The following is a 57,671-nucleotide window of genomic DNA, read 5'->3' as shown; positions in this document are numbered from 1 at the left end:
GCTCGATCGCCGCGGCCAGCGCCAGAATGGTTTTACCGGAGCCTGCGGCCCCCGATAGATTGACCAGATGAATGTCCGGATCCAGCAACGCGTACAGCGCCAGACTCTGATAAATGTCGCGAGGCTTGAGCCCCCAGGCCTCTTGATGCAGCAGCGGCTCCTGATGCAGGTCGAGGATCAGCAGCTTGGCCTCATCGATCTCCTTGATCCAGCCGACAAAGCCCTGTTCGTCAATGATGAACTCGTTGATATGCACTGCCGGCAGGTTGTCGATCAGTTGCACTTGATGCCAGGTGCGGCCGTGATCCTGACGGGTGTCGACCTTGCTCACGCGGTCCCAGAAGGAGCCGGTCATGTTGTGGTAGCCGTTGGGCAGCAGGGACACATCATCGACCAGTTGGTCGGTGCTGTAATCCTCGGCATCGATGCCACAGGCGCGCGCCTTGAGGCGCATGTTGATGTCTTTGGTGACCAGCACCACCGGTTTTTTCGGGTCGCGGGTGTGCAGGTCGATCAGTTGGTTGATGATTTTGTTGTCGTTCAGATGCTCCGGCAGAATCAGATTCGATTCGGCCTGTTTGCTCATCAGAATCGACAGCAAGCCCTTCGGCCCGCCCTTGCCGCGCTGGATCGGCACACCCAGTTCGACGTCTTCCGGGGACGCATCGCCCAGGGTCTTGTCGATCAGCCGGATGGCCTGACGGCATTCAGCGGCCACGCTGTGATGCCCGCTCTTGAGCTTGTCCAGCTCTTCAAGCACGGTCATCGGGATCGCGACGTGGTGTTCTTCGAAATTCAGCAGGGCGTTTGGATCGTGAATCAATACGTTGGTATCGAGTACATAAAGGATTGGCTGGTTGGAGGAAGGGCTACGTCCGTGATCATCCATACTCGGTCACCTTTGTCAGAGCCAGTAGACGCAATACCTGAGCGGTGCTGCGCCTCGAAGTGACTGCCGAAATCTCACCTGCGGAGATTCAAGTGACTGCAAACAAACGGGTCTTGGAAGACGCCACCTGTGTTGCAGGTTTCGGCGGTCTGTCTTCGTAATACTCCAAAACCGATGACATAAAAAAGTACTTTGACGGTTTTTTTAAGTTTATTTTGCAGAGTGACGAAAAGCCCTTGGCGGACTGTCCATAGCCCGCTAAAGTCGGAAGTCCGCCTGCACCGAAATTCCGTAAAAAATCGCCCCAAGCCCAATGTTTCCGGGCTTTTGCCGTTTCTCAGCGAAACGCGTCCTGACAGTCCTCCCAACCGATGCCGCTTTGCGCGGTTTGCGTGATCAGCCACGGCAACGAGGTCTTCACCGCGTCTTGTTTCATGTTGAAATTGATTACCCCGTGGCGCCACAACAGCATCAGGGTCAGCACCCGCTGCGCACTCGGCGCGCCCTTGAGTTTGCCCGCGCCGTCCTGGGCATCGATGTCCCACAGCGCCACTTGCAGGCCCTGGGTGTTGAAGAAACCTTGCGCATCGCTGCGGCGCTGCCCTTCCGGCGGACGGAACAGCGGCACGTAGTTTTCCGGCAACTTGTTCTTCACCAGATCAGCGCTACGCCGCACCGAATCCTGCCAGTCCTGCCAGTGGCTGTGGGAGCGGAACTCCCAGCCTTGAACGCCGACGCACTGTTTCGAGAACTCTGCTTGCAGGCTGCTGACCGAGCGATCAGCCAACCGCGCCTGAATATCCTTGCCCAACACAAAGAATGTGCCGCTCAGGTTTGCCTTGCGCAGGTATTCGGTGAGCCAACCGGTGTTGTCCGGTTGCAGGTTGGCGGCGCTGTCGAACGTCAGCAGAAACAGGCGGTCGTGCATCTCGTCGCCGTTGCGCTCGTAGTCACCGAAACGATCGAATTCGTTGCTGGTCTGTGGGGACAGAGCGGCCTTGCGCAGCAACTCGTCGAGATATTGCACATGGAAGATCCGGCTCGGTTCGGCCCACTTGGTGTAATAACTGTCGTCGCTGACCACGAACTTGGCGGCTTGCTCGCGCAGCGTCGGCAGGTCTTCGACAAGGAAACAGAACGAGGCGTCCTGATCACAGCTTTGCTGGGCGTAGTTGTAGTTGGCCAGCAGACGCTGCCAGAGGCGTTGACGCAGAATATTGACCGCATCGATGTTGACCGTGCGCAAGCCCAGACGCGGACCCAGAGCAGCCTCGTCCATCGACTCAGTGCCCAGCAGGACACGGGCGAACATGAGGATTTCCGCCCGTGAGGCCACGTCAAACAGCGTCGGGTTGCTGAGCTGTTCTGGCCAGGTACTGCGATCCAGCGTCGCCACATCGCCCGGCGCCGCGACGGCACCGACGCTCAACAGCCACGCGGTGAATAAAAGAACAATGCGCAAAAGGGATGTCTCCATAACAAAACCCGCGCGGCACTATAGCTGATGTGCAAGGCTGAAGGACGCCGCCCTCACCCCAGCCCTCCCGAAACGTCGGACCGCCCGGGGGAGAGGGAGCTGACCGAGTATCGCTTTCGATATCCGCCAATCTGAACTATCGAATCGCACTCAAATTTTGAAATCAGTGAGATCGGCTCCCTCTCCCTCTGGGAGAGGGCTGGGGTGAGGGAAACATCCACCAGCCGTCGCAAATGCCCAAGCTTCCCCACACCTATTGCCCCCATAGCTGGAGTCAACTCGGACAACCCCCTAGAATCGCCCCCACGATTAAAGGAGACGACTTCATGCTGATGGTGATTTCCCCCGCCAAGACCCTCGATTACGAAACACCGCCGGCGACCCAGCGCTTCACCCAGCCGCAATACCTTGACCACTCGCAGGAACTGATCCAGCAACTGCGCGACCTGACGCCTGCACAAATCAGCGAGCTGATGCATGTGTCCGACAAGATCGGCGGGCTCAATGCCGCGCGTTTCGGCAGCTGGACACCCGCGTTCACTCCGGACAACGCCAAACAGGCGCTGCTCGCCTTCAAGGGTGACGTCTACACCGGTCTCGACGCACAGTCCTTCAGCGAAGCCGATTTCGATTACGCGCAAAAACACCTGCGCATGCTCTCCGGCCTCTATGGCTTGCTGCGCCCGCTCGACCTGATGCAACCGTATCGCCTGGAAATGGGCACCAAACTGGCCAACGCCCGGGGCAAGGACTTGTACGCTTTCTGGGGCACGCGCATCAGCGAATGGCTGAACGAAGCGCTGGTCGATCAGGGCGACGATGTGCTGCTCAACCTGGCGTCCAACGAGTACTTCTCGGCGGTCAAACGCACGGCCCTGAACGCGCGAATCATCAACACCGAGTTCAAGGACCAGAAGAACGGCCAGTACAAGATCATCAGCTTCTACGCGAAGAAAGCGCGGGGCCTGATGAGCCGTTTTGTGATCCAGGAAAAGATCAACGATCCTGCCATGCTCAAGCAGTTCGATGTGCAGGGTTATCGCTACAGCGCCGAGCATTCGAAACCGGACAATCTGGTATTTCTGCGCGACCACGCCCCCGAATAAGGCATGCCTAATGCACGACTCTTAATATCAAGAGTCGTGCAGCTCGCACGATGTCAAAAAACCCTCGCCACATTTCGCCATTTTACTGGCGTCAGAAAAACCTCCCTGTCTTTTCTAAGATTAGTTTCACTCGACACTGATCATTTTTTTCAGTAGTGGCACCTAAATTTTTTCACTGTAGTGGCACAAAACTATCTAACGTGATTTTTCGCCTGTTATTAAAGGTCGAAAACGAAAGTGCTATCAAATTGAGACTAGTGCCATCTCTGACAATATTTCAAGAAATTTCAGATTTCGCGATGAGCGGACAGGAACTTCGTCCGAATGCATAGCTCATACCACCGGTAACGATTCTCGCCGAGTTTGTACGAGATAACTTACGCGGAGCAGATGGCCATGTAACCAAGTTGTCACAGCAACTTTCCTAGATGACTAACTAGTCTCAAAACAGACGATGGACAGGAGATACGCACCATTAATATCCCCTACAAAGGCCATGGCCGCGCCCTTATAAACGTGCTCGCCTGAGCACCCAACCGCTTGATTTACGGGACTTTCATCCCGACATCGAGCGCGCAAGACGATTGCACAAGAGTCTTCTCCAAAGAAGATCGGATGCATAACAGGGCACGTCATAACAACAAGGCCTGGTTACGCACATCTTGAGTGCACTTATTTAGACACTCGAAACTTAGTATGCCTGCACACGGCATTGTGGCGCCTGTATGCCGCACTTTCGAGTGCACTAATGAACGCTGAACACCATTAACTCCGGCCCTCTAAGGCCTGATATATACAGAGGTAATTGCGATGCGCATCAGCATATTTGGTTTGGGTTACGTTGGCGCAGTATGTGCCGGTTGCCTGTCTGCACGGGGCCATGACGTAGTTGGCGTCGATGTTGCCAAAGACAAGATCGACATGATCAATGCCGGCAAATCGCCGATTGTTGAACCGGGCCTGGGCGAACTTCTGCAACAGGGTATCCAGACCGGTCGTCTGCGTGGCACGACCAACTTCGCCGAGGCGATTCGCGACACCGACCTGTCGATGATCTGCGTCGGTACGCCGAGCAAGAAGAACGGCGACCTCGAACTGAACTACATCGAAGCGGTATGCCGCGAGATCGGTTTTGTCCTGCGTGAAAAAACCACTCGCCACACCATCGTCGTGCGCAGCACCGTACTGCCGGGCACTGTTGCCAACGTGGTGATCCCGATTCTCGAAGACTGCTCGGGCAAGAAAGCCGGCGTCGACTTCGGCGTTGCGGTCAACCCTGAGTTCCTGCGTGAATCCACCGCGATCGCCGACTACGACCTGCCACCGATGACCGTCATCGGCGAGTTCGACAAGGCCTCGGGCGACGTTCTGCAATCGCTGTACGAAGAACTCGACGCACCGATCATCCGCAAGGACATCGCCGTCGCCGAGATGATCAAGTACACCTGCAACGTCTGGCACGCAACCAAAGTGACCTTCGCCAACGAGATCGGCAACATCGCCAAAGCGGTCGGCGTCGATGGCCGTGAAGTGATGGAAGTGGTCTGCCAGGACAAGACCCTCAACCTGTCCCAGTACTACATGCGCCCAGGCTTCGCCTTCGGCGGTTCGTGCCTGCCAAAAGACGTGCGCGCCCTGACCTACCGCGCCGGTTCCTTGGACGTCGAAGCGCCGCTGCTCAACTCGCTGATGCGCAGCAACGAATCGCAAGTGCAGAACGCCTTCGACATCGTTGAAAGCCACGACAAACGCAAAGTCGCCCTGCTCGGCCTGAGCTTCAAGGCCGGCACCGACGATCTGCGCGAAAGCCCGCTGGTGGAATTGGCCGAGATGCTGATCGGCAAGGGTTATGACCTGAGCATCTACGACAGCAACGTCGAGTACGCCCGAGTTCACGGCGCGAACAAGGACTACATCGAGTCGAAGATCCCGCACGTTTCGTCCCTGCTCAACGCGGACTTCGATTCGGTGATCGACAACTCCGACGTGATCATCCTTGGTAACCGCGACGAGAAGTTCCGCCCGTTGGCCCAGCAAGCGCCGCACGGCAAACAGGTCATCGACCTGGTCGGCTTCATGGCCAAAGCCACCGACGCCGGTACGCGCACCGAGGGTATCTGCTGGTAATGCAGACCTAAGCGACAAGCTTCGAGCTGCAGGACTTGCAGCTCGGAGCTTGCAGCTTGAAGCCTCCCTTACCTTCGGATGACGCTGATGAGCAAGCTCAAACATTTTTTTCTGCAATCAGCCGGCTGGCTTTTTTATCTCAGTCTGCTGATGGGCCTGGCCTTGATGCTGCCCACGTCCACATTCGACTCCGAGTCGAAGGACTTCATTTTCCTGATTGGCGCCGTGGGTATCTGGCGCTACTCGATGGGTGCAACGCACTTTGTGCGCGGCATGATTTTTCTCTACATCGTCTACCCACACCTGCGCCGCAAAGTGCGCAAGCTGGGTAAGGCGGCGGACCCGTCGCATGTGTTCCTGATGGTCACCAGTTTCCGGATCGACGCGCTCACCACTGCGCAGGTCTACAGCTCGGTGATCCGCGAAGCCATCGACTGCGAACTGCCGACCACCGTGGTCTGCTCGATCGTCGAAATGTCCGATGAGCTGCTGGTCAAGGCGCTGTGGGCACGGATGAATCCGCCCGACCGCGTCAAGCTCGACTTCGTGCGCATTCCCGGCACCGGCAAACGTGATGGCCTGGCCTATGGTTTCCGCGCGATCTCCCGTCACCTGCCGGACGACCGCGCCGTGGTAGCCGTGATCGACGGCGACACCGTGCTCGGCGAAGGCACCGTGCGCAAGACCGTGCCGTGGTTCCAGCTGTTCGGCAACGTCGGCGGCCTGACCACCAACGAATTCTGCGAAGTGCGCGGCGGCTACATCATGAGCGAATGGCACAAGCTGCGTTTCGCCCAGCGCCACATCAACATGTGCTCGATGGCCCTGTCCAAACGCGTGCTGACCATGACCGGTCGTATGTCGGTGTTCCGCGCCACTGTGGTGACCAACCCGGAATTCATCGCCGACGTTGAAAGCGACTCGCTGCAACACTGGCGTCTGGGCCGTTTCAAGTTTTTGACCGGCGACGACAAGTCGAGCTGGTTCAGCCTGATGCGCCTCGGTTACGACACTTTCTACGTGCCTGACGCAGCGATCAACACCGTTGAACACCCGCCGGAAAAGAGCTTCATCAAGGCCAGCCGCAAACTGATGTTCCGCTGGTACGGCAACAACCTGCGGCAGAACTCGCGAGCGCTGGGCCTGGGTGTGAAACGTCTCGGCGCGTTCACCTCGGTGGTGCTGTTCGACCAACGCGTGTCGATGTGGACCTCCTTGCTCGGCCTGACCGTGGCGCTCATCGCCAGCTTCAAATACGGCACCGCGTTCATCCTCGTTTACCTGCTGTGGATCGGCATCACCCGCCTGATCCTGACGTTGCTGTTGTCGTGTTCCGGTCACCGCATCGGCCCGGCTTACCCAGCGATTCTGTATTACAACCAGATCGTCGGTGCGCTGGTGAAGATCTACGTGTTCTTCCGCCTCGACCAACAATCCTGGACTCGCCAACCGACATCCCTGACCCGTGATCTCGCCAGCTTTCAACGTTGGTTCAACACCTGGTCGTCTCGGACCATGACCTTCTCCGCCGGCAGCATTTTTGTCGCCGTGCTGCTGATGATGGTCTGACCCGCCCCTATTGAATTAACAAGGAAATCGCCCCTATGAATACCGCCGTCAACGCCAACGTAGTGCATGAATCCGAAGCCCAGCGCCAACACGCCCGCGTGAAAATCCCGGCCAAACTGCGCTTCTTCGGTCCCGACCGGACGCCGGTCGAAGCGCGGGTCATCGACCTGTCTGCCGGTGGTCTGGCATTCAACGCCGGGCAGCTGCCGCTGACCATTGGCCAGGTGTACAAGGCGCGTCTGCAATTCGTCATCGACAACCTCGGCATCGCCATGGACGTTGAACTGCAAGTACGTTCCTTCGATCGCCAGACCGGCCGCGCCGGCTGCCAGTTCCAGAATCTGGAGCCGCAGGACATTTCCACCCTGCGCCACTTGATCACTTCGCACCTGGCCGGCGACATCGTCAGCATCGGTGAAGTGCTGGCGACCCTGCAGCGCGACAACTTCACCAAGGCGCGCAAGGTCAAGGACGGCGGCTCCGGCATGACCCCGTTCGGTCGCCTGAAAGCGGTGACATTCAGCGCCGGTATCTTCGCGGTCGGTCTGGTCGCGGCGGGTTTCATTTTCAAATCGGTGTACGGCATGTACTTCGTCAGCCACGCGCAGGCCGGTCTGGTCAGCGTGCCGGGGATGAACATCACCATGCCGCGTGACGGCACCGTGCAGAGCCTGGTCAAGTCCGACGGCGTCGCGGCCAAAGGCGCGCCACTGGCGACCTTCAGCACCAGCATGCTCGATGTGCTCAAGGGCCATCTGGAAGAAGATCAACTGTCGCCGGCCAAGGTTGAAGAACTGTTCGGCAAGCAAATGACCGGCACCCTGACTTCGCCGTGCGATTGCACCGTGGCCCAGCAACTGGTCGCCGACGGTCAATACGCGAGCAAGGGCGATGTGATCTTCCAACTGGTGCCGCGCAATACCCAGGCCACCGTCGATGCACGCTTCTCCTATCGCCAGTTCGGCGACGTGCGTCCAGGCACCCCGGTGAGCTTCCAGATTGCCGGCGAAGACAAGACCCGCACCGGCAAGATCGTCAGCAGCACCAGCCTGAAAAGCGCCGACCTGTCTTCCGATATCCGCGTACAGATCCAGCCTGACGAGCCGCTCGACAGCAGCCTCGCCGGCCGCCCGGTGGAAGTGAACAGCGACCGTGGCCCGAACCTGAACTGGCTGATCGACAAAGCCATGGCTGCCGGTCTTTAAGTCGAGGACATGCCTGTGACTACTCCACCCATCCTGAAAACACCGCGATCCCTGTGGGAGCTGGCTTGCCAGCGATTGGATCAGCGCGGTACAGCTGGAACACCGCGTTGCCTGCATCGCCAGCAGGCTGGCTCCCACATGGGACTAGTGGTGTGCTCGCTGGCATTGGCAGTCAGTCTCGCCGGTTGCGCCGGCCTGCCCGATCAGCGTCTGGCCAACGAAGCGCTCAAGCGTGGCGACACCGCCACCGCCGCGCAGAACTACCAGCAACTGGCTGATCTGGGTTACAGCGAAGCGCAAGTCGGCCTCGCCGATATCCAGGTCGACAGCCGCGACCCTGAGCAAATGAAACAGGCCGAAGCGACTTACCGCGCCGCTGCCAGTGTTTCGCCGCGTGCTCAGGCGCGTCTTGGTCGCTTGCTGGTGGCCAAACCGGGTTCCACTGAAGCCGAGCACCACGAAGCCGAAAGCCTGCTGAAAAAAGCCGCTGCCAATGGCGAAGGCAACACGTTGATCCCGCTGGCGATGCTGTATCTGCAATACCCGCACAGCTTCCCTAACATCAACGCGCAGCAGCAGATCGATCAGTGGCGCAAATCCGGTTATCCGGAAGCGGGTCTGGCGCAGGTGCTGCTGTATCGCACCCAAGGCACCTACGACCAGCACCTGGATGACGTGGAAAAAATCTGCAAAGCCGCGCTCAACACCACCGACATCTGCTACGTCGAACTGGCCACGGTCTATCAGAAACGTGCCCAGCCAGAACAGCAAGCCGAGTTGATCAAGCAGCTGCAGGCCGGTTACAGCCGTGGCACCGTCACCGCGCAGCGCGTCGACTCCGTAGCCCGTGTCTTGGCCGATTCGACCCTGGGCAAGACTGACGAGAAAACCGCGCAGGCGTTGCTTGAGCCGATCGCTCCGGGCTACCCGGCGTCGTGGGTCACCCTCGCGCAATTGCTCTACGACTACCCGGAACTGGGTGACGTCGATCAGATGATGAAGTACCTCGACAACGGCCGTGCCGCCGACCAACCGCGCGCCGAACTGTTGCTGGGCAAGCTCTACTACGAAGGCAAGCTGGTCCCGGCCGACGCGAAAGTCGCCGAAGAACATTTCCAGAAAGCCGTCGGCCGTGAAGTCGCCGCCGACTACTACCTCGGCCAGATCTATCGCCGTGGCTACCTCGGCAAGGTCTACCCACAGAAGGCTCTCGACCACTTGCTGACGGCTGCGCGCAACGGCCAGAACAGCGCCGACTTCGCCATCGCCCAACTGTTCTCCCAAGGCAAGGGCACCAAGCCCGACCCGCTCAACGCCTACGTGTTCAGCCAATTGGCCAAGGCGCAAAACACTCCGCAAGCCGATGAGCTGGCGACCACCCTCGCCGCGCAACTGCCGCCCGAGCGTCTGGCCGAAGCCCAACGTCTGCTGCAACAGGAGCAAGCCAGCCGTGGCGCTCTGAACCCGAACACGCTGCAACTGCACGCCCTGCAAGAAGAAGACGGCGAGGAAAAATTATGAAGCTGAATCCATTCGTGAAGGCCGGCATTGGCCTTTCGTTCGCGCTGATCTGGTCTTGCCCGACACTGGCCGCGATGACTGAAACCAAGAACTTCGGCCTCGAAGTGAAAGTCACCGGCCAGTCCGAAGACGACCGTGACCTCGGCACCGCCGGTGGCGGCGACGTCAACGGCGTCGGCCTCGACCTGCGTCCATGGATCTACGGCGAAAGCGGCGCGTGGAGCGCCTACGCCATGGGCCAGGCCGTGACCTCGACCGACATCATCGAAACCGACACCCTGCAACAATCCGACGGTGAACAAGCCACCGACAACAGTGATCGCAAAACCAAGAAAAACTACCTGGCGATGCGCGAGTTCTGGGTCGGTTACAGCGGCCTCACCCCGTACCCGGGCGAGATGCTCAAGTTCGGTCGTCAACGTTTGCGCAATGACGACGGCCAATGGCGCGACACCAATATCGAAGCGCTGAACTGGACCTTCGACACCACCCTGTTGCGCGCCAACGCCGGTGTCGCCGAACGCTTCAGCGAATACCGCACCGACCTCAAAGAGCTGGCGCCGAAAGACAAGGATCGCCTGCACGCTTACGCCGATGCAGCCTATCAGTGGACCCCGGGCAACTGGGTCGGCATTCGCGGTCATCACACCCACGACGACGGCAAACTCGATTACGCCGAGCCGGGCGTGCCGCGCGACTCGCTGGATAAAACCGAGAACGGCGACATCAGCTGGATCGGCCTGACCGCCGACAGCGACGCCTACAACTGGCGCAACACCAACACCGTCAACTACTGGGGCAGCATCACCGGCATGAGCGGCGACCGCGACTCGGTCAACGCCCTCAACGCCGATGGTTCGCGCCCGGCACAAGCCAAGCGCAGCGAAGACGTCAACGGCTGGGCCACCGACATCGGTGTGCGCTTGCGCCTTGATCCGCAATGGCAAGTCGGCGGTGCCTACGCCCGTGCCAGTGCCGATTACGAGCAGACCGGTCTGGAGAGCAACCGCTCCAACTACACCGGTACGCGCTCGCGGGTTCACCGTTTCGGTGAAGCCTTCCGTGGCGAAATGAACAACATGCAGACCGCGACCCTGTTCGGTTCGTGGATGGTCAACGACGAGTACGACGCCAGCCTGATCTACCACAAGTTCTGGCGCGTCGACGGCAACAAGCCAGTGGGCAGCAACGGCATCAACGCGGTGGAAAACAACACCGACGACGCCACCGGCGCGATCCTCTCCAGTACTTCGCTGCCGCTTGAAGACGGCAACAAGGATCTCGGTCAGGAGATGGATCTGGTCGTCACCAAGTACTTCAAGCAAGGCCTGTTGCCGGCGGCGCTGAGCCAGTCGATCGACGAGCCTTCGGCCCTCGTGCGTTTCCGTGGCGGTGTGTTCAAACCGGGCGATGCCTACGGCAAGCAGGTTGATTCGTACATGCACCGCGCGTTCATCGACGTGATCTGGCGCTTCTGATGCAAACCGCCAAGGGAGTGCCCGACATGATCAGCACCAGGACAGGCTCACTCAGCCTGCTGGCCGGCGCGATGCTGCTGGCCAGCGCCAGCGCCTTCGCGACTGTGGAGCCGGTTAAGCCGGTGACCACCGCCAAAGAGCTGCAACAAGCCAAGACCTACACCGTCAGCAGCGCGCCGACCGAAGCGCTGAACCTGGCCGCGCCGAAACTGCCGGACATTTCCGGCTACACCGCCGAAGCCGCCGCCGCGAAGATCAACCGCAGCAAAGCGGGCAAGATCAGCGTGCGCCGGATGATGCAGGAAGACGCGCTGAAGGACTTTATCGGCGGCGACAACAAGATGGCCGAATGGGTGGTGCGTCAGCACGGTATCCCGCAGGCGATCTTCGTCGACGACGGCTACATGAACCTCAAGGATCTGGCGCAGAAACTGCCCAAGCAGTATTTCAGCGAGACCGCGCCGGGCGTGTACCTGTCGAAGCTGCCGATCGTGGTTGGCCGTAAAGGCATCCTCGAAATCGACGGTCAGACCCAGGAACTGCGCCTGTCGCAAGAAGCCGGTGCGTTCATGGTCAACGACGGTCAGTTGTTCGTGCGTGACACCAAAGTCACTGGCTGGCGCGAAAAGGACAACGGCCCGGCAACCTTCCGTTCGCCGAAGGAATTCCGACCGTTCCTGCTCGCCTGGGGCGGCACCGAGACCTACATCGTCAACAGCAAGATGGCCAGTTTCGGTTACGCCAACAGTAAGTCGTACGGCGTGAGTATTTCCCAGTACACGCCGAACATGGCCAAGGTCCTCAAGCGTCCTGAACCGACTGGCTGGATCGTCGGCTCCGAGTTCTCCGACATGTGGTACGGCTTCTACTGCTACGAGACCCGCGACTTCGTGGTCAAGGGCAACACCTACAAAGACAACATCGTCTACGGCATCGACCCGCACGACCGTTCCCACGGTCTGATCATCGCGGAGAACACCGTCCACGGTACGAAGAAGAAGCACGGGATCATTATTTCCCGTGAGGTCAACGACAGCTTCATCTTCAACAACAAGAGCTTCGATAACCATCTCTCGGGCCTGGTGATCGACCGTAACAGCGTCAACAACATCATTGCCTACAACGAGATCTACAAGAACCACACCGACGGCATCACCCTCTATGAGTCCGCCGACAACCTGCTGTGGGGCAACAAGGTCATCAGCAACAAGCGCCACGGCATCCGCATTCGTAACAGCGTGAACATCCGCCTCTACGAAAACGTCGCCATGGCCAACGGTTTGACCGGCGTCTACGGCCACATCAAGGACCTCACCGACACCGACCGTGACATCAAGCTCGACCCGTTCGATGCGCAGGTGTCGCTGATCGTCGTTGGCGGTGAGCTTGCGGCCAATGGCAGCGGCCCGCTGTCGATCGATTCGCCGTTGAGCGTCGAGCTGTATCGCGTGTCGATGCTGGCGCCGACCAAATCCAGCGGCATCAGCTTCAACGGCATCCTCGGCGAGCGCCAGGATGAAATTCTCGACCTGCTGGTACGCCAGCAGAAAGCCGTGCTGATCGACCCTGTCGAACGCCAGACCGAAATGCAGGACTGAGGATAATTTTATGCACCCACACTTGATCAGATTACTCAGCCTGTCGGCCCTGACCGTGGGCATTCTCGCGGCCAGCAACGGCGCACGCGCCGATGAAAACGCGGCTGCCACACCGCCGAAGTTCAGCGCTGAACCGTGCTGCAACCTGTGCCCGGCCGCCCATGACGCGAAGAACTACACCACGCGCTATCAGCAGAACTTCACCACCCTGGTGCAGGCGCAAGGTGACTGGCTGTTCCGGACGCAGGAAGACCTGCGTACCGAGTTCAACACCACCCCGGCCGGCTACAAACGCCTGCAACAACTGCACGATGCGTTCAAAGCCAAAGGCGTTGAGCTGGTGATCGTTTACCAGCCGACCCGTGGTCTGGTGAACCGCAACAAGCTCAATCCGCAGGAAAAAGCCGCGTTCGATTACGAGAAAGCGCTGGGCAACTACAAGACCATGCTCGGCCGTTTCGCCAAGATGGGTTACGTGGTGCCAGACCTGTCGCCGCTGACCAACGAATCGCTGCCGGACACCCTGCCCGCCCACGATTTCTACTTCCGCGGCGACCAGCACTGGACGCCATACGGTGCTCAGCGCACAGCGAAAATCGTCGCCGAAAAGGTCAAGCAGATTCCGGCCTTCGCCGACATTCCCAAGCGTGAATTCGAAACCAAACGCTCCGGGCGCATGGGCAAGACCGGCACCCTGCACAACATGGCCGGGCAACTGTGCGGCACCAGTTACGCGATCCAGTACATGGATCAATTCACCACCGAGCCGAAGGGCGAGGCCGGTGACGGCGACCTGTTCGGTGATTCCGGCAATCCACAAATCACCTTGGTCGGCACCTCGCACAGCGGCAAGAACTACAACTTCGCCGGCTTCCTCGAAGAAGCCATCGGCGCCGATATTCTCAACGTCGCCTTCCCCGGCGGTGGCCTGGAAGGTTCGATGTTGCAGTACCTCGGCAGCGACGAATTCCAGAAGACCCCGCCGAAAATTCTCATCTGGGAATTCTCGCCGCTGTACCGCCTCGACCAGGAAACCATCTATCGCCAGATGATGTCTCTTCTCGACAACGGCTGCGAAGGCAAAGACGCGCAAATGTCCGCGAGCACCACGCTCAAGCCGGGCAGCAAACAAGAACTGCTGGTCAACAGCAAGAACCTGAACCTGCAGAACAGCAGCCATCAGGTCGACATCCGCTTCGCCGACCCTTCGGTGAAAACCCTGCAAGCCACCCTCTGGTACATGAACGGTCGCCACGAGGACATCAAGATCGAGAAACCGGAAACCTCCGACACCGACGGTCGTTTCGCCTTTGAGCTGCGCACGGACGAAGACTGGGCCTCGCAAAACCTGCTGGCAGTCGAAGTCCAGGGCCCGGAAGCGGGCACCGCGCCGCAGAAAGTCGAAGCGAAAATCTGCAAACGCAACGTATTCCCGGGCGCTGGGCAACAAACCGCTCAGGTCGGGCAATGAGGTCTGCTATGCGAAACTCGAAACTGAAAACTCTTTTAGCGCCGACGCTGCTCGGGCTGGCGATCTTCGCCGGCACCGCGCAGGCCGCCGCGCCACTGCGTCCACCTCAGGGCTATTTCGCGCCTGTGGATAAATTCAAGACCGGTGACAAAAGCGAAGGCTGCGATGCGATGCCGACGCCCTACACTGGGCCGCTGCAATTTCGCAGCAAATACGAAGGTTCGGACAAGGCCCGCGCGACACTGAACGTGCAGTCGGAAAAAGCCTTTCGCGACACCACCAAAGACATCACCACGCTGGAACGCGGCACCGCCAAACGGGTGATGCAGTTCATGCGCGACGGGCGTCCGGAGCAGCTCGAATGCACGCTGAACTGGCTGACCGCGTGGGCCAAGGCCGATGCGTTGATGTCGAAAGACTTCAACCACACCGGCAAGTCGATGCGCAAATGGGCGCTGGGCAGCATGGCCTCTTCTTACATTCGCCTGAAGTTCTCCGACTCGCATCCGCTGGCCCAGCATCAACAGGAAGCGCAGTTGATAGAGGCGTGGTTCAGCAAAATGGCTGATCAGGTGGTCAGCGATTGGGACAACCTGCCGCTGGAAAAAACCAACAACCATTCCTACTGGGCTGCATGGTCGGTGATGGCGACCTCGGTCGCGACCAACCGCCGCGACCTGTTTGACTGGGCGGTGAAGGAATACAAGGTTGGCGTCAATCAAGTCGATGCCGACGGCTTCCTGCCCAACGAACTCAAGCGCCAGCAACGCGCCCTCGCCTATCACAACTACGCCCTGCCGCCGCTGGCGATGATCGCCAGTTTTGCTCAGGTCAATGGTGTTGATTTGCGTCAGGAAAACAACGGCGCGCTGAAGCGTCTGGGTGATCGGGTGTTGTCTGGGGTGAAAGACCCGGATGAATTCGAGAAGAAGAACGGTAAAGAGCAGGACATGACCGACTTGAAAGAGGACATGAAATTCGCCTGGCTCGAACCGTTCTGCACGCTCTACACCTGCCCGCCAGATGTGATCGAGAAGAAGCACGGCATGCAACCGTTCAAGACTTTCCGCCTGGGTGGCGACCTGACCAAGGTCTACGACCCGTCGCATGAGAAGGGCAACAAAGGCTCATAAAGCAAAAGCCCCTCATCCTAACCCTCTCCCAAAGGGAGAGGGGACTGACCGAGGTGGCTGTACGAGTTACGCCGAAATGAAATACCGAGTTGATCTCAGGTGTTGAAAAACAATCGAGATCAGGCGGTACAGAAATACCGAGCCGATCTCAGGTGTTGAAAAACAATCGAGATCAGGCTGCAAAGAAATATCGAGTCGATCTCCTTTTCTGAAAACCATGGAGATCAGGCTCCCTCTCCCTCCGGGAGAGGGCGGGGGGTGAGGGCAAGTTTTCAAGGCCCTGCACAACCCTGACAGAAACAACGTTTCACCCCTCCACTACCACGGGGGGTTTGGGGGGGCTTTGGCCCTTGACTGTTGGTTCAAACATGGAGAGATCGGGATGGTATTTTCATCCAACGTGTTCCTGTTTCTGTTCTTGCCGATCTTTCTCGGCTTGTACTACTTGAGCGGGCAACGCTATCGCAACCTGCTGCTGCTGATCGCCAGCTACGTGTTCTACGCCTGGTGGCGTGTGGACTTCCTCGCGCTGTTCGCCGCCGTCACGCTGTGGAACTACTGGATCGGCCTCAAAGTCGGTGCCGCCGGCGTCAGAACCAAACCGGCGCAGCGCTGGCTGCTGCTCGGCGTAGCAGTCGACCTGTGCATCCTCGGCTACTTCAAGTACGCCAATTTCGGCGTCGACAGCATCAATGCGATGATGACTTCGGTCGGTCTTGAGCCGTTCATCCTCACCCACGTGCTGCTGCCGATCGGGATCTCGTTCTACATCTTCGAGTCGATCAGCTACATCATCGACGTGTATCGCGGCGATACCCCGGCCACGCGCAACCTGATCGACTTCGCAGCGTTCGTGGCGATCTTCCCGCACCTGATTGCCGGCCCGGTCCTGCGTTTCCGCGACCTCGCCGACCAGTTCAACAACCGCACGCATACCCTCGACAAGTTCTCCGAGGGCTGCACGCGGTTCATGCAGGGTTTCATCAAAAAGGTCTTTATCGCTGACACCCTCGCGGTGGTCGCTGACCATTGCTTCGCCCTGCAAAACCCGACCACGGGTGATGCCTGGCTCGGCGCGCTGGCGTACACCGCACAGCTGTATTTCGACTTTTCCGGTTACAGCGACATGGCCATCGGTCTGGGCTTGATGATGGGTTTCCGCTTCATGGAAAACTTCAAACAGCCATACATCAGCCAGTCGATCACCGAGTTCTGGCGCCGCTGGCACATCAGCCTGTCGACTTGGCTGCGTGACTATCTGTACATCACTCTCGGCGGTAACCGTAAAGGCACGCTGATGACTTACCGCAACCTGTTCCTGACCATGCTCCTCGGTGGCCTGTGGCACGGCGCGAACATCACTTACATCGTCTGGGGCGCTTGGCACGGCATGTGGCTGGCAATTGAAAAAGCGCTGGGCCTGAACACCTCGCCGCGCAGCCTCAACCCGATCCGCTGGGCGCTGACCTTCCTGCTCGTGGTCATGGGCTGGGTGATCTTCCGTGCCGAGAACCTGCACGTTGCCGGCCGTATGTACGGCGCAATGTTCAGCTTCGGCGACTGGTCGCTGTCGGAACTCAATCAGGCCAGCCTCACCGGTCTGCAAGTGGCGACTTTGGTTGTTGCGTACGTGACGCTGGCGTTCTTCGGTCTGCGCGATCTGTACACCAATCAACCGCCAGCCAAGAGCAAACCTGAAGTCAACGTCGAGGCCAACGGCCCTGCCACCGCGACGCCGGGAATGATCAAAGCCGCACCCGGCGAAAACCCGGCGAGCATCCACGAGCCTGGCTACACCGTCGGCGTCGAAGCCCAGGTACAACCGGCCTACTGGAGCGCGGACTGGTCGCGTTACGTGATGCGCGGCCTGATCCTGCTGCTGTTCATCGCCTCGATTCTCAAACTCTCGGCGCAAAGCTTCTCGCCGTTCCTTTACTTCCAGTTCTGAGGGATCTGACATGACCCGCTCATTACGCATCTTCTACATCGCCCTGTTCCTGGTGACCCTGTTGGTCTTGGGTCTGTGGTCGGTACGCAGCTTCTTCGGCTTCAGCACCAACGCCGATGCGACGGTGCTTAACGGCCGCTGGACCAAGGCTGTGGAAACCCATTACGACGAAGAATTCCCGATCAAGCGTCTGGGCACCAACCTCTGGGCCGCGCTGGATTTCAAACTGTTCAACGAAGGTCGTCCGGGCGTGGTGCTCGGTCGCGATCAGTGGTTGTACAGCGATGAGGAATTCAACCCGATCGTCAACGAAGAGCTGAACCTGCAAGGCAACTACGCGCTGGTCGAAGGCGTGCGCCAGACCCTGAAAGAGAAAGGCGTGAAACTGGTGATGGCGATCGTGCCAGCCAAGGTTCGTCTGTACCCGGAGCACCTGGGTGAAGTGAAACCGGCGAGCATTCACGAAAACCTCTATGAGGATTTCCACCACCGCGTCGCGGCGGACAAGATCCTCGCCCCTGACCTGCTCAAGCCACTGCAACAGGCCAAGCAGAATGGTCAGCAAGTGTTCCTGCGCACCGACACGCACTGGACGCCGGAAGGCGCCGAGATTGCCGCGAACACCCTGGCAAAAACCATCGCTGACAAGTTCCCGCTCAGCGGCGAGCCGCAGCGCTTTGTTACCACGCCAGCGGAGAAGGTCACGCACAAGGGCGATCTGCGCTTGTTCCTGCCGCTCGATCCGCTGTTTGAAAACCTGATGCCGGCGCAAGAGCCGCTGCAAAAGCGCAACACCGTCGCGGCCGGCGATCAGCCTGCCGGTGACGACGCGCTGTTCGCCAGCAATGAAGTGCCGGTGGCACTGGTCGGCACCAGCTATAGCGCCAACCCTAACTGGAACTTCGTCGGAGCACTGAAACAAGCGCTGCACAGCGACGTGGTGAGCTACGCCGAAGACGGCCACGGCCCGATCCTGCCGATGCTCAGCTACCTGAAAAGCGATGACTTCAAGAACAGCCCGCCGCAGGTGCTGATCTGGGAGTTTCCTGAACGTTATCTGCCTGTGAACAACGAAATCGGTGACGCCGACCCGCAGTGGGTCGCAGAGCTTAAACAAGCCGGCGCGCGCCAACAAGACGTAGCAATCAACACTAAATCCGAGACGCCCGATCGGGCGCAAAACTGAAAGAGAGGTACACCATGACTTTCACTACTACTCCTCGTCGTCTCGCTAAAAGCTTCGCACTGGTTGCTGGCCTCAGCGTGCTTTCCGTCCCAGCCTTTGCCGGTGGCGACGCCGCCCTGTACGGCCCGACCGCACCGAAAGGTTCGACCTTTGTGCGTGTCTACAACGCCAGCAACGCTGAAGTCAGCGCGACTGTCGGCAGCACCAACCTGAGCGACGTTGCACCACTGGCCAGCAGCGACTTCAGCTTCATGCCGGGCGGTGATTACAGCGCCAAGGTCGGCAGCCAGACCCTGCCGGTGAAACTCGCTGGTGACCACTACTACACCCTGGTCAACAACGCTTCCGGCGCGCCGCAACTGATCGAAGAGCCGCCGTTCAAGAACAAGCAGAAATCCCTGGTGCGCGTACAGAACCTCAGCGACAAGCCGCTGACCCTGAAGACCGCCGACGGCAAGACCGACGTGGTGCCGAACGTGGCCGCCAAGGGCCGTGGCGAACGTGAAATCAACCCGGTGAAAGTCAGCCTGGCGCTGTACGAAGGTGACAAGAAAGTCGGCGACGTGAAACCGGTCGCCCTTGAGCGCGGCGAAGCTGCGGTGCTGTACGTCACCGGCAGCGGCAGCAGCCTGTCGCCAGTCTGGGTGAAACGCCCGGTATCGACTCGCTAACGAATTTTCCGAACTGACCCGGCTCCCTGTGGGAGCTGGCTTGCCAGCGATGCAGACACCTCTGTTCTGCAGATACACCGAGGTGATGCCATCGCTGGCAAGCCAGGCTCCCACAGGGACCGAGGTGAGAGTTCGGACACGAGACAAAAACAAGAGTGAAACGACACAGCGTTCGTGCCTCTAACCAATCGATTTTATGGAGTAAACAATATGATTCCGGTGATCTTGTCAGGTGGTAGCGGTTCGCGTCTCTGGCCGCTTTCGCGTAAGCAGTTCCCTAAACAGTTCCTCGCCCTGACCGGCGAACACACTCTATTCCAGCAGACCCTCGAGCGTCTGGTGTTCGAAGGCATGGACACCCCGATCGTGGTCTGCAACAAGGATCACCGCTTCATCGTCAACGAGCAGTTGGCCAACCGTAAGCTGGAATGCCAGCGCATCCTCATGGAACCGTTCGGCCGCAACACCGCGCCGGCCGTGGCGCTGACCGCGATGATGCTGGTCAATGAAGGTCGTGACGAGTTGATGCTGGTGCTGCCGGCCGACCACGTGCTGGAAGATCAGAAAGCCCTGCAACGCGCCCTCGCCCTCGCCACCGTTGCTGCCGAAAACGGCGAAATGGTCCTGTTCGGCGTGCCGGCAACCAAACCGGAAACCGGTTACGGCTACATCAAATCCACCGGCGACTCGCTGCTGCCCGAAGGCGTCAGCCGCGTTTCGCATTTCGTTGAAAAACCTGACGTCAAACGTGCCACCGAGTACGTCGAGTCCGGCGGTTACTACTGGAACAGCGGCATGTTCCTGTTCCGCGCCAGCCGCTTCCTCGAAGAACTGAAAAAACACGATCCGGACATCTACGACACCTGCCTGCTGACCCTCGAGCGCAGCCAGCAGGACGCCGACACCATCACCTTCGACGAAGCCACCTTCGCCTGCTGCCCGGACAACTCCATTGACTACTCCGTCATGGAAAAAACCCAGCGCGCCTGCGTGGTGCCGCTGACCGCAGGCTGGAGCGATGTTGGTTGCTGGTCGTCGCTGTGGGAAGTCAACGAGAAGGACGCCAACGGCAACGTCACCAAAGGCGATGTGGTCATTCAGGACAGCAAGAACTGCATGATCCACGGCAACGGCAAACTGGTGTCGGTGATCGGTCTGGAAAACATTGTCGTGGTCGAAACCAAAGACGCCATGATGATCGCCCACAAAGACAAGGTTCAGGGCGTCAAGCAGATGGTCAACACGCTCAACGAGCAGGGCCGCAGCGAAACCCAGAACCACTGCGAAGTCTATCGTCCGTGGGGCTCGTACGACTCGGTGGACATGGGCGGGCGTTTCCAGGTCAAGCACATCTCGGTGAAACCGGGCGCGTGCCTGTCGCTGCAGATGCACCACCACCGCGCCGAGCACTGGATCGTGGTCAGCGGCACCGCCGAAGTGACCTGCGATGAAAACGTGTTCCTGCTCTGCGAAAACCAGTCGACCTACATCCCGATCGCCTCGGTGCACCGCCTGCGCAACCCGGGCAAGATCCCGCTGGAAATCATCGAAGTTCAGTCGGGTTCGTATCTGGGTGAAGACGATATCGAACGCTTCGAAGATATCTACGGCCGCTCCACCCCGATCGAACGCGGCGTGTCGGTGAAAACCATCGCGCAGTAACTGATCGATAAAACAAGAAGCCCCCGTCCAGCCCGCTGCGTCCCCTATCCGCAGCGGGTTGGGCGGGGGCTTTTTTTCAGCCGAGCGAATGTTGTCGGATCAGTTTTGGCCGGGAACTTCCTCCCAGCGATTGCTGCCTCCCGGCGTATGGCGTCGGTGCAATAAATCCAATGAAGTCCTGAGTCCGTTCCAGCGTTTGAACAGTGTTCGATGTTTGCATTGAAAGCCCTGCAACCGTTTCGAAAAGCTCAGGATCTGAACTGCCGGCAGTCGCCAACTCGTTCAAGATGGCTGACATCCTGAACGTTGCCATGTCGATGTCTACCGGAATATGTTCGTAAGCTTCACTTAACGCCTCGGCATTCAAACCTCGCGAAGCATGGGCGAACTCCCGTACCGTCTGGACCAGACCCGGTGCCTCCGGTCCCAGTTTGTCGGCGATTATCTCGATTACTTTGTCCTCCGCCTTGGTGCCAGCCATTTTCACCAGACGTGATCGACCGTCGGCAGTGCGCGGATCATGGGCGGCCAACTCCAGTTTTACCTTGGCGAGACTGGGTTTCGTTTTTGGCGCCACGCTTTCAACGAACGCCTTCGGATTCATCTCGCTGCCCTTGAAGTTGATAGGACGGTTCAACTGAAAGGTGTCCACGACCTTTTCGATGACGACGTTCGCCAGCGCGGTGCCGGCCTTCTCACCCAGCTGCCCCCCGAGTGCACCCACTACCGGCCCCAATGTTCCCCCCAACGCTGTGCCTGCCGCGCCCCCCAAAGCCTTAGCTCCAGTTCTGACCAGACTGCTGCTCAGTTGCGTCGTCACCCGCCTGACCAGCGCCTGAAAGCGGTGCCGCGCCTGCGTGTGATTGAGTAACGAATTTCTGACATCCGCAGCAGCCGAAGTCATCGAATCCAGCAATGCCTTCTGCTCTTGTGCACTGTCAGCCAACTCTGACGTATCGGTCTTTTTACCGCCGTCGCTGTCGGCATGCCGCATCGGTGAGTTACCGACCATCTGGTACAGATTCGGCCCGTCGATAAAACCTTTCGGGTCAGGGTTGAGCCAGCGCTGCAACCACGGCATGTAATAACGAAAACCATAGTAGTACAGACCCGTGGCATCACGCTCCTTGCCCGAATAACGCACGGTTTTGTAACTGATGTCGCTTTCCTCACTCCACGCGGTCGCCCCGAATGGATAGAAATGCTCGCGGCTGATCAGTTGCGCATCTGCCGCCAGTTCCAGACTGATCGATCCCAGATGATCATTGAAACTGTAGCGATACTGATCGTTAACGCCTGCTGGCGGCGGACTCTCCCAGTGCAGAACACGAACACTGTTCAGGGCGGTCTGCACCGTGATGACTTGCAGCACCTCGCCGGTGCCGGCATCGGTGCGCAATTCCAGTTCAGGGAGGTAGCGTACCTGCGTAACGACAGCACGAACCCTGGTCTGCAGCGACCGAATCTTGCGTACACGCTGACCAGCGCCGTCGTAGAGATAGACTTCGTGATCATCCGCAGCGCAATCGCGTTGCACCGCCACGAACGCATCCAGTTGATTGCGCAGATTCCACTGCAACTGCCGGCCTTGATCCAGCAGCAGCAAGTTACCGCGAGCGTCGAACGCTGCGGCGATCTCTGCCTCGTCGGGGGGCACGCCATTGCACCAGGGCAGGCAGCGATTGCTGTAGCGGGCAGCCTGCAGATCATGACCTGGACTCTGTGCACCGACGTGGGTCAGCTTGAGCAGATTGCCGCCAGCGTCATAACCATAGGTTTGCAAATAGTTGGCGATCGCTGTCGGGCCGCCATCGCCCGGCCCTGCCTCCCATCCGCGGGCCTCACACAATTGGTAGAGGCTGTCGTAGGTGAAGCGGCTGATCGGTTCGATGCGCTGGTTGGCGAAGTAGCGCACGGGCAGCGCCCGGTCTTCGATGCTCAGCACATTGCCTGTCCGGTCGTATTGGTACAGCAGATTCTGCAAGACCACACCCTGACCGGTTTCGGCGTGACGCGTCATCAGACGTCCATCCTCTTCACGGTAGGTCAGCGTTGTCAGCACGCCATTGCCTGCCAGTTCCTGCGTGACCAGCCCTTCTGCGTTGTAGTGAATATCGCTGACCACCGCCCGCCACTCAGTCTGATGGCTCAACTGCAGACGGCGGGCGCGCAAGCCTCCATCGAGGGTCAACTCACTGACATGCCGGTTACCCTTCGCATCGATCTGCTCGAGCACCGCCCCGAGGGGCCCGAAACGCCAATGGGTCATTGCGCCCTCACCGGGCTCGAGCAAACGCTGGCGCTCATCGATTGGCTCAGGCCAATCCGGGGAGACGGGTTCAAGGGTGAAATGCCGGGTACTTTCAACGTTCTCCCCGGTGATCGCGAAGACCTCGAACAGCACGCTTCCCGCCGGGTCTTCGTGACGAATCAGTTGGCCAAGCTGATTACGCGCCTGATCGGCATCACCCGGCTGACCATATCCAAAACGCTCGGCGCAACGGCGTGGTTGCAGCTCACCAGCTTCGAACACTGCCGTCGGCCGCAGTAACAGGTCATGCTCAATGTCCCGGCGGGTGCCTCGGCTGTCCCAATCCGTCAATGTCTCTGAGCCCAGACCGAACAGACTGAGCTGCACCCCGGCGTCGACGCTGTTCGAGCGCAGAATCTGCCCGTTCAACAAGTAAACGGTGCTTAGGTTGGCCGGCGCTAGCGGATCATCGCTTTGTAGCGCCCACAATCGCGGGTCCCACTGCGTCACCGCGCGACCCGCCGCATCGTGGGCCGTGCGATGGATGCGCGGTTCAAGTGCTTGATTAACGTCGCAACGCCAGTAATCGACCCTGCGAACGGCCAGCCCGCGTGGGTCGTTCACTGCCAGCACCGGTGTTTTGCTGAACATGTCCATGTAGCTCACCCCGCTCGATAACTGCGTCCTCTGCGCCTGCAATGATCTGAGCAGACGCTTGGCGATGCGCCTACTGTCAGAAACTACAGTTCCGACCAACGGTTAAATCCCGTGCGCAACAAATGTCCATTGCGCTGAGCCTTCGGTAGGATGGTGCGCACAAACTCACGGAGCGTTCCCACATGTTCATCGGCATCTTGCTGGTCATCACCTGGCTGATCCTCCTGCTGCGCTATCCGGCCAAGGCCTTGCCGGTTTCCGTGGCGGCGGCGATTGGCCTGGGTTTCGTGGCCATGTGGGTGGTGTGGCTGGACAACCGCGAGGTCAAGCAACTGGCGCGCCTTGAGATGCGTATCGCTTACGCTCCCGAACAATGCCCGGCGGATCGTCCGCTGCAACTGAAAATGAAAAACGCCAACGACGTGCCTCTGACCGAACTGCGCTGGCGCATCGCTGCCTATGCGCCGGGTGACACGGTGAATCTGGCCGACAACCAATACACTGCCCCGCGCTATCGCGGTCCCGGCGAATTGCAGGCCGGCGGCGACTGGGAAGACTGCCTGCCGATGCCGCCGCTGCGTCCCGGTTATCGCCCGCAAACCCTGGAGTTTCGCGCCGAGCGCTTGCAGGGTAGTTTCTCCGATTGATCCTCCCTTCCCCACTTTTTTGCACAAGGAATGCGCCATGCCCGTTGCGTTGATTACCGGTTGTTCCAGCGGCATCGGCCGCGCCCTCGCCGATGCGTTCAAAGCTGCCGGGTACGAAGTCTGGGCCAGTGCGCGCAAGACTGAAGATGTGGCGTTGCTGGCGTCTGCCGGGTTCACCGCCGTGCAACTCGATGTCAATGACAGCGCGGCGCTGGAGCAACTTGGCGAGCGGATCAGCCAGCAACACGGCGGCCTTGATGTGCTGATCAACAACGCGGGGTACGGCGCCATGGGGCCGCTGCTCGATGGCGGTGTGGCGGCCATGCAGCGCCAGTTCGAGACCAATGTATTTTCGATTGTTGGCGTTACGCGCGCACTGTTCCCGGTGCTGCGCCGGGCCAAAGGATTGGTGGTAAATATCGGCAGTGTTTCAGGGGTTTTGGTCACGCCGTTTGCCGGTGCTTACTGCGCCTCGAAAGCGGCGGTGCATGCCTTGAGCGATGCACTGCGCATGGAACTGGCGCCGTTCGGCATTCGCGTGATGGAAGTGCAGCCGGGGGCGATTCAATCGAGTTTTGCCAAAAACGCCGGGCACGAGGCCGAGCAATTGATCAATGAACAATCACCGTGGTTTCCCCTGCGCGAAGGTATTCGCGCGCGGGCCAAGGCGTCGCAGGACAAGCCGACGCCGGCCATTGAATTTGCGGCTGTGCTGCTGAAAGCCGTGCAACAGAACAAACCGCCAAGATTGATCCGTATTGGCAATGGCAGCCGGGCGTTGCCGTTGTTGGCGGCGTTGCTGCCCAAGGGTTTACTGGAGTCGACGTTGATGAGGCGCTTCGGTTTGCGCGGCAAACTCTGAGACCGGGTCGACGCCATCGCGAGCAGGCTCACTCCTACAGGGGATCTTCGGTGTGACACAGATCCAGTGTAGGAGTGAACCTGCTCGCGATTCAGTCAACGCGGTCGGTCAGTTATCCATAGCATCCTGCCGCACCACCACCGTGCAAGTAATCCCCGCCGCCAACAAAACACCCTCCGGCACTTCATCAATGTGAATCCGCACCGGCACCCGCTGCGCCAACCGCACCCAGTTGAACGTCGGGTTCACATCGGCGATCAGTTCGCGGCTTTCCGGGTTGTCGCGGTCATAGATGCCGCGGGAAATGCTTTCTACGTGGCCCTTCAAGACTTCGCCGCTCATCAACTGCATATCGGCCTTGTCACCGACTTTCACGTGGGGCAGTTTGGTCTCTTCGAAGAAGCCGTAAACCCAGAACGAGTTCATGTCGACCACGGCCATTTTCGCCTCGCCGATGCGCGCGTAGTCACCGCGATGCACGTTGAGGTTGGTCACGTAACCGTCGACCGCCGCGCGCACTTCGGTGCGTTTGAGGTTGAGTTCGGCAGCTTCCAGTTGCGCCTGCGCGTGTTGGTAATCGGCGAGCGCGGCATCGGCGATGTTGCTGGCGTCGTCACGGTTTTCCTTGGAGATCACCAGGTTGTCCAGATCGGCGCGGCGATGGGCGTTGACCTTGCGCATCTCCCACGTCGACTTGCGCGAGGCGACCAGCGACTGCGCCTGTTTCACCGCGATGCGGTAGTGCTCGGGGTCGATCTGCATGAGCAAATCGCCCTTCTTCACCAGTTGGTTGTCGCGCACCGGCACGTCGATCACTTCACCGGTAACGTCGGCGGCGACGTTGATGATGTCGGCGCGAACCCGGCCATCGCGGGTCCACGGCGTGTTCATGTAGTGCTCCCACAACGTGCGGCCGATCCACAACGCCAGGGCCAGCACCAGCAGGGTCGCGAGCAGGCTGAAAAACTTTTTCATCAGAACGTTCTCAACGGTAGACAGTCAGCGCCATGGCGCCGAACAGACAGGTAAACAGACTCAGACGCAGCAGCGCCGGGTGCCAGAAAAAACGGTACAGATCGAACCCGGACAGGAACCGGTCCACCGCCCAGGCCAGTGCCGCAGCGATAAAAAACATCAAGGTCATGGTCGGCATGTACACGCCGTGGAAGGCGATTTCACGAGGCATGGGCAAGTCCTTCGGGCTTGGCGATGGCGTAGGCAGCGAGCGGTGATTGCGGGTCGAGCAGCGAGGTACGGATGAAGTGCAGATAGCTCTTCACCCGCCGCAATGCCGAGGTATCGAAGTGTGGGGCGAACGGTTCATCGGTCGCCGCGACGCGGCTGATTGCGTGATCGACGGCGACCAGTGCGCGCTCGAGATTGCTGGAGTTAGGTTGCAGGAACAGTCGCACCAGCGCGCGGCCCATCACGCGGATCGCCTGGCGCCACGGCTGCGACTCGGCATAGGCCGGGTGCACCGGCAGGATCGCCTGTTCCTTGCGCAACTCGATGATCGCGTGGCCGACTTCCAGTACCACGAACATCCAGCGCAGCAGGTTCTTCTGCACTTTCGGCTGACCGGCCGCGAGACCGTAGGCCTGGTGCAGCAAATCGCGGGTACGGCTCTCGAAACTCGAAGCGAGGCCTTTGAGCTTGCCGCTGATCGCGTAGACCACTTGCCCGCGCAGATCCTGCTCCAGACGCTTCCACAACCAGCGGCTGTTCGGCGGCAGAATAATTGCACCGGCAGCGGCACAGACCAGCATGCCCATGACCATGGCGATGTAGTCGTTGATAAAGGTGTAAGGGTTGTAGATGGTCAGGTTGTCCGGCACCGAACCGGTGCTGAAGAAGATCAGCAAACCGAGGCCGACGCCGGCGTATTGCGGCCGCGAGGTGAGGAACGAGCCGAGCACGATCACCGGCGCGAGCATCACGCACAGCAGCGGGAAACCATCGATCCACGGGAAGATGAAAAACATCTCGACGAAGCCGATCAGGGCACCGAGGAAGGTTCCGCACGCCATCTGGAACGCCATGCGTTTCGGGTTCGGCGTAGCAGCCGAGAGGCCCACGGTGGCGGCAGCGATCAGCGTCATCGTCGCGCCGCTTGGCCAGGCGGTGGCGACCCAGTAACTGCCCAGCACGATGAGAATGAACGAGGCGCGAATGCCCGACGCAGCGGCGGCCCACCAATTGGTTTGCGGGGTAAATGGTTCGTCCCAACGCTCGCGTTCGTGGCGGTGATCGGCCAATGACGCGTGGGTCTGTGCATAACTGTGCAAGTCGTCGACGAAGCGATAAAGCAGTTCGTAAGCGGTGTGGAAATCCAGTTGTTCGGCTTCGCTCGGCTCGGTGTCCTGAAAGATCGCGCGCAGGCTGCGCACGCGGGCCGGCAGGCCTTCCTTGTAGCTCGCCAGTGCGGTCGCCAAACGGCCGGCATCGGGGCTGGTCAGAGCGCGGCCACTGAAGCCGTCGAGCACTTCGGCGAGATCCTGCAGGCCCGGTTTGATCGCGGCGACAACGTGTTCTTCGCCATTGCCGCGCAAGCGCTCGAGCAATTGATGCAGGGCATTGAACCGCGTGGTGATGCCCATGAATTCGCTGTTCAACCGACTTAGTCGACCGTTACGCCGACGCATGTGCGGGTCTTCAAACACAGTGACACTGCGCAGCCCTTCCAGCCCCACGGCTTCAGCAATGAAGCGCACATTGCTCGCCTCGAAAGACTCGGCCTTGCTGCGTCCGCGCAGGCCATCGGTAACGAACAGCGCGAACACGCCGAATCGCTGGTACAAGGCATTGCGCATGGCGGCGCTGGCGGTTTGCGGCAGGATCGCGGCGCTGATCAGAGTCGAACAGAGAATCCCCAACGAGATCTCCAGCACCCGCCACACCGCCGCCATGAACGCTCCGTCCGGGTGCGCCAGCGCCGGCAGCCCGACCATCGCTGCGGTGTAACCGGCGAGGACAAAACCGTAAGCGCGGAAGTTGCGGCAACGCGCAGCGCCGGCCGAGCAGATACCGACCCAGATCGCCAACGAGCCAAGAAACAGCTCGGTGTTCTGCGCGAACAACGCGATCAGCGTGACCATCATCGCCGACCCGGCCAGTGTGCCGAGGAAGCGATAGAAACTCTTGGCAAACACCTGGCCGCTCTGCGGCTGCATGACGATGAACACGGTGATCATCGCCGTGCGCGGTTGCGGCAATTCCAGACGCATGGCCAGCCACAGCGTGAGGAATGCGGCGATCAACACCTTGAAGATGTAGACCCAGGTCACGCCATCGCTGCGCGCCCAGTCGAAAAAACCACGGCGCCATTCCAGGGAGTAGAGCCAGCGCAGTGGTGCGGGCAAGGGGGTCATTTAATTGTGCTCAAGAATTCAGGCAAGACGCGATCCCTGTAGGAGTGAGCCTGCTCGCGATGGCGATTTTACATCCAACATTTCTGTTGACTGATACACCGCTATCGCGAGCAGGCTCACTCCTACAATTTGATGTGTGTTCAATGCAGGAGAACCGGGGTTTTCGGCGCTTGGGTTTTCTCGGCAGTCGGCACGTCGTTGCCAGCCCCGAGGCCACCACCCAGCGCAGTCACCAACTCGGCATGCGCAGTCAACCGTGCCGCCTGCACCTGCTGCTGCACCTGCTGCTGTTTGAACAGCAACGTCTGCGCATTGAGCACGTTGAGGTAATCGGTGAGGCCGCGCTGATAAGCGATCATCGCGATGTCGTAAGTCTTCTGCGCCGTGGCAACGGATTCGGCGGCGAAGCCTTGCTGCTTGTCCATCGACTCGCGGCGGATCAATTGGTCAGAGATGTTCTTCAGCGCATTCACCAGCGTCTGGTTGTAATGCGCCACGGCGATGTCGTAACCAGCGGAGGCTTCACCGAGTTCGGCACGCAGTCGGCCACCGTCGAAGATCGGCAAAGAGATCGCCGGGCCGACGTTGTAGTTGAGTTTCTTGCCGGTCAAAAACTCCAGCGCGCCACCGCCGGTCGCCATGTAGCCGAGGCTGCCGACCAGATCGACGTTGGGGTAAAACCCGGCATGCGCCACATCAATTCCACGCGCCTGCGCCGCCACTTGCCAGCGACTGGCGACCACGTCCGGCCGCTGACCGAGCAATTCGGCGGGCAGAGCCGACGGTAGTTTCAACGCAGCAGCGAGCGACAGCGTCGGACGCTGCAACTGCGCGCCCGCCCCCGGACCTTTGCCGGCGAGCGCGGCAATCTGGTTGCGGCTCAGGGCGATTTCTTCGTCCAGCGCATCGATCTGGCGGTGGGTTTCCGGCAACGGCGTTTCGGCCTGGCTGACTTCGAAATGTGTGCCGATCCCACCATTCAGACGTTTTTGCGCCAGATCGAGAATCTGCTGTTGCTGCTTAAGCGTCGCCGCAACGATGTCGCGTTGGGCGTAATGCAGCGACAGTTCGATGTAGGCGCGGACGATGTTGTTCTGCAATTCAAGCTGCGCCAATCGCGCCTCGGCCGCGCTCATATGCGCAAGATCCACCGCTCGCTCGCTGCTATTGCTTTCGCGACCCCAGAGGTCGAGGGCGTAGCTGAAACCCAACGCGGCGTTGTTGTCCCAAGTGGTGGTGTTGGCCAGATCGCCCGGGCCGTAGAACTGATCGGTCGGCCAGTTGTGGCGTTTGAGGGTTGACTCGCCATTGATTTGCAATGACTCGGCGGATTCGGCGACACCGGCCAAGGCTTTGGCCTGACGCACCCGCGCAGCGGCCATGGCCATGCTCGGGCTGCCCTGCACGGCGAGGTCGATCCAGCGATTGAGTTGCGGGTCGCCGTAGGCTTGCCACCATTGCGCGGTGGGCCAGTTGGCGTCACGGGCGGCGTGAGCAATGGCATCGTCGGTGGCCAGCGAGTTGGCCTCCATTGCCATGCCTTGTGGAGCAATTCCGTCCGTTGAGATGCAGCCGCCAAGACCCAGGGTAAAAGCCAGAACACTGAGCGGCAAAAGCGCTCTGTTGATGCGACGCGGCACAGCTGCGAATTCCTGAGAAAGGGGTAGATCGATAACCCATGTAGGAGCTGCCGCAGGCTGCGATCTTTTGATCTTGATTCCCTTAAAACAAAATCAAAAGATCGCAGCCTGCGGCAGCTCCTACAGGGATCGGCGCAATTCTATGGAACGCCCTGTACGGCGATAAGCTGGGATTTCTGTGAATCTTTGTTACGGTTAACGAGATAATCCTTAAGTCTGGGGTCTCAGCCCCCGAAACTTCGTGTCACAATTTGCCATCTCCCTTGAGAGCACCCCATGGACACTTTGCAAAACATGCGCGCCTTCAGTTGTGTCGCCGAAGCCGGCAGCTTCACCGCCGCCGCCGTGCAACTCGACACCACCACCGCCAACGTCTCGCGCGCGGTCTCCAACCTGGAAGCCCACCTGCAAACCCGCTTGCTCAACCGCACCACGCGGCGCATCGCCCTGACCGAAGCGGGCAAACGCTACCTGCTGCGCTGCGAGCAGATCCTCGCCTACGTCGAAGAGGCCGAAGCCGAAGCCAGCGACGCCCACGCCCGCCCGGCCGGGCAACTGAAAGTGCACACCATGACCGGCATCGGCCAGCACTTTGTCATCGACGCCATCGCCCGCTACCGCAAAACCCACCCGGACGTCACCTTCGACCTGACCCTGGCCAATCGCGTGCCGGACCTGCTCGACGAGGGCTACGACGTGTCCATCGTGCTCGCCAGCGAACTGCCGGATTCGGGTTTTGTCTCGCAACGGCTGGGCATCACCTACAGCATCGTCTGCGCTTCGCCGGCCTACGTGAAAGCCAACGGCGCCGCGCAAAAACCCAGCGACCTGCTCAACCACGCTTGCCTGCGCCTGGTCAGCCCGGTGATTCCGTTGGAGAAGTGGGCCTTCGACGGCCCGGAAGGCCAGGAAATGGTCACCATCAACAGCTCGCCATTTTTGGTGAACTCCGCCGACGCGATGAAAACCGCGATCACCAGCGGCATGGGGGTGGGCGTGCTGCCGGTGTATGCGGCGATCGAAGGTTTGCGCAACGGCACGCTGGTGCGGGTCATGCCGAACTATCGCTCGCAAGAACTGAACCTGTATGCGATCTACCCGTCGCGGCAATATCTGGATGCGAAGATCAAGACGTGGGTTGAGTATTTGCGTGGGTCGTTGCCGGAAATTCTCGCGGCGCATCAGGCGGAATTGGCCGCTTACGAATTAAGCGGCAGCCTCGCCGGCGCGCGCGTCGCCAACTGATTTTCAACACACCACGAAACCTGTAGGAGCTGCCGCAGGCTGCGATCTTTTGATCTTGCTGTTTAATCGCAGCCTACGGCCGAGCCTACAGAAACGGCAATTTCGCGGATGTTTCCGACAGGTTTTGACGGTTGTCCGTCGGAAGTGCCGTGGCTAGGATTTGGGTGTCGCTGACGCATCAGCGACCGGGTCTGGAAAACCCGCAGGATCACAGCACATGACATAATGCCGCGCTTTTTCGGCGCCGAAGTTTTGTTATGGCGGCTGTACGTGGGAGACCTCCGGGTCTGCCGGGTTTGATCCTTTGCCGGTTTTTCCAGTCCGCGTACAGCTGCCACCCCTTTCGCCTGGAAAACGAAGCATGGCAGCTCCATCTCTTTAAAAGGATATTGCCATGATCAAACACAGTCCCAATCCGCCTGAAGCGGAAGACACCACCCCCTACGAATTCCCCGGCTCGAAGAAATTCCACGAAGCCGCCGAACGCGCCCTCGACCACTACCTCAAACCCAACGCCCTCACCCTGCGCTTCCACAAACCCAGCACCATGTTCCAGGTCGCCCCCGAACAGGACAGCGAAAGCCTGCTGGTCCACGCCTGCGAATCACTGGCCCAGGCCAGCCTGATGACCAGCGACATCGCTGCCTACATCGACCTGCCGCAACGACGGACGATCTTGGCGATTCAGCAGATCATCATGCTCGCCGAACTGGCGGTGAACCGCGTGCTGGATAATCACGAAATCCCCCATTCCCCGACACACAACTAAAAGCCCCTCACCCTAGCCCTCTCCCAAAGGGAGAGGGGACTGACCGAGGTGTTTGGGCGAGTTACACCGACGTGAAATACCGAGTCGAATTCAAACTCTGAAAGGCTCAGAAATCGGCTCCCTCTCCCTTGAATGATGCCGGATGACGGCCTGACACAATTAAGCATTGTCCAATGGACGCAAACCTGAAGTGGGCAATCAAGTTCCAAAAATCATCTTCAGATTAATTTTTAATAGCCAATCGATATAGGAGACCTGTCAGATCTGACAGTGCCCATTTTATCGCTTTAGCCGAACAATGGATGTCGTCACACCAACCTAACCTTGAAGGAGCAAGACATGTCCATTAAAGATCTGGAACTCGACAAACTTAAGAAATCAGGTGAAGGCACTGTAATTGCCAAACTAAACAAAGACTATATCACCGACAAGTTCGAAGGAAAACCCGACCTTTTTATTACCGATAACAAGATAGTCGCGCTAAAAGCAACCTACCAAAAATCCTCTACCACCTCATTCACTATCAACCTCACTTTTGACGCAAATATTAAGCTTGGGAGGAATGAATTCAGCACGGAGCACTTTCCCTCTCCGTTCAGATTTTCATATACCTCAGGCTCACATACAAAAGGCTATACAAGCGCTAAAAATGCAGGGTTCATTGTTGTAGAAGAGTTCAACATTGCCAAAGGCATTTTCAAGGCAGCCTTCAACTTCAGTTTTGTAGATTTCGACACAAATGAGCTGCATCAAGTTCATGATGGTCAGATTGATGTCAAAGGCCTTGAAACTATCGAGGTGTAAAGGTAGATCGCAAAGTCTGACCCAAGTGCGGACACAAGCAGGTATCAGCCAATGTTGATACCGCTTCCCCAAAGCCACCGTGTTTCAGATCTCCCCCGAACAGTACAGCGAAAGCCTGCTGGTCCACGCCTGCGAATCACTGGCACAAGCCAGCCTGATGACCAGCGACATCGCCGCCTACATCGACCTGCCGCAACGACGGACGATCCTGGCGCAACGACGGACGATCCTGGCGCAACGACGGACGATCCTGGCGATTCAGCAGATCATCATGCTCGCCGAACTGGCGGTGAATCGCGTGCTGGATAACCACGAAATCCCGAAATCCCCGGCACACAACTAAGAGCCCCTCACCCTAACCCTCTCCCAAAGGGAGAGGGGACTGACCGAGGTGTTTGGGCGAGTTACACCGACGTGAAATACCGAGTCGAACTCAAATTTTGAAATGCCCACAAATCCAAAGCCGACCACGCCCCGCTCTTCATCACTCAATAGGCCGAGTGTCAACTCGCCTGCTCTTGATCTTGCTCTTGATCCACGGGCGACGTCGGAAGGCTGAGTGGAGGGATTGATCCGGGCGTGGGAGCGCAGCGACCGTTTGGCGAAGCCAAACACAGCGAGAGGAGGTGCAGCGAAGCAAACCGTAGGCGCTGCGCCCGGATCGATCCCGGAGCGAAGGAACCCCGAGCCCCAGCGAGCGGGCCGCACGTAGGAGCAAGCCTTTTCGGTTACCTTTTCGGCGTTTGGAAAAGGTGACCCGCCGTCAGGGCGGAACCCAAAGCCGCCGTTACCGCAGCAACGGATATTCACCAAGCACACCCACAACATGGTCGGCCCAGAGGCCGCCAAGACAACCCCGAGCCAGAAATGTTAGCGTGCTTGGTATCAAGCCCGAACAAGAGCCAACAACGATGAAAAAGACTGTCCTGGCCTTCAGCCGCATCACCCCACCCATGATCGAACACCTGCAACAGGAGTTCGACGTCATCGTCCCAAATCCAAAGAACGGCGACATCAACGCCCAATTCAACGAAGCCCTGCCCCACGCCCACGGCCTCATCGGCGTCGGCCGCAAACTCGGCCGCGCACAACTGGAAAACGCCGCAAAACTCGAAGTGGTCTCCAGCGTCTCCGTCGGCTACGACAACTACGACCTCGACTACTTCAACCAACGCGGGATCATGCTCACCAACACCCCCGACGTGCTCACCGAAAGCACCGCCGACCTCGCCTTCGCCCTGATCATGAGCAGCGCCCGCCGCGTCGCCGAACTCGACGCCTGGACCAAGGCCGGCCAGTGGCAAGCCAGCGTCGGCGCCCCACTGTTCGGCTGTGACGTCCACGGTAAAACCCTCGGCATTGTCGGCATGGGCAACATCGGCGCCGCCGTCGCCCGCCGTGGCCGCTTCGGTTTCAACATGCCGATTATCTACAGCGGCAACAGCCGCAAGACCGAACTGGAACAGGAACTCGGCGCGCAATTTCGCAGCCTCGATCAACTGCTCGCCGAAGCCGATTTCGTCTGCCTGGTGGTGCCGCTCAGCGACAAGACCCGCCACCTGATCAGCCATCGCGAACTGGCGCTGATGAAACCCGACGCCATCCTGGTGAACATCTCACGTGGCCCGGTCGTCGATGAACCGGCGTTGATCGAAGCCCTGCAAAACAAGCGCATTCGTGGCGCCGGCCTCGACGTCTACGAAAAAGAACCGCTGGCCGAGTCGCCGCTGTTCCAGCTCAGCAATGCCGTGACTCTGCCGCACATCGGCTCCGCGACGAATGAAACCCGCGAAGCCATGGCCAATCGTGCGCTGGCCAATCTGCGTAGTGCCCTGCTCGGCGAACGCCCGCAGGATCTGGTCAACCCGCAAGTCTGGCGCGGATAAAAAAATACGGGCAAGTGCGTTATCGCACTTGCCCGTTAGTTACGCGTTACACAACTTGAAATTGAACAAAAAAGCCAATCAAACAACAGCATTATAAGCTCTGCCTGCCTGTCGAATAATCGACAAACGCTATGGAGAGCCAATACCTTGAACACCCTGACAACCGACAAACTCATTCGTTACAGCAAAGTCATATTAATGGCTTACATCAGCTTCTTTGGCGTGCTGGTAATGATCCACAACTTTACCGACTACAATTCAAACTACACCTACGTGGCGCATATCCTGAGTATGGACACCACCACGGCCAGTGAAACCATCAAGTACCGAGCCATTGAATCACCGATGATCCATCACCGGATCTACTGGTTCATCATCACGCTGGAAGTCACGTATACCGTGCTGTGCCTGATAGGCACGTATCAGCTATATCGCCACATAAATGCGTCCGCAGAAGTATTCCACGAGGCAAAAAAGTTCTCGATCATGGGCATACTGGCGGCAATCTTCATTTATTACGTCTGTTTGCAAACCGTGGGTGTGGAATGGTTCGACATGGACACTTCGCAATCATGGAATGCCAAGGACTGGGCGCGACATATCGTTGATTTCATCTTCCCGGTAATGATTTACATCACCTTGAAAGTAGAGCGCTGAAGTTCAGCGCTCGTTTATTTCAAGCCAACTTTCCCTGTACTGGCGCCACGACCACCTTGGATTTGCGGAACACCAACACATTGCCCAGCATCACTAACACCAGACCGACCAGCGCCGGCGCTGTCCACTGATAACCTTCAGCAAAAGCCGAGACGTTCAGCGCCACGACCGGAAACAGCACGGTGCAGTAAGCCGCGCGCTCCGGGCCCATGCGTCCGACCAGCGTCAGATACGCAGTGAAACCGATCACTGAGCCCGGGATGACCAGATACAGCAGCGCACCGACGTAACGCGGGCTCCAATCCATGTCGAACGGAATGCCCTTGACCAGGCACCACACCGACAGCATCGCCGCGCCATAGGCCATGCCCCAGGCGTTGGTGGTCAGCGGCTTGAGACCTGCTTTCTGCTGCAGACTCGAGAGCATGTTGCCCGCCGAGAAACACAAGGTGCCGCACAACGCCAGGCCCAGACCGAGCAAGGTTTGCGGGCTGGCCTGATGCCCGGCCAGTTCCGGCCAGAACAGCATTCCCAGGCCGAACAACCCAAGCGCACCGCCCATCAGCACATTGCGCGCGATACGTTGACCGAAGAACACTCGCGCATTCAGCGCGTTCCACAGTGTTGCGGTAGAAAACACCACCGCGACCAGACCACTGGGAATCCACTGACTGGCGGTCAGGAAGCACATGAAGTTGACGCAGAACAGACACAAACCCTGAGCCACGCAGATCAAGTGCCCGCGGCGGTTCATCGGTTGCAGCCGTCGGCTGAGCAGCAACAACGCAAACAGCACCAGCGCGGCGAGGCCGAAGCGATAGACGATCGACACCGGAATCGCCACCACGCCCAGTTGCCATTTCAAGGCAATCCAGGTGGTGCCCCAGATCAGCACGGTCAACAAATACAACGACAGGTTCATGGCAGACACTCCTCGATAGGCCTTGAGTGTCTGCCCGAGCCCGGTTTGCGCGCTTGCAGAATCTTGCGCTTTTGTCTGGCGGCAGGCTGGCAGCAAGACGTCTACGGAGTAGGATGCAAGGCGTTGAAGAGAACCGATCATGGCCGCCATCGATACCCTGCAAGTCTTTCAAGCGCTAAACAGCTCGCCGAACGCACGTCTTGTGCACAGCGCCGAGCTCGGCGACGGCTTGTCTGCCGCTTTGTGGACCAACCACCACGATGCGCAGGATTATGAAGCGCCGAGCCATCACACCCTGTCCTGCTACATCGCCGGTGGCACCGGTACCTTTCGTCGCGATCAACCCGGTCAGAAAGGCGGGCCGGACAAGCTGTGCATCCTCCCGGCCGATCACGAGTCAGGCTGGGTGATCAACGGTGATATCCGCTTGGCGCATCTGTATTTCAGCGCCGAACAATTTGCCCTCGGTTGCGTCACGTTGCTCGATCGCGAACCGCGTGAGATGCAGTTGCGCGAGCAGACGTTTCTCGAAGATCCACAACAGGCGCAGCGCTTCCGGCAGTTGCTGACGCTGAATTGGGACGAACCTGCCGAACGCTTGCTGACCAGCAGCCTCGCCCATGAATTGATCACCCATACCTTGCTCAGTCAGGTTGGCGCGCGTCAGGGTCTGCGTTTGAAGGGCGGATTGGCGCCGCACCAGCGTCGGCAACTGGTGGATCTTATCGACACTCAGTTGGCCGAGCCGATCAGCCTCGGACAATTGGCCGGGTTGTGTGCCCTGTCGGAATACCACTTTGCGCGGATGTTTCGCACGAGTTTCGGCCTGCCGCCGCACCAATACGTGCTGGCGCGACGCTTGAGCCGGGCGCGGGAGTTGTTGCGCGGGACGGCGTTGCCGTTGGGTGAGATTGCACTGGCGTGCGGGTTTGCCAGTGCCAGTCATTTCACTAATCGGTTCAAGCAGGTTTTGGGCGGGACGCCGGGGGAGTATCGGCAGGCGTTTTTGCGTTGACCCCTTCTCCCCTCACCCCAGCCCTCTCCCGGAGGGAGAGGGGGCCGGCCGAGGTGTCTGGCGTTGTACATCGACCTGAAACACCGAATCGATTATGGATTCAAAGCATCACGTTCAAGTCGGTGTACCTCAGGAATATCCCCCGGTCAGTCCCCTCTCCCCCAAAGAGAGGGAGCCGACCGCGGTGTCTGGCGTTGTACATCGACCTGAATGATCGAGTCGATTATGGATTCCAAGCATTACTTTCAGGTCGGTGTATCTCTCGAATATCCCACGGTCAGTCCCCTCTCCCTCGGGGAGAGGGTTAGGGTGAGGGGCTTTTGATCTTGCCTTAAAACTCCAACGTGCTGGACAGCGAAACCTGCCGCGCATCCCCCATCGACACAAAGAACCGGCTCGCCGCCGAGGTGTAATACGTGCGATCAAACAGGTTCTTCACATTCAGCTGAAACTTGACCTTCTGCCCTTCAACCTTGGTGTCGTAAGTGGCAAACGCATCGGCCACGGTATAACTCGGCAGATCAAAATCATTCACCGCGTTACCCGCACGTTCCCCGACATAACGCGCCCCGGCACCGACGCGCAACTGGTCGCCGCCGATCACGCTGCCGAAGTCATACACCGCCGACAACGAACCAGAATTCTTCGCCACGTTTTGCAGGCGCTTGCCTTTGTAATCCGGGTCTTCGGTCACTTCGGCATCGGTGTAGGCGTAGCTGCCGATCATGCTCCAGTGATCACTCAACTGCCCGGTCAAATCCATTTCCAGACCCCGCGAACGCACCTCGCCGGCGGCGCTGTAAATCGTGGTCGGGCCTTCGGAGTTGGCCACCAGCACGTTGCGTTTCTTGATGTCGAACAACGCGATGTTACCGGTCACCCGCCCCGGCATGTCCAGGCGCGCGCCCAGTTCCCACGACTTGGCCTCTTCCGGCGCGATACTGCCATCGAGCACGGTGCTGCTGCCGCTCAGCGGGGCGATGGTCGAGTTGGGTTTGAACGATTCGGTATAGCTGCCGTAGAACGACAAGGCGTCGGTGTAGCGATACACCAGACCGGCGCGCGGCACCCACTTCTGCCCGTTGCTGTCGGTGTTGGCCTTGAACGGTACGCCTTTACCGGCGTACTGGTCGTACTCCTGAAAGCGTCCGCCGGCGACCAGAATCCACTGGTCGTTAAGGTGAATCGAGTCCTGCATGAACACCGAATCGCTGCGCAGTTCATCGGTCTGTGCGCTGTCGGGAGCGCTAACGGTGGTGCCGGCGACTTCGCGGCCATACACCGGATTGACGTAGCTGAAGGTGGTCAGGCTTTTCTGCCGGATCAAGTCCTCGCGGTAGATCTTGCGGTACTCGTCATCAACGCCGAACACCAGATCATGCTGCATGCCCAGCACTTTGACCTTGCCTTCAAGACTGGCGGTGGTGAAACGGTCAGTGCTGATCGCGTTCTTTGTGCCGTCCATGCTGCGGGTCAGCGTGCCCTTGTTGGTGTCGATGGCGGTCACGCGGACTTGGCTGGCGTCGTAGGTTTCGCGGTTCCAGCTGTAACCGAAGTGCGCTTTCCAGTCGTCGTTGAGCTCGTGATCAGCTTCAAAGTGATACAGGTCCGAGCGGCCTTCCATGTTGTTGAACGGCTCGTCCAGACGCTCCTTGCGCGAGATATCCAGCGGGTGATTGGTGCGTGGATCGATCAGCGTGCCACGGTCGAACGGCGTGAGAAATTCGCGGTGCTCGTAGGCGAACAACAGCTTGGTGCTCTCGCCAAACCAGGCCAGCGACGGCGCGATCAGGGTTTCACGGTGGGTACCGAAGTTGCGCCAGTAATCTTCATCTTCGTGGTCGAGCACCATGCGATAGGCCAGCCCGGAATCGCCCAACGGGCCGGTGCTGTCGAAGGTGCCGCCGCTGCCGTTCTTGCCGTCGCCGTAAGTCGAACCGCGCAAGGTCAGAGCGTTGTATTGCGTCAGTTCAGGCTTCTTGCTGACCAGGTTGACCACGCCGCCGGGGTCTTGAATGCCGTACAGCAACGAGGCCGGGCCTTTGAGCACTTCGACGCGATCCACCGTGGCGTTCATGCCACGCCCCTGCACGATCGGCATGCCGTCGCGCATGATCGAGCCGTTACGGTTGTCACCGAAACCGCGGGTCATCACCGAATCCTGAGTGCTGCCCAAGGTATTGCCCTGGGTGATGCCGCTGACATTGGCCAGCGCGTCATCCAGATTGCGCGGCGCCTGATCGCGGATGACTTGCGCCGGGATGACGTTGACGGTCTGCGGGATTTCCTGCAACGACGCCGAAGAGCGCATCACCGAACTGGTTTGCGGCGGCTGGTAGCTCATCGACTCGTCGCGCATCGAAGTGATTGTTGTGGCGCCGAGGTTCAACGCGCCTTCGGTGGGTTTCGGCTCCAGCGCCAGCGTGTGGCTATCGGTGCGGCGGAAGTTCAGGCCAGAGCCACTGAGCAATCGTTGCAGCGCTTGCTCGGCACTCATCTGGCCATTGACTGCTGGCGCCGTGAGGCCGTACGGCGCTTCGTCGGTGTAGACCACACTTTGCCCGGTGACGCGGCTGAAGTCGCTCAAGGCTTGCGGCAGCGGCTTGGCGGCCAGGGAAAAACTGAACTGCTTTTGCGCCTGGCTGCTGGTAGTTTCAGCGGCCAGAGACACGCTTATCGGCAGCAATGCCAATGCCGAAAAACTCAATGCCGACACGCCCAACCACTGTTTGACCGAACCCGATTTTGCCCTGGACTTCATGACTCAATGACCTGTGTAGAACCGCAACGGATGCGAATGAATCGCAGTTTCAGTCACTACACGGATGGGGCTCGGGTTTACCTCACCACAAATCCGAAAATATTTTTGCAGATCAAAAGATCGCAGCCTTCGGCAGCTCCTAAATTGGAATGCGATCCCTGTAGGAGCTGCCGAAGGCTGCGATCTTTTGACTTTGCCTCAACGCAAAATAATCAGATGCCCCAACACCTGATGCTGCTCAAACCCCAACACCCCTTGCAGTGAACTGAGCACCGCCTGCGGATCCTTGCTCGGAAAACTGCCACTGACCTTGCGCGCCGCCAGCTCATCGTTGAGCAATACAATCCGTCCCGGGTAATAACGCCGCAGATCCTCGACCACATCGGCCAGCGTCGACTTGTAGTAAGTCAGCCAGCCCTGACGCCATGCCAACTGCGCCTCACTGTCCACCGCATGAAGTTTTTCTGCCGTGCCTTCAGCGTAAGCAACTTGCTGGCCGGCGGTGAGAATCTGTTGTTCGCCATCGCGATCCGCCGTCACACCAACGCGCCCGGACAACACCGTGACCTGCGCGCCATGCGGTTGCAGTCGCACTTCGAATTGCGTGCCGAGCACCCGCGCCTGACCTTTCTCGGCCTCGACCATAAAGGGCTCGCCGGTGTGCGTAACCGTGAAAAACCCGGCACCGCGACGTAACTGGACATGCCGCTCGCCACGGCTGAAATCCACGGCAATCGCACTGTCAGCATCCAGCGTTACTTGCGATTGATCAGCCAAGGTCACGGTGCGAATTTCCCCCGGCGCTGAAACGTAATCCGCGCCCAGATCATCGATCCAGCGCTGCGGCTGCCAGCCGGTGCCGAGGCTGACCATCAACAACAGACACGCCGCCATCGCCAGCGCCCCCGACCATCGCAACAGCGCTGGACGACGCGGGCGATCCATCGCATCGAGGTAGCCCTGCAACGCCGAGGCTTCTTCATCGGCCAGCGTTCGCGCCGGGCCTTCGCTCAATTCCCAGAGCACTTGCGCCTGCGCATACGCTTCGGCATGCGCCGGATCAGCGCGCAGCCATTGGCTGAAGGTCAGTTGATCGCCGGCACTCGGCCGATCATGCAACAGGCTCAGCCAGGCAAACGCGGCCTGCTCTTGCGCGGGCGTGGGGATGACGGAGTCGGATGGCTTCACGGTGCGTTCCCTGGCAGGCGTGGCGCGGGTTCGCGCAGGCTGGCCTTGCAGGCCTCGAGGGCGCGCATCATATGTTTTTCCACGGCACTTTGGGACAGGCCCATGGCTTTGGCGATGTCCGCGTATTTGCGACCGTGGATGCGATTGAGCAAAAAGATTTGCCGGGTGCGCTCGGGCAAGGCGCGCAACGCCGCTTCGACATGCTTCAGATCATTGCCCGCTTCCAGCGCCGCTTGCGGTTCGCTGCCGTGGCTGTCCGGCGCCTCCGGTTGCCAGCCTTCGTTGACGCGCGTGCGTGTGCCTTCGCTGCGCAGATGATCGATGGCGATGTTGCCGGCGCAGCGCAGCAGATAGGTGCTGAGTTCTTCGACCTGCACCAGCGGTCGCCGCCAGAAACGCAGAAACAGATCTTGGACCAGATCCGCCGCCGTCGCCCGGCAACCGACGCGCCGGTTCACCAGCGCTTCCATTTGCGAACGCTGGGACAGGAACACCTGAAGAAAATGCGCACGCGCCCCACGCGGCTCGTCGTCGCGGGATTCCGGTGGCAGATCGATCAGCACTTCAGCACTGCGCCCATGCGGCGACCGGGCTGGCCAACAGGCTGAACCCGGCCAGCGCCAATGCGAAACGCGGGCGATACGGCAGCAACAATACCAACGCCAGGGCACTGAGCATCAGCACGGCGAACCAGTCGACCAGACCGAAGCTCCAGCCATTGGCCTTCACCGCCGCCCAAAGCGACAAACACAGCAATAACCATCCGCCGACTTTCAGGCCCTGGCGGCGACGCGTGGACGGTTTGTGACCGAGCAATTCATCGTGGTGACGAGGCATCGACAGGCACAACGCGGTGAATCCGGTGTAGGTGAGCAACAAGGGCAAGAGCATCAGTTCGCCCCTTGTTCAAGGGTGATCGGCCGGGCCTGTTCGCGGCGGGGCTTTTTAATGCTGACGGTGTTGCCAGCACGCTGCATTTTCCACGCGGCCCACGCCAGAAACACACCGGTTGCGAGGCAGGTCAGATCAAAACCGGCCAACGCCCAATCGCTCTGCATCAAAGCCACGCCGAGGTTCCAAGGGGTGGTCAGCGCATTGATCAGCGGCACCGCAACAAACAGCGCAGCACCGAAAACAAGCTGCTCAACCCAGGCTTTGCGCCCCGGTCGCAACATCGCGTGCAGCACGCTCAAGCCCCAGGCCATGAAGAACGCGTTCACCTCCCAATCTGCGCGCCCGGCAAGACTCACCGGCAACAGACGATTGGCCAGAAAGAATACCGCGACCGCCGACACCAGCCCGGCCATGCTGGCGATATTCAGCACTTCCACCAGCCGCAATTCGAACGGCATCACGCCGCTCTTGGCGTGTTTGAGTTGACGCTTGCCGAGCCAGATGACAAGCCCGGTGCCAATCATTGCCGTGCCGGCCAGCCCGCAGATGAAGTACAGCCAGCGCAAGACCGGCCCGGCGAAGTGGCCCATGTGCAAACCATAGAACGCGCCACCCACCGCCATCGCCAGCGGCTGGTCAGGTGTGCTGCCGAGCATCTGCCCGGTCACACCGTTGAAGGTCACGGCGCGGCCGAAATCATGCACCACACGGTCGCCGGCACGGGACAGCACCACCGTCGCATTGGCATCGCCCGGATTGCTCACGGAAAGGCGCGCCGTGTGGCCGCCCGACCATTGCTCGCGGGCCTTGCTCAACAGCGGCGCCATGGCCGCCAACGGCGCAGCGATAGCGGCGCGCTCGGGTGTTTTCGTGGCCGGGAAAACCTCGTCATAAAACGTGCGCACGTCACTGCCGTAAGACGCAACGATGCTCGCCGGCATGACCATCGACATGAAAATCACCAGGCTGCTGTAGGTGATCATCAGGTGAAACGGCAACACCAGCACACCCACCGCGTTATGCCCGTCGAGCCAGGAGCGCTGGCCCTTGCGCGGGCGGAAGGTGAAGAAGTCCTTGAAGATTTTTTTGTGGGTGATGATCCCGGTGATCAGCGCAACGAACATCACCATCGCGGCAATGGTCGCCAGCCAACGGCCCCACGGATAAGGCATTTGCAACTGGAAGTGGAAACGGTAGAAGAACTCGCCGCCCATGCTGTCGCGGCCCTGCACTTCTGCGCCGGTTTGCGCATCAAGGGTTTTCGATTCGAAGCGCCCGCGCTCGCCGGGCTTCGCCGGCGCGGCCTGCCAGCGCACGGTAAGAGCGGGATCACGGGCATCTGGCAGATCGATCAGCCAACGTGAGGCGCCAGCCGCGTGTTGCTGCAGATAATCCTGGGCCAGCGCCAGGCTGGTCTCGGCACTCACCGATCGCGCAGGGATTTCCGGCTGCATCCAGTGGCTGATTTCATCTTTGAAATACGCCAGCGTCCCGGTCAGGAAAATCGCGAACAGCAACCAGCCGAACAGCAGCCCGGCCCAGGTGTGCAGCCAGGCCATCGCCTGACGAAAGCCCTCTTTCATGCCAGGCCCAATCCGCGTGCCGCGCCAGAGACAGTTGCCAGAATCACACTCGGTACCAGCAAACCGACCCAGGCCGACCATGCCGTACGACAGGCAAAACACCAGAGCACCGCCACCAGGTAGACCAGAAAGGAAATGGTCATGCCGGTCACCACCGCTTCGGCACGACTCAGCGGCAGCCACAGTGTCAGGGTGACACTGGCCAGCGCCGCAACGAGATAGCCGCCAAACACCGCGGCCAACACCCGTGAGGTGACGGCCAGACGATAGGACATGGGAAGTGTGGCGAGTTTGCCTTTCATGTTTCGACCCTGAAACGAAAAACGTCCGGCCGATCAGCCGAACCTATAGGCGAGCAATATTAATGATAAATATTCTCATACGCAAAAGCATCTGATTGCCGGTTGAGCGCTTCACCCCCTACAATGCGAACAGTTCTTGTTCTCTAACGCACACTCTCTACCGCGTCAAGAAAGCGCCCGGAGTTCACCGTTGTCGTCCGCCCATCCCGTCGAATCGCTCTATCAGGCCCATCACGGCTGGCTCACAGGCTGGTTGCGGCGCAAACTCGGTTGCCCGGACAGCGCGGCAGACCTGGCGCAGGACACGTTCATCAAGGTGCTGACCGCCCGCGAGCCGCCGGTGATCATCGAACCGCGCGCCTTTCTCACAACGTTGGCCAAGCGCGTCCTGTTCAATCATTACCGCCGTCAGGATGTCGAACGCGCTTACCTCGACACCCTGGCGCAGATGCCGGACATGGTCGCGCCGTCGGAAGAAGACAAAGCGATCATCCTGCAAACCCTGATGGAGCTGGATGAGTTGCTCGACGGTTTGCCGCGTCAGGTCAAACGCGCATTTCTACTGGCGCAGGTGGATGGCCTGACTTATCCACAGATTGCCGCCGAACTCGGCATTTCCGTGGCCACGGTCAAACGTCATCTGAACAAAGCGGCAATGCGCTGCTACTTCGCGCTATGAACCGCACACCGGACTTCTCCTCTCAGGTGGCGGAACAGGCCGTGCACTGGTTGATGGAAATGCAGCAAGGCGCGCTCTCCCCGCGCCAGCAACACGCCTGGCAACAATGGCTGGAGGCGCACAGCGAACACCGGCGGGCGTGGGAGCATATTCAACGAGTCAATCAGCGTCTGCGCGGCGTGTCTTCACCACTGGCGCATGCGGCATTGAACGGGGCGAAGTCCGGCAGTCGTCGTCAGGCACTGAAACTGTTGCTGATTCTTGGCGCGGGCTCAGCCGTCACGTGGGGCATGCGCGAGCACAATCCACTGCCGTCGTTCCTCGCCGACTACCGCAGCCCGATCGGGCAACGGCGCAAGGTGGCGCTTGGTGCCGGCGATCAGTTGCAACTCAACACCGCCAGTGCCGCCGATGTCGATGCCTCGGCGCGACTGATACGCTTGCTCGAAGGCGAAATCCTCCTGACGGCCAAACAATCGTTCGAAGTGCGCACCGCTCAGGGCATTCTTGAAACTCACGGCGCACGTCTCAATGTGCGTCAGTTTGCCGATCGCACGCAGGTTGCCTTGTTCGAAGGTCGCGTCGAACTGAGCAGCAATGGACGCGCGCCGATGCTGTTGCCGCTTGCACGGCAACTGAGTTTCACCTCGACCTCCGTCAGCGCAGCCAAACCGTTGGATGCCAACAGTGGCGCTTGGGCCGACGGCATGCTGGTGGCCGCGCATATGCGATTGGGCGACTTCCTCGATGAGCTTGGCCGTTACCGTCGCGGCCAACTCAATTGCGCCAAGAACGTCGCCGATCTGTTGATCTCCGGGACGTATCCACTGGACGACAGCGAGCGGATTCTCGATCTGCTGGAAATCAGTTTGCCGGTAAAGGTGAAGCGCTTTACCCGTTACTGGGTGAGCGTCGAAGCGCGGGTTTAAAGCAGCAGAATCAAAAGATCGTCCGAAGGCTCGGGCCGCGATCGGACGATCCTTTGATCTTGAAAAATAAATGAGCCGTTTTTCAGATCTGGCGTGACAGAGAAGGAAAGCCCCCTTGATTCAACCTTCTCAGGATCATCCGACATGCACTCCACCCGCCTCACACCACTGGCTCGCAGCCTGCGCAATCTTGTCCTCGGCGCCAGCCTGAGTTTCAGTGCCCTGCCCGTTGCGATGGCTGCTGAAGCCAAGGCTTATCACATCGCGCCGTCGTCGCTGGAAAACGCTCTCAACCAGTTTGGTCGTGAAGCAGGCGTGTTGATTTCATTCGGTTCGCAAGTCACCAGCGGTGTGCAAAGTCGAGGTCTGGAGGGCAGCTACACGCCCGAACAAGGTTTGAATGCGCTGCTCGAAGGCACCGGCCTGCAAGCGCGCACCGAAGGCAACAACGCGTTCAGCCTGCAACCGGTGGCGGATGCCGCGCTGGAGCTGGACACTTCGAAAGTCGTCGGCGACTGGCTGGGTGACGCCGCGCAAATCAACGTGTTCGAACATCCCGGTGCTCGCGACGTGATCCGCCGCGAAGAGTTCGAACGTCAGGGCGCAACTCAGGCGCGTGATGTGCTTAACCGCATCCCCGGCGTCAATGCCCCGGAAAACAACGGCACCGGCAGCCACGACATGGCGCTGAACTTCGGCATTCGCGGTTTGAATCCTCGCCTGGCCGCGCGCTCGACGGTATTGATGGACGGCATTCCTGTGCCGTTCGCGCCTTATGGCCAACCGCAGCTATCGTTCGCACCAATCAGCATGGGCAACATGGATGCCGTGGACGTGGTACGTGGCGGTGGCGCCGTGCGTTACGGCCCGCAGAACGTCGGCGGCGTGGTCAACTTCGTGACCCGGGGGATTCCCGACGAGCCAACGGTCAAGGGCGGCTTCCAGACGGAAACCAGCCCATCGTCGAGCCATGACGGCTTCAAGACCAGCGCCAACCTGCTGGCCGGCGGCACTAACGCCAATGGCCTCGGTGGCGCGTTGCTCTACTCCGGCACCCGTGGCGGTGACTGGCGCGAACACAGCGACACCGAGATCGACGACCTGATCCTCAAGGGCAAATACCAGCTCGACGAGGCCAACAGCTTCAACGCCATGGCGCAATATTACGAAGGGAAAGCCGACATGCCCGGCGGTCTGAACGTCGCTGATTACGACGCCGATCCGTATCAATCGACGCGTCCGAAAGACCAGTTCTGGGGCCGGCGCACGATGTTCAACTTCGGCTATCGCTATCAGGAAGATCGCCGCGAATTCACCGCCAACACCTTTTTCACCAAGACCTTGCGCAGCGGCTATCTGGATCAGGGCACATTCCTTTCGCTGTCGCCGCGAGAGTATTGGGTTCGCGGCCTGGAAACCCGTTTCGCCCAAGGCTTCGACCTCGGCCCGACCAGCCATGAAGTCGGCGTCGGCTATCGCTACATCAACGAGGCCGGCCACGAGCTGCGCTATCGCACGCCGATCAGCAGTAACGAATACCCGACCACCGCCAGCCGCAACGACCGCGACACCCGTGGCGGCACCGAGGCCAATGCGTTCTTCGTCGACGACCGCATCGACATCGGCAAATGGACGATCACCCCGGGCGTGCGCTACGAGATGATCGAATCACAGCAGACCAACAACCTGACCAACGTCAAATACAAGGGCGACTACAACACCGCACTGCCGGCGTTGAACGTGCTTTATCACCTGACCGACAGCTGGAATCTGTACGCCAACACCGAAGGCTCGTTCGGCAGTGTGCAATACAGCCAGATGCCCAACCGTGTGACCAGCGGCGAAGTGAAACCGGAAAAGGCGCGCACCTGGGAAGTCGGCACGCGCTATGACAACGGTGCGTTACGCGCGGAGATCGGCGCGTTCCTGATCAACTTCGATAACCAGTACGAAAGCAACCAGACCAACGACTCGGTAATCGCCCGTGGTGAAACCCGCCATCAGGGTATAGAAACTAGCATCAACTACGCGCTGGATGACTTGAGCCCTGCGCTCGCCGGTTTTGATGTCTATGCCAGCTACGCCTACGTTGACGCGACCATCCGCGAAGACGGACCGAACAAGGGCAACCGCGTACCGTTCTCGTCGAAACACAAGGGCACGATTGGCGTCGGTTACACCGAGGGGCCATGGAAGCTGAATCTGGACAGCAGCTTCCAGAGCGATCAGTTCGCCGACAACGCCAACACTTCGAAGGAAAGTGCCGATGGCAGTACCGGGAAGATCCCGGGGTACATGCTGTTCAGCAGCCGCGCGGGGTATGACTTCGGGCCGCAGTTGTCGGATCTGAATGTGGCGGTGGGGGTGAAGAACATCTTCAACACGCAGTACTTCACGCGGTCGTTTGATGACAACAACAAGGGCAAGTATGTGGGGGAGCCGCGCACGGTTTATGTGCAGACTTCTGTAGCGTTCTGAGGGTTGAAGAGCCCCTCACCCTAACCCTCCCGAAACGTCGGACCGCCCAGAGGGAGAGGGGACTGATTGGGGGGATGCTTGCGAGGTACGCCGACCTGAACGTACTGTGCCGAATCCATAATCGACTCGACCTGAAACCGCTTTGCCGAATCCATAATCGACTCGGTCTTTCAGGTCGATGTAGCCCGCAAGACACCTCGGTCGGCCCCCTCTCCCTCTGGGAGAGGGCTGGGGTGAGGGTTCTCGGCTACAGTGAAATATCCAACCAACTTCACAAGGATCGTGAAGCATGCAAACTCGCCCCACCCTAGCCCAGTTCGCTCGTCAGTTACGCGTTAACCAAACCGACTGCGAACACCTGCTCTGGCAAAAAATCCGCTCTCGCCAAATCGCCAATCTGAAATTTCGCCGGCAGTTTCCGTGCCCGCCTTACGTGCTGGATTTTTACTGTGCCGAGCTGAAATTGGCGATTGAACTGGACGGCGGTCAGCACTATGAAACGCGAGAAGTGATTCATGACCAACGCCGGACACGCTATCTGAATCAAAAGGCTATTGAAGTAGTGCGTTTCAGTAATCTGGAGGTACTTCAGCAGATGGATGAAGTACTGGAGCAGATCATACGAATTGCGGCAGTTCGAAGATTGCCCTCACCCTAACCCTCTCCCAGAGGGAGAGGGGGACTGACCGGGAGATGCTCGTAATTTCCGTCGACCTGAAATTGCTTTGCTGAATCCATAATCGACTCGGTATTCCAAGTCGACGTACCTCTTCAGACACCTCGGTAGGCTCCCTCTCCCTCCGGGAGAGGGCTGGGGTGAGGGGCTTTTCTGCTTACAAACAAAAAACGGGCCTGCTTTCGCAGGCCCGTTCTCATTGGTTGGCTTATTAAATCAGCGTATCAACTGTTGATCGCTGCCTGTTCATTCTCGTCAAACTCTTCCGCCAACAGCTTGTCGTTAGCCTTGCCGGTGAGTGGCACCACAGCGGCACGTGGCTTACCTCGCAGTTTGCCGAAAAGGTGCTCCAGGGCGTGCTCGAGTTTTTCGGCAGCGCCGTCGATCGCCTGTTCCAGCGAATCGGCCTTGTGGGTCACGGAAATCGGTTGATGGCCTTTTGGCCGCGCTTCCAGTTGGCAGCGCAAGTCATGGGGACCTGGTTTGTCACCGTTCTCGTCGCTCAGGTGGACTTCGACACGGGTCAGGTCTTCTTCATAACGTTCGAGCGTGCTCTCAATGGTTGTACGTACCCACTCCTCCAGTCGTTGACTACTTTGAATATGGTTATCGCTGTTGACTTGGATTTGCATAGTTCATCCCTTATTTCAGCTAGCTCGTGAGAGGCCTTGAGTTGAATTTCCTGACCTCCTGGTTACAACAATCGGCCCGACTGCCGAACATTTCAACCCCTGAAAAAAGATAAATATTCATTCGCAAAAAAAGCCGGACAACCGGGCAAAGCACTGGTAAGGTCGGGAGTTGGGTCGCCTCGCAACCCTGCAAAATTCGCTCACAATTGCCCGTCATTCAACGGGTGCAAACTGCGAAATATCCCCGCCTCCTCGACCAGCCAATCATGCACCGCACGCACGCCCGGATGGCTCAACGCCCCCGGCGCATACAGCAACACGTAACGTTTGTGATTCGGTACCGACAGGCCGAACGGCACAATCAACGTCCCTCGTTCCAACTCATCGTTAAGCAAAGTGCGGCGGGCAATCGCCACGCCCATGCCGGCGATCGCCGCTTCGATGGTCAGGTGATTGCGATTGAAGGTATGCCCGCGCCGTACGTCGGCGCCTTCAAAGCCGATCGCGTTTAAATAAAACTCCCACTCTGCGTATTCATAACTGCCACGCCAGGCAGTGATGTCGTGCAATAACGGAAAATGCACCAGATCCGCCGGCCCATGCAGCGGCGGACGCCCACGCAACAGGCTCGGTGCACACACGGGAAAAATCTGCTCGTCGAGCAAGGCTGTGGATAACAATCCCGGGTAACTGCCGTCGTTCAGATCGATCGCCAGATCAAAGTCACCCTCGTGTAACGGTACGCTGCTGTCCTCGGCGACCAGCCGCAGCTGAATGTCCGGATAGCGCTGCTGCAGGCGTGGCAAGCGCGGTGTCAGCCACTTGCTGAGGAACGACGGAATCGAGCGCACGCGCAAAATTCCGCTGATCATTCCGGCGTCCAGTCGACGCAATTCGGCATCGATGCTGCCGTACGCCTCGTTGACGGTAATCGCCAGCCGCTGACCCTCCGCGCTCAGCTCGACACCGCGCGCACGCCGATGAAACAAACGAAAACCCAGGCGCTCTTCCAACTGACGAATCTGCTGACTGACCGCCCCCGGGGTGATGTGCAGTTCTTCGGCGCAACGGGTGAACGACAGGTGCCGCGCGGCACAGGAAAACACCTGCAGCCAGACATAGGTCTGGGCATGCAATTGACGACTCATCGTTTAGTCCTGCTAAAGGCTTACTTAGGAAGTTTCGTTAGTCACGTAGGACCGAGGTAGGCAGTATCGCCGACATTGCGCTTGTCCTACAAAAAATGGCAGCGATTCCTACTCCATTGCTTGTAAGGGTTTAGCATGGCTATCAGTGTTTTCGATCTATTCAAAGTCGGCATCGGCCCGTCCAGCTCCCACACTGTCGGCCCGATGCGGGCGGCAGCAACCTTCGCTCAGGCGCTGATCGATCAACATCTGTTGAACGATGTGCGTCGTGTGGAAATCCGTTTGTACGGTTCGCTGTCGGCCACCGGCGTCGGTCACGCCACTGACCGCGCCACGGTGATGGGCCTGATGGGCGAATGGCCGGACAGCATCGATCCGTCGACCATCGATCCCCGCATCCAGCAACTGCGTGAGACAGGCCAACTGTCCCTCGCCGGTCAGAGAGAAATTGCCTTCGACTGGCAGCGCGATCTCCTGCTGCTTGACGAGAGCCTGCCCTACCACCCCAACGCCATGTCCCTGACAGCCTTTGGCGAAACGGCCGAACTGTTCGAGCAAACGTACTACTCAGTTGGCGGCGGTTTTATCATCGAAGCGGCCGAAGCCGAGTCCGGCGTAGCCCCGGCCGGTGACGTGGTGTTGCCGTACGATTTCTCCAGCGCCGCCGAACTGCTGGCGCTGTGCAAGCAGCACAACCTGCGCGTCTCTGAACTGATGATGGCCAACGAGCGCGCCTGGCGCAGCGACGCGGAAATCCGCCAAGGCCTGTTGCACATTTGGTCGGTGATGCGTGAATGCGTCGAACAAGGCCTGCGCCACGAGGGGATTCTGCCCGGCGGCCTGAACGTGCCGCGCCGCGCGGCGAAATTGCACCGCAGCCTGCTGGAGATCGGCAAGCCCAACGTGATCAGTTCGACGCTATCGGCAATGGAATGGGTCAACCTGTTCGCCCTCGCCGTCAACGAAGAAAACGCCGCCGGCGGGCGCATGGTCACCGCGCCGACCAATGGTGCAGCGGGGATCATTCCGGCAGTTCTGCACTACTACATGAAATTCAATCCGGACGCGTCTGACGATGATGTCGTCGCTTTCTTCCTGGGCGCGGCCGCCGTCGGCATTCTCTGTAAGAAGAATGCCTCGATCTCCGGCGCCGAAGTGGGCTGCCAGGGTGAAGTCGGTTCGGCTTGCGCGATGGCCGCTGCCGGCCTGGCCGATGTGCTCGGCGCCACCCCGGAGCAACTGGAAAACGCCGCCGAAATCGGCCTGGAACACAACCTCGGCCTGACCTGCGACCCGGTCGGCGGCCTCGTGCAAGTGCCATGCATCGAGCGCAATGCCATCGCTGCCGTGAAAGCGATCAACGCCACGCAAATGGCCCTGCGCGGCGACGGCAAGCACTTCATTTCCCTCGACCGGGTGATCCGCACCATGCGCGACACCGGCGCCGACATGCACGACAAATACAAAGAGACTTCACGGGGCGGCCTTGCCGTGAGCTGGGTGGAATGCTGAGGCGCATTCCCTGACCGCCCCGGCAGACCGCACCCGACGGTCTGCCAACCGTGAGCCCGAGCAAAAATAATAACGAGGCGATACCGATGACCGATGTACGTACACCTGCTGCCGAAAATCCCGCTGTAGATCGCACACGCAATGCAGAAACGGCCCACACGGGCTGGAACAAATTCGACACCACCTGGATGCTCGGCCTGTACGGCACCGCGATCGGTGCCGGTACCTTGTTCCTGCCTATCAACGCCGGCGTCGGTGGTTTCTGGCCGTTGCTGATTCTGGCTGTACTGGCCTTCCCGATGACGTTTTTTGCTCACCGTGGCCTGACCCGTTTTGTCTTGTCCGGGCGCTCCGGGGACATCACCGAAGTGGTCGAAGAACACTTCGGCATCGGTGCCGGCAAGCTGATCACGCTGCTGTATTTCTTTGCGATCTTCCCGATCCTGCTGGTATACAGCGTGGCGCTGACCAACACCCTGAGCAGCTTTCTCGAACACCAATTGCACATCGCCCCGCCGCCACGGGCGATCCTCTCACTGGTGTTGATCCTCGGTTTGATGGCGATTGTGCGATGTGGGCAAAGCGTCATCGTCAAAGCCATGAGCGTGCTGGTTTATCCCTTTGTTGCGGCGTTGCTGCTGCTCGCGCTCAGCCTGATCCCGAACTGGAACGGCGCGTTTTTCGCCAGCGCTCAAGAGGCCATGCCGATGTCTGTTTTCTTCAAGACAATGTGGCTGGCGATTCCGGTGATGGTGTTCTCGTTCAACCATTCGCCGATCATCTCCGCGTTCGCGGTTGATCAGAAACAACGCTACGGCGAGCAGGCCGAACGCAAAAGCAGCGGCATCCTCGCCATGGCCCACGGCATGATGGTGGTGACGGTGATGTTCTTCTGCTTCAGTTGTGTGCTGGCGCTGTCGCCGGCGGATCTTGCGGCAGCGAAGGCGCAGAACATTTCGATCCTGTCGTATCTGGCCAACCATTTCCAGACGCCAGTGATCGCTTACGCCGCGCCGCTGATTGCGCTGGTGGCGATCACCAAATCCTTTCTCGGCCACTACATCGGGGCCAGCGAAGGTTTTCAGGGCATGATCGTGAAAAGCCTGCGCAGCCGTGGCCGGGTCATGTCGGCGAGCTGGCTGAACCGTGCGACCGCCGTGTTCATGATCCTCAGCTGCTGGGCCGTGGCGACTTTCAACCCGAGCATCCTCGGCATGATCGAAACCCTCGGCGGGCCGGTGATTGCCTGCCTGTTGTTCCTGATGCCGATGTACGCCATCCGTCGCGTGCCAGCGTTGCGCCAGTATTCGGGCCAGGTGTCCAACGTGTTTGTGGTGTTGATCGGTCTGATTGCACTGTCAGCGATCATCTACTCGGTTCTGCCCTGAAAACGCGCCATTAAAAAAGGCGAGCCACGTGGCTCGCCTTTTTTATGCCCGTGTTCATTGTTCGACAATTTTCCCGGCACAGCCCTTGCTACTCCCCTGTGAGAGCTGTCGCTGGCTGCGATCTTTGCTCTTGATGACCGAAATCAAAACAGCGAAGAGCAAAAGATCGCAGCCTCGTTTCACTCGACAGCTCCTACATGAAGCAACAAATACAGGCCACGGAATGGCCGATGATCCGGTAGGGCGAACCAACCCGATCACGGCCGGTCAACAACTGCACGTTCAATCAGGCGGTGACGCATCATGGACAATCCTTTTCAGATCATTACCGATGCCTTCGCGCCGGACTATCAGATCAACCTGAGCATTCAGGGCCTGGACGGCAGCATCATGCTGACCCTGTCCAACAGCGGCCGAATCGTGGCCAAGCGCATGATCAGCGCCGAGCAGCGCAACGACCCCGTGCGCCTCAAGCGTCTGGTGCAAAGCATTCAATTCGGCATCGCCATCGAACAAGGCCACAGCGCCATGGCGATCCTCGAAGCCATGACCAGCGGTAGCGGGATAATCCCGCCACCGCCACGTGTCAGCGGCCGGCCAGGGCAAGCGGCCGGGCTTTAAAGCTCGCCCTTCTCTACTTCCGGATGCTCGCTGGAGCCGGCGCCAAGTTTGCGCTGCGGTTTCTCGATCTTCACCGAAGGGAATTGTGACGAGGCGTAACGCACCACCAGAATCGAGAACGCCAGCAGCAGAATCCCGCCGCACAGGTAGATGATGCCCATGTCCGGCGGGTTGTGGTGCGAGACGTTGGAGATCAGCAAGCGGGTCAGCGCGGTGATCGCCACGTAGATCAGGAAGCGCACCGGCATGTGGTTGGTCTTGAAGTAGATCCCGACCATCGCCCCCAATTCCAGATAGATGAACAGCAGCAGAATGTCATCGATCTTGATGTGGCCTTCCTCGAGCATCCCGAGAAACTCCATCACCGCCGCCCACGCCGTCACCGCACCGATGGCGAACAGCGCCAGATAGTGGAAGGTTTCGACGAAGAGGTTGCCCAGGGACTCGGCCAGTTGATGCACGTTTTGCCGCAGTTTCTCGGCCCAGTTGATTTTCACGATGATGTTCCTTAGCTCGAATGCGAGCGGATGATGCGTGTTGGACGTGACGGTTTTCTGCACGTAACGGTTTTCATGCAGAAAAGAGGCCACGCCATCATGGCGAGACGCCGCCAAACCCGCGCCGTGGCGTTTGGTCGCAGGCCCAGGGTTATGCACAATCCCTGTGGGAGCGAGCCTGCTCGCGAATGCAGACGATAAGGTCCATCTGACAAACCCGAAATCCGGTCTACATTGAAAAGCCACTACCCATGGCGCAGGGATTCGCTTATCCTTTTCGCTGTATATGGATACAGTAGTCGTCAAGACAACTTAATGTGAAGGCATGTGAGGTGGTGAATGGCCGTCGAAGTGGTATACCGCAGCAGCCGAGATCTGGAGCGCTTGTTCATGGATAAAGCCGAAGCTGACCGTCATGACAAAATGCTCGAACTGGCCGAATATCTGGCCGATGTGCTGCAAAAAGCCGTTCCGTCGCTGACTGAACAGCAAGTGGAAGAAGCCGGGATCTACATGGCGAAGAATCGCGATGTGTTCGCCCGGGCGTTCAAGAGCCAGCCGGATGCACTGTCCGAGCTGCTCAACGCACCGGCCGAGCCGGTCGATAATGCGCAAGCAGCGGAACCCGCTGAAACGCCGGCGAAGCCAGCCAAAGCAGCAAAAGCGGCGAAGTAAGCAACGCCCTAAAAGATCGTCCGATCGCGGCCCGAGCCTTCGACAGCTCCTACATTGGAATACGTATTTCCTGTAGGAGCTGCCGAAGGCTCGGGCCGCGATCGGACGATCTTTTGCTTTTTCAGCGATACAAAACTTTTTCCGCCAACTCATCCGCCACCCGCGCCGGCGAACGTTTTTCCGCCTGTGCATGGGCAAATACTTCGGTGAGTCGAGAGCTGATCTTCGACAGATGCGCGGTAATGGTGGTCAGTTCTTCGCCGCGATGCTTGAGCGAGACGTAGATCAAGCCTCCGGCATTGATCACATAGTCCGGCGCATACAGAATCCCGCGCCGTTCCAGTTGATCGGCGACATCCAGGTGCGTCAGTTGGTTGTTTGCCGAACCGGCCACGGCCGAGCAACGCAGTTGCGTGACCGTGTGGCTGTTCAAAACCCCGCCCAGACCGCACGGCGCGAGGATGTCACACGGCGTACTGAGCAACGCGTCGTTAGCGATCGGGTGAGCGTTGAGTTGTTCCATCGCCAGTTGCACTTTGCCATGGTCAATGTCGCTGACCAGCAGTTCTGCCCCGGCGGCGTGGAGTTGCTCGGCCAACGCGTAACCGACATTGCCCAAGCCCTGAACCGCGATGCGCAAACCTTCGAGATTGTCGCTCCCCAGCCGTGCCATGGCGGTCGCCCGAATTCCGGCAAACACGCCCATCGCTGCGTGTGGTGCGGGATCACCGGCCGACGTGGTGCTGGTGACATGCTGGGTCTGCTGAGCGATGCAGTCCATGTCCGCCACCGAGGTACCGCTGTCGATGGCGGTGATGTAGCGACCATCAAGCTGATTGATGCAACGGCCAAACGCTTCGAACAGTGCACCACGGTTTTCCACGTGTACCGGACGCACGATCACTGCAACGCCACCGCCTTGCGGCAGCCCCGCCAGCGCGGCTTTGTAGCTCATGCCCTGAGCGAGGCGAATGGCATCTTCGACGGCAGATTCGTCATTGGGATAGGCAAGATAACGACATCCACCCAAGGCTGGCCCGAGGCGACTGTTATGGATGGCAATGACCGCCTTCAACCCGGAGACCGGGTCAACGCTAAGGTGCAGCGATTCCAGGCGAGTGCTTTGCATGAGCGCAAACATCGTTGGGCTCCCGAATCACTTCTTGTAGAACGCCAGTATAGGCCTGCGCCTGAAAATTGCTGGAGCACACCGGAATAAGCGCCCGCGCCGACAACAGCTTTGCGGCATAACCCGACAGCGGTGCTGCGAGGCACTGGACGAATGACCCGGACCGGGCTAAAACGAGGCATTCCCCGGAGATTTCGATGAGTGCGCGTCAACGTTTTTTCGAATGCCTGCACCGTTCACCGCCCGCGCTGTTCGAAGCCGCGCTGTGGATGGCGGCCGAGCACGAAAAAGCAGTCGATCCCGAAGCGCTGTTACTAGAATTCAAAGACCTGCAACAACGCGTCAGTTACGGCTTGCCGATGCTGCCGGTCAGTGAACTGGCGCAGCCCCTGTTGCGCCGCATGACTGATCTGGGCTTTGCCCAGGACGACTTCCTGCCGCTGCGCCCGCAGGCGGCGCTGTTGCACAAAGTGATGCAGACCCGTCGCGGCCAACCGTTAGCATTGGCGCTGATTGCCCTGGAGCTGGCGCGAGGGCTGGAGATTCCTCTGGTCGGGGTCAACTTCCCCGGACACTTCCTGCTGCGCGTGCCCGGCGCCGATCACCTGCTTGATCCGTGCGGCGGCCGGCGCTTGTACCCCAATGATTGTCGCGAACTGTTGCAGCGCCAGTATGGGCCGAATATGAAGCTCAACGCCGAGCATCTGTTGACCGCCTCGCCGGTGCAAATGCTTCAGCGCCTGTCGCGCAACCTGCGGCAGTTGCACCTGACACATGATGACTTCATTGCCGCACTGATCGACGCCGAACGCGTG

General features: G+C 59.3%; 47 protein-coding genes and 2 pseudogenes (2 of these 49 only partly in view). 31 read left to right on the top strand and 18 right to left on the bottom strand.

What is annotated here, in order from left to right; all coding sequences use genetic code 11:
• Nucleotides 1-889 carry the 5' portion of a PhoH family protein gene (locus ACZZ0A_RS01465; RefSeq protein WP_007914309.1) on the bottom strand. 506 nt of this gene lie to the left of the window's left edge, so the window shows 889 of its 1,395 coding nt (coding positions 1-889); it begins with the start codon at nt 887-889; the stop codon falls past the left edge of the window.
• A gap of 337 nt (nt 890-1,226) precedes the next feature.
• Nucleotides 1,227-2,351, bottom strand: a complete 1,125-nt coding sequence (locus ACZZ0A_RS01460; RefSeq protein WP_095112623.1) for a polysaccharide deacetylase family protein — start codon at nt 2,349-2,351, stop codon at nt 1,227-1,229.
• Nucleotides 2,352-2,692: 341 nt separating this feature from the next.
• Here ACZZ0A_RS01460 and yaaA point away from each other — a divergent pair, with 341 nt between their 5' ends.
• The 13 genes from yaaA (at nt 2,693) to ACZZ0A_RS01395 (ending at nt 21,041) form a co-directional block, all read left to right on the top strand.
• Nucleotides 2,693-3,472, top strand: a complete 780-nt coding sequence (gene yaaA, locus ACZZ0A_RS01455) for a peroxide stress protein YaaA (protein ID WP_463542429.1) — start codon at nt 2,693-2,695, stop codon at nt 3,470-3,472.
• A gap of 810 nt (nt 3,473-4,282) precedes the next feature.
• Nucleotides 4,283-5,599: a nucleotide sugar dehydrogenase gene (locus tag ACZZ0A_RS01450; RefSeq protein ID WP_007914305.1), complete on the top strand. Its 1,317-nt coding sequence runs from the start codon at nt 4,283-4,285 to the stop codon at nt 5,597-5,599.
• A gap of 87 nt (nt 5,600-5,686) precedes the next feature.
• Nucleotides 5,687-7,168 carry a mannuronan synthase gene (gene alg8 / locus ACZZ0A_RS01445; RefSeq protein WP_007914304.1) on the top strand — a complete coding sequence of 494 codons (1,482 nt, stop codon included), beginning with the start codon at nt 5,687-5,689 and terminating at the stop codon, nt 7,166-7,168.
• Between the two features lie 35 nt (nt 7,169-7,203).
• Nucleotides 7,204-8,373 carry an alginate biosynthesis protein Alg44 gene (locus tag ACZZ0A_RS01440; protein WP_007914303.1) on the top strand — a complete coding sequence of 390 codons (1,170 nt, stop codon included), beginning with the start codon at nt 7,204-7,206 and terminating at the stop codon, nt 8,371-8,373.
• A 9-nt stretch (nt 8,374-8,382) separates the two neighbouring features.
• On the top strand, nt 8,383-9,894 hold the full coding sequence (algK, locus tag ACZZ0A_RS01435; protein ID WP_463542428.1) for an alginate biosynthesis TPR repeat lipoprotein AlgK: 1,512 nt from the start codon (nt 8,383-8,385) through the stop codon (nt 9,892-9,894).
• Nucleotides 9,891-11,372 (top strand): alginate export family protein, encoded by a 1,482-nt coding sequence (locus ACZZ0A_RS01430; RefSeq protein WP_463542427.1) that lies wholly within the window; start codon nt 9,891-9,893, stop codon nt 11,370-11,372. Before algK ends, ACZZ0A_RS01430 begins: the two co-directional genes overlap by 4 nt.
• Nucleotides 11,373-11,398: 26 nt before the next feature.
• Nucleotides 11,399-12,970 (top strand): mannuronan 5-epimerase AlgG, encoded by a 1,572-nt coding sequence (algG, locus tag ACZZ0A_RS01425; protein WP_463542426.1) that lies wholly within the window; start codon nt 11,399-11,401, stop codon nt 12,968-12,970.
• A gap of 10 nt (nt 12,971-12,980) precedes the next feature.
• Nucleotides 12,981-14,441 (top strand): alginate O-acetyltransferase, encoded by a 1,461-nt coding sequence (locus ACZZ0A_RS01420; RefSeq protein ID WP_463542425.1) that lies wholly within the window; start codon nt 12,981-12,983, stop codon nt 14,439-14,441.
• A gap of 8 nt (nt 14,442-14,449) precedes the next feature.
• Nucleotides 14,450-15,574, top strand: a complete 1,125-nt coding sequence (locus ACZZ0A_RS01415; protein WP_150792406.1) for a mannuronate-specific alginate lyase — start codon at nt 14,450-14,452, stop codon at nt 15,572-15,574.
• Nucleotides 15,575-15,956: 382 nt separating this feature from the next.
• Nucleotides 15,957-17,522 (top strand): MBOAT family O-acyltransferase, encoded by a 1,566-nt coding sequence (locus ACZZ0A_RS01410; protein ID WP_016985188.1) that lies wholly within the window; start codon nt 15,957-15,959, stop codon nt 17,520-17,522.
• Between the two features lie 10 nt (nt 17,523-17,532).
• Entirely contained in the window at nt 17,533-18,708 is a 1,176-nt protein-coding gene (locus ACZZ0A_RS01405; RefSeq protein ID WP_463542424.1) for an alginate O-acetyltransferase, read from the top strand.
• Nucleotides 18,709-18,722: 14 nt separating this feature from the next.
• A complete protein-coding gene (locus tag ACZZ0A_RS01400) occupies nt 18,723-19,379 on the top strand; it encodes an alginate O-acetyltransferase AlgF (RefSeq protein ID WP_007914291.1) in 657 nt (218 codons plus the stop codon).
• 210 nt (nt 19,380-19,589) lie between these two features.
• Complete coding sequence (locus tag ACZZ0A_RS01395) at nt 19,590-21,041, top strand: mannose-1-phosphate guanylyltransferase/mannose-6-phosphate isomerase (protein ID WP_007914094.1); 1,452 nt, start codon at nt 19,590-19,592, stop codon at nt 21,039-21,041.
• 76 nt (nt 21,042-21,117) lie between these two features.
• On the opposite strand, the gene ACZZ0A_RS01390 is transcribed toward ACZZ0A_RS01395, so the two are convergent.
• Nucleotides 21,118-23,949, bottom strand: a complete 2,832-nt coding sequence (locus ACZZ0A_RS01390) for an RHS repeat domain-containing protein (protein ID WP_463542423.1) — start codon at nt 23,947-23,949, stop codon at nt 21,118-21,120.
• Nucleotides 23,950-24,131: 182 nt separating this feature from the next.
• On the opposite strand from ACZZ0A_RS01390, the gene ACZZ0A_RS01385 reads away from it, so the two are divergent.
• Both ACZZ0A_RS01385 and ACZZ0A_RS01380 read left to right on the top strand, forming a co-directional pair.
• Entirely contained in the window at nt 24,132-24,596 is a 465-nt protein-coding gene (locus ACZZ0A_RS01385; protein WP_095112632.1) for a multidrug transporter, read from the top strand.
• 37 nt (nt 24,597-24,633) lie between these two features.
• Nucleotides 24,634-25,458: an SDR family oxidoreductase gene (locus tag ACZZ0A_RS01380; RefSeq protein WP_463542422.1), complete on the top strand. Its 825-nt coding sequence runs from the start codon at nt 24,634-24,636 to the stop codon at nt 25,456-25,458.
• A 108-nt stretch (nt 25,459-25,566) separates the two neighbouring features.
• Here ACZZ0A_RS01380 and ACZZ0A_RS01375 read toward each other — a convergent pair whose 3' ends face one another.
• From ACZZ0A_RS01375 to ACZZ0A_RS01360, 4 genes are all read right to left on the bottom strand, one after another.
• On the bottom strand, nt 25,567-26,433 hold the full coding sequence (locus ACZZ0A_RS01375) for an efflux RND transporter periplasmic adaptor subunit (protein ID WP_414894695.1): 867 nt from the start codon (nt 26,431-26,433) through the stop codon (nt 25,567-25,569).
• A 10-nt stretch (nt 26,434-26,443) separates the two neighbouring features.
• Nucleotides 26,444-26,644, bottom strand: coding sequence for a DUF1656 domain-containing protein (locus ACZZ0A_RS01370; RefSeq protein WP_007914106.1), 201 nt, complete (start codon nt 26,642-26,644; stop codon nt 26,444-26,446).
• Nucleotides 26,634-28,826, bottom strand: coding sequence for an FUSC family protein (locus ACZZ0A_RS01365; protein ID WP_414894696.1), 2,193 nt, complete (start codon nt 28,824-28,826; stop codon nt 26,634-26,636). The genes ACZZ0A_RS01370 and ACZZ0A_RS01365 overlap by 11 nt, the downstream gene beginning before the upstream one ends.
• Before the next feature lie 140 nt (nt 28,827-28,966).
• Nucleotides 28,967-30,466, bottom strand: a complete 1,500-nt coding sequence (locus ACZZ0A_RS01360) for an efflux transporter outer membrane subunit (protein ID WP_463542421.1) — start codon at nt 30,464-30,466, stop codon at nt 28,967-28,969.
• Between the two features lie 276 nt (nt 30,467-30,742).
• On the opposite strand from ACZZ0A_RS01360, the gene ACZZ0A_RS01355 reads away from it, so the two are divergent.
• The 6 genes and pseudogenes from ACZZ0A_RS01355 (at nt 30,743) to ACZZ0A_RS01330 (ending at nt 35,827) form a co-directional block, all read left to right on the top strand.
• Nucleotides 30,743-31,711 carry a LysR family transcriptional regulator gene (locus ACZZ0A_RS01355; protein WP_007914118.1) on the top strand — a complete coding sequence of 323 codons (969 nt, stop codon included), beginning with the start codon at nt 30,743-30,745 and terminating at the stop codon, nt 31,709-31,711.
• A 394-nt stretch (nt 31,712-32,105) separates the two neighbouring features.
• Nucleotides 32,106-32,480, top strand: a complete 375-nt coding sequence (locus ACZZ0A_RS01350; RefSeq protein ID WP_463542420.1) for a DUF6124 family protein — start codon at nt 32,106-32,108, stop codon at nt 32,478-32,480.
• 339 nt (nt 32,481-32,819) lie between these two features.
• Nucleotides 32,820-33,284, top strand: coding sequence for a hypothetical protein (locus tag ACZZ0A_RS01345; RefSeq protein WP_123375723.1), 465 nt, complete (start codon nt 32,820-32,822; stop codon nt 33,282-33,284).
• 61 nt (nt 33,285-33,345) lie between these two features.
• Nucleotides 33,346-33,627: pseudogene (locus ACZZ0A_RS01340) on the top strand (DUF6124 family protein); the annotation flags it as partial.
• A 568-nt stretch (nt 33,628-34,195) separates the two neighbouring features.
• Entirely contained in the window at nt 34,196-35,170 is a 975-nt protein-coding gene (locus ACZZ0A_RS01335) for a 2-hydroxyacid dehydrogenase (RefSeq protein WP_414916605.1), read from the top strand.
• Between the two features lie 147 nt (nt 35,171-35,317).
• Nucleotides 35,318-35,827, top strand: a complete 510-nt coding sequence (locus ACZZ0A_RS01330) for a DUF2165 family protein (RefSeq protein ID WP_122598000.1) — start codon at nt 35,318-35,320, stop codon at nt 35,825-35,827.
• 19 nt (nt 35,828-35,846) lie between these two features.
• On the opposite strand, the gene ACZZ0A_RS01325 is transcribed toward ACZZ0A_RS01330, so the two are convergent.
• Complete coding sequence (locus tag ACZZ0A_RS01325) at nt 35,847-36,749, bottom strand: DMT family transporter (protein WP_463542419.1); 903 nt, start codon at nt 36,747-36,749, stop codon at nt 35,847-35,849.
• Nucleotides 36,750-36,888: 139 nt separating this feature from the next.
• Between ACZZ0A_RS01325 and ACZZ0A_RS01320 the strand changes: the two genes are divergently transcribed.
• Complete coding sequence (locus tag ACZZ0A_RS01320; protein ID WP_095112640.1) at nt 36,889-37,764, top strand: AraC family transcriptional regulator; 876 nt, start codon at nt 36,889-36,891, stop codon at nt 37,762-37,764.
• Nucleotides 37,765-38,095: 331 nt separating this feature from the next.
• On the opposite strand, the gene ACZZ0A_RS01315 is transcribed toward ACZZ0A_RS01320, so the two are convergent.
• The 6 genes from ACZZ0A_RS01315 to ACZZ0A_RS01290 all read right to left on the bottom strand — a co-directional run bounded on the left by ACZZ0A_RS01315 (nt 38,096) and on the right by ACZZ0A_RS01290 (nt 44,492).
• Complete coding sequence (locus tag ACZZ0A_RS01315) at nt 38,096-40,525, bottom strand: TonB-dependent siderophore receptor (protein WP_463542418.1); 2,430 nt, start codon at nt 40,523-40,525, stop codon at nt 38,096-38,098.
• A gap of 198 nt (nt 40,526-40,723) precedes the next feature.
• Nucleotides 40,724-41,713, bottom strand: a complete 990-nt coding sequence (locus ACZZ0A_RS01310) for a FecR family protein (RefSeq protein ID WP_463542417.1) — start codon at nt 41,711-41,713, stop codon at nt 40,724-40,726.
• Nucleotides 41,710-42,276, bottom strand: a complete 567-nt coding sequence (locus tag ACZZ0A_RS01305; protein WP_463542416.1) for an RNA polymerase sigma factor — start codon at nt 42,274-42,276, stop codon at nt 41,710-41,712. Before ACZZ0A_RS01305 ends, ACZZ0A_RS01310 begins: the two co-directional genes overlap by 4 nt.
• A 1-nt stretch (nt 42,277) precedes the next feature.
• On the bottom strand, nt 42,278-42,604 hold the full coding sequence (locus tag ACZZ0A_RS01300) for a DUF3325 domain-containing protein (RefSeq protein WP_007914161.1): 327 nt from the start codon (nt 42,602-42,604) through the stop codon (nt 42,278-42,280).
• Nucleotides 42,604-44,190: a PepSY-associated TM helix domain-containing protein gene (locus tag ACZZ0A_RS01295; protein ID WP_463542415.1), complete on the bottom strand. Its 1,587-nt coding sequence runs from the start codon at nt 44,188-44,190 to the stop codon at nt 42,604-42,606. The genes ACZZ0A_RS01300 and ACZZ0A_RS01295 overlap by 1 nt, the downstream gene beginning before the upstream one ends.
• The gene (locus ACZZ0A_RS01290; RefSeq protein WP_095112645.1) at nt 44,187-44,492 is read right to left on the bottom strand and encodes a DUF3649 domain-containing protein; all 306 of its coding nucleotides are present in this window, start codon (nt 44,490-44,492) and stop codon (nt 44,187-44,189) included. Before ACZZ0A_RS01290 ends, ACZZ0A_RS01295 begins: the two co-directional genes overlap by 4 nt.
• A 190-nt stretch (nt 44,493-44,682) precedes the next feature.
• On the opposite strand from ACZZ0A_RS01290, the gene ACZZ0A_RS01285 reads away from it, so the two are divergent.
• From ACZZ0A_RS01285 to ACZZ0A_RS01270, 4 genes are all read left to right on the top strand, one after another.
• Complete coding sequence (locus tag ACZZ0A_RS01285) at nt 44,683-45,171, top strand: sigma-70 family RNA polymerase sigma factor (protein WP_007914173.1); 489 nt, start codon at nt 44,683-44,685, stop codon at nt 45,169-45,171.
• Nucleotides 45,168-46,100 carry a DUF4880 domain-containing protein gene (locus tag ACZZ0A_RS01280; RefSeq protein WP_007914175.1) on the top strand — a complete coding sequence of 311 codons (933 nt, stop codon included), beginning with the start codon at nt 45,168-45,170 and terminating at the stop codon, nt 46,098-46,100. The genes ACZZ0A_RS01285 and ACZZ0A_RS01280 overlap by 4 nt, the downstream gene beginning before the upstream one ends.
• A 144-nt stretch (nt 46,101-46,244) precedes the next feature.
• Complete coding sequence (fecA, locus tag ACZZ0A_RS01275; RefSeq protein WP_463542414.1) at nt 46,245-48,578, top strand: TonB-dependent Fe(3+) dicitrate receptor FecA; 2,334 nt, start codon at nt 46,245-46,247, stop codon at nt 48,576-48,578.
• Nucleotides 48,579-48,867: 289 nt separating this feature from the next.
• Entirely contained in the window at nt 48,868-49,236 is a 369-nt protein-coding gene (locus ACZZ0A_RS01270; RefSeq protein ID WP_007914179.1) for an endonuclease domain-containing protein, read from the top strand.
• A gap of 242 nt (nt 49,237-49,478) precedes the next feature.
• On the opposite strand, the gene ACZZ0A_RS01265 is transcribed toward ACZZ0A_RS01270, so the two are convergent.
• Entirely contained in the window at nt 49,479-49,886 is a 408-nt protein-coding gene (locus ACZZ0A_RS01265; RefSeq protein WP_007914181.1) for an HPF/RaiA family ribosome-associated protein, read from the bottom strand.
• 200 nt (nt 49,887-50,086) lie between these two features.
• A complete protein-coding gene (locus ACZZ0A_RS01260) occupies nt 50,087-51,034 on the bottom strand; it encodes a LysR substrate-binding domain-containing protein (protein WP_007914183.1) in 948 nt (315 codons plus the stop codon).
• Between the two features lie 135 nt (nt 51,035-51,169).
• Here ACZZ0A_RS01260 and ACZZ0A_RS01255 point away from each other — a divergent pair, with 135 nt between their 5' ends.
• From ACZZ0A_RS01255 to ACZZ0A_RS01245, 3 genes are all read left to right on the top strand, one after another.
• Entirely contained in the window at nt 51,170-52,546 is a 1,377-nt protein-coding gene (locus ACZZ0A_RS01255) for an L-serine ammonia-lyase (RefSeq protein ID WP_095112649.1), read from the top strand.
• Nucleotides 52,547-52,632: 86 nt separating this feature from the next.
• Nucleotides 52,633-53,934, top strand: coding sequence for a serine/threonine transporter (locus ACZZ0A_RS01250; RefSeq protein ID WP_463542413.1), 1,302 nt, complete (start codon nt 52,633-52,635; stop codon nt 53,932-53,934).
• A gap of 303 nt (nt 53,935-54,237) precedes the next feature.
• Nucleotides 54,238-54,555, top strand: a complete 318-nt coding sequence (locus ACZZ0A_RS01245) for a DUF3509 domain-containing protein (RefSeq protein WP_007914191.1) — start codon at nt 54,238-54,240, stop codon at nt 54,553-54,555.
• Here the strand turns inward: ACZZ0A_RS01245 and ACZZ0A_RS01240 are convergent.
• Nucleotides 54,552-55,052, bottom strand: coding sequence for a phosphate-starvation-inducible protein PsiE (locus ACZZ0A_RS01240; protein WP_026000737.1), 501 nt, complete (start codon nt 55,050-55,052; stop codon nt 54,552-54,554). The genes ACZZ0A_RS01245 and ACZZ0A_RS01240 overlap by 4 nt on opposite strands.
• Nucleotides 55,053-55,391: 339 nt before the next feature.
• On the opposite strand from ACZZ0A_RS01240, the pseudogene ACZZ0A_RS01235 reads away from it, so the two are divergent.
• A pseudogene (locus tag ACZZ0A_RS01235) lies at nt 55,392-55,646 on the top strand (YebG family protein); the annotation flags it as partial.
• A 202-nt stretch (nt 55,647-55,848) separates the two neighbouring features.
• Here the strand turns inward: ACZZ0A_RS01235 and ACZZ0A_RS01230 are convergent.
• Nucleotides 55,849-56,868: a Leu/Phe/Val dehydrogenase gene (locus ACZZ0A_RS01230; RefSeq protein ID WP_007914197.1), complete on the bottom strand. Its 1,020-nt coding sequence runs from the start codon at nt 56,866-56,868 to the stop codon at nt 55,849-55,851.
• A 185-nt stretch (nt 56,869-57,053) separates the two neighbouring features.
• Here ACZZ0A_RS01230 and ACZZ0A_RS01225 point away from each other — a divergent pair, with 185 nt between their 5' ends.
• Nucleotides 57,054-57,671 carry the 5' portion of a SirB1 family protein gene (locus tag ACZZ0A_RS01225; protein ID WP_007950287.1) on the top strand. Its footprint extends 186 nt past the window's final position, so 618 of the gene's 804 nt are visible here — the first part of the coding sequence; its start codon is at nt 57,054-57,056; its stop codon lies off the right edge, out of view.

This window comes from Pseudomonas sp. AC242, assembly GCF_979258655.1.
This window is presented reverse-complemented; position numbering and strand designations above follow the sequence as displayed.

Excerpts from the sequence above, each read along its gene's own strand:
- ACZZ0A_RS01260 (WP_007914183.1), bottom strand. The coding sequence starts at position 51,034 with ATGAGTCGTCAATTGCATGCCCAGACCTATGTCTGGCTGCAGGTGTTT.
- ACZZ0A_RS01345 (WP_123375723.1), top strand. The coding sequence starts at position 32,820 with ATGTCCATTAAAGATCTGGAACTCGACAAACTTAAGAAATCAGGTGAA.
- ACZZ0A_RS01320 (WP_095112640.1), top strand. The coding sequence starts at position 36,889 with ATGGCCGCCATCGATACCCTGCAAGTCTTTCAAGCGCTAAACAGCTCG.
- ACZZ0A_RS01270 (WP_007914179.1), top strand. The coding sequence starts at position 48,868 with ATGCAAACTCGCCCCACCCTAGCCCAGTTCGCTCGTCAGTTACGCGTT.
- fecA (WP_463542414.1), top strand. The coding sequence starts at position 46,245 with ATGCACTCCACCCGCCTCACACCACTGGCTCGCAGCCTGCGCAATCTT.
- ACZZ0A_RS01355 (WP_007914118.1), top strand. The coding sequence starts at position 30,743 with ATGGACACTTTGCAAAACATGCGCGCCTTCAGTTGTGTCGCCGAAGCC.
- algK (WP_463542428.1), top strand. The coding sequence starts at position 8,383 with ATGCCTGTGACTACTCCACCCATCCTGAAAACACCGCGATCCCTGTGG.
- ACZZ0A_RS01410 (WP_016985188.1), top strand. The coding sequence starts at position 15,957 with ATGGTATTTTCATCCAACGTGTTCCTGTTTCTGTTCTTGCCGATCTTT.
- ACZZ0A_RS01405 (WP_463542424.1), top strand. The coding sequence starts at position 17,533 with ATGACCCGCTCATTACGCATCTTCTACATCGCCCTGTTCCTGGTGACC.
- ACZZ0A_RS01335 (WP_414916605.1), top strand. The coding sequence starts at position 34,196 with ATGAAAAAGACTGTCCTGGCCTTCAGCCGCATCACCCCACCCATGATC.
- ACZZ0A_RS01420 (WP_463542425.1), top strand. The coding sequence starts at position 12,981 with ATGCACCCACACTTGATCAGATTACTCAGCCTGTCGGCCCTGACCGTG.
- ACZZ0A_RS01295 (WP_463542415.1), bottom strand. The coding sequence starts at position 44,190 with ATGAAAGAGGGCTTTCGTCAGGCGATGGCCTGGCTGCACACCTGGGCC.
- yaaA (WP_463542429.1), top strand. The coding sequence starts at position 2,693 with ATGCTGATGGTGATTTCCCCCGCCAAGACCCTCGATTACGAAACACCG.
- ACZZ0A_RS01365 (WP_414894696.1), bottom strand. The coding sequence starts at position 28,826 with ATGACCCCCTTGCCCGCACCACTGCGCTGGCTCTACTCCCTGGAATGG.
- ACZZ0A_RS01280 (WP_007914175.1), top strand. The coding sequence starts at position 45,168 with ATGAACCGCACACCGGACTTCTCCTCTCAGGTGGCGGAACAGGCCGTG.
- ACZZ0A_RS01370 (WP_007914106.1), bottom strand. The coding sequence starts at position 26,644 with ATGCCTCGTGAAATCGCCTTCCACGGCGTGTACATGCCGACCATGACC.
- ACZZ0A_RS01440 (WP_007914303.1), top strand. The coding sequence starts at position 7,204 with ATGAATACCGCCGTCAACGCCAACGTAGTGCATGAATCCGAAGCCCAG.
- algG (WP_463542426.1), top strand. The coding sequence starts at position 11,399 with ATGATCAGCACCAGGACAGGCTCACTCAGCCTGCTGGCCGGCGCGATG.
- ACZZ0A_RS01380 (WP_463542422.1), top strand. The coding sequence starts at position 24,634 with ATGCCCGTTGCGTTGATTACCGGTTGTTCCAGCGGCATCGGCCGCGCC.
- ACZZ0A_RS01325 (WP_463542419.1), bottom strand. The coding sequence starts at position 36,749 with ATGAACCTGTCGTTGTATTTGTTGACCGTGCTGATCTGGGGCACCACC.
- ACZZ0A_RS01255 (WP_095112649.1), top strand. The coding sequence starts at position 51,170 with ATGGCTATCAGTGTTTTCGATCTATTCAAAGTCGGCATCGGCCCGTCC.
- ACZZ0A_RS01250 (WP_463542413.1), top strand. The coding sequence starts at position 52,633 with ATGACCGATGTACGTACACCTGCTGCCGAAAATCCCGCTGTAGATCGC.
- ACZZ0A_RS01230 (WP_007914197.1), bottom strand. The coding sequence starts at position 56,868 with ATGTTTGCGCTCATGCAAAGCACTCGCCTGGAATCGCTGCACCTTAGC.
- ACZZ0A_RS01265 (WP_007914181.1), bottom strand. The coding sequence starts at position 49,886 with ATGCAAATCCAAGTCAACAGCGATAACCATATTCAAAGTAGTCAACGA.
- ACZZ0A_RS01385 (WP_095112632.1), top strand. The coding sequence starts at position 24,132 with ATGTTCATCGGCATCTTGCTGGTCATCACCTGGCTGATCCTCCTGCTG.
- ACZZ0A_RS01350 (WP_463542420.1), top strand. The coding sequence starts at position 32,106 with ATGATCAAACACAGTCCCAATCCGCCTGAAGCGGAAGACACCACCCCC.
- ACZZ0A_RS01315 (WP_463542418.1), bottom strand. The coding sequence starts at position 40,525 with ATGAAGTCCAGGGCAAAATCGGGTTCGGTCAAACAGTGGTTGGGCGTG.
- ACZZ0A_RS01430 (WP_463542427.1), top strand. The coding sequence starts at position 9,891 with ATGAAGCTGAATCCATTCGTGAAGGCCGGCATTGGCCTTTCGTTCGCG.
- ACZZ0A_RS01450 (WP_007914305.1), top strand. The coding sequence starts at position 4,283 with ATGCGCATCAGCATATTTGGTTTGGGTTACGTTGGCGCAGTATGTGCC.
- ACZZ0A_RS01290 (WP_095112645.1), bottom strand. The coding sequence starts at position 44,492 with ATGAAAGGCAAACTCGCCACACTTCCCATGTCCTATCGTCTGGCCGTC.
- ACZZ0A_RS01395 (WP_007914094.1), top strand. The coding sequence starts at position 19,590 with ATGATTCCGGTGATCTTGTCAGGTGGTAGCGGTTCGCGTCTCTGGCCG.
- ACZZ0A_RS01245 (WP_007914191.1), top strand. The coding sequence starts at position 54,238 with ATGGACAATCCTTTTCAGATCATTACCGATGCCTTCGCGCCGGACTAT.
- ACZZ0A_RS01390 (WP_463542423.1), bottom strand. The coding sequence starts at position 23,949 with ATGGACATGTTCAGCAAAACACCGGTGCTGGCAGTGAACGACCCACGC.
- alg8 (WP_007914304.1), top strand. The coding sequence starts at position 5,687 with ATGAGCAAGCTCAAACATTTTTTTCTGCAATCAGCCGGCTGGCTTTTT.
- ACZZ0A_RS01375 (WP_414894695.1), bottom strand. The coding sequence starts at position 26,433 with ATGAAAAAGTTTTTCAGCCTGCTCGCGACCCTGCTGGTGCTGGCCCTG.
- ACZZ0A_RS01400 (WP_007914291.1), top strand. The coding sequence starts at position 18,723 with ATGACTTTCACTACTACTCCTCGTCGTCTCGCTAAAAGCTTCGCACTG.
- ACZZ0A_RS01415 (WP_150792406.1), top strand. The coding sequence starts at position 14,450 with ATGCGAAACTCGAAACTGAAAACTCTTTTAGCGCCGACGCTGCTCGGG.
- ACZZ0A_RS01300 (WP_007914161.1), bottom strand. The coding sequence starts at position 42,604 with ATGCTCTTGCCCTTGTTGCTCACCTACACCGGATTCACCGCGTTGTGC.